The sequence below is a fragment of the Rhodococcus sp. NPDC060086 genome (genome assembly GCF_042730275.1).
Taxonomy (GTDB): Bacteria; Actinomycetota; Actinomycetes; order Mycobacteriales; family Mycobacteriaceae; genus Rhodococcus.
On sequence record NZ_JBHWWZ010000007.1, the window covers coordinates 1 to 57,671 of the forward strand.

The window sequence follows — 57,671 nt, forward strand, 5'->3', positions numbered from 1 at the left end:
GTCGGGACCATCGGTCCCGACCGCGGTGTGTGGCGGATCCGCGGGTTTCCCGGCCTGCGGTTCTGCCATCTACTGCTCCTAGTGGATCAGTTGCCGGCGGTTTCGATGCCGGCCTGAGTGTCGTCCAGGGCTTGCTGGACGGGCTTCTCGCCCCGGATCGCAGCGTAGGCGTTGTCGGAGATCGCCTTCGACACGGCCGAGTAGTACGGCGACGACGGACGCGGAGCCGCGTTCTCGAGGGCCTCCTTCAGCGTCGAGAAGTACGGGTACTGCTCGAGGATCGCCGGGTCGTCGTAGACCTCGGCGAGGACCGGTGCGCCACCGACCTCGGCGTAGTACTCCTGCGACTGACGCGTCTGCATGAACTCGAGGAAGTCGCGGGCGGTTGCCGGAGCATCCGTGTACGCGCTGATGCCGACGTTGTAGCCACCGAGCGTGGACACGCCCGGACCGTCGACGCCCGGGAGCACGGCGATGCCGTAGTTTCCGGCCACCGACGACTCTTCACCGTCGGTGTAGAAGCCGGGCCACGTGCGCATGAACAAGGCTTCGCCGTTGCCGAAGGCAGTCTGCGACTCGCCCTCGGTGTAGGTCTGCGCAGCAGCCGGGATCGTGCCGTCCTCGAAGGAATCGACGATGAACTGCAGGCCCTCGGCGGTCTGCTCGTCGATCGCCGGGGTGAGGCCGTCCTCGGCAACGAAGCTGCCGCCGAAGGCGTTGACGATCTCGGTCACGTTGACCGTCAGACCCTCGTAGTTGCTGAACTGACCGATGTAGCAGGCGATACCCGCCTCTTCGGCCTTCGGGCATTCCGCCTTCAGGTCGTCCCACGTCGCAGGAGCCTGGTCGACGAGGTCGGTGCGGTAGTACAGGAACGCACCGTTGGTGTTCTTCGGCGCGGCGTACAGCGTGCCGTTGTAGGTACCCGACTCGACGGTCGCGGGCAGAAGCCCCTCGGTGTCGATCGCGTTGTCGCCCTCGAGCGGCAGCAGCCAGCCGTTGGCAGCGAACTCGGCGGTGTTCGTGACGTCGACAGCGACGAGGTCGTACTCGTCGCTCTGCGCCTGCATCCGCTGCGCGATATCGGCGTACTGGTCGTTGGCCTCGCGCGCGAGCGGCTTGAAGGTGACCTGCTCGTCGGGGTTATCGGCGTTCCAGTCGGCGATGATGTTCTCGAGTGCCGCGTTCAAGGGGTCCTGCCCCTCGACGATGGTGATCGGGCCGCGGCCCTCGCCGGAGGCGGCGGTGCCCGTATCGGAGCCGGTGTCGCTGCCACCGTCGTCGGAGCCGCACGCCGTCAGGACCAGCAGCGCCGCCGAGGAGGCGGCGATGACGGCTCTGCGCATCGCTTTCTTCTTCGAAACCATGAACATCTCCCGTGTGAGTTCGGAAAATCAACTCGCCGGTAACCCCTGGGCCACCGACACCGGCCACTACTGTGGCACGGGCCACCCCGAAAAGTCGGCATTCCGCCCATCCTTGATCGGTTCTGTGTCGGGCACCGCAGTACCCGAGCAGGCCCGATCAGCCGATGCGCAGCCCGTCCGACGTCTTGAACACATGCACCTGATTCGGATCGAACCGCAGGTGGAGACGGTCGCCCTTCTGCGGCGGGGTTCGCCAGTCGCTCCGCGCCACGATCTCCTGGCGGATTCCACCGACCGTGGCGTTGCCGTACACGTAGGCATCCGACCCGAGTTCCTCGACGACATCCACGTCGACGGCCAGCCCGTCATCGGCGATCTCGAGATGTTCGGGCCGGATACCGAGTGTCACCTCGGCTTCGGTGACCTGGCCGAGGATGTCGCGTGGCACCTGGACGTGGACATCGCCCACCATGACTCCGCGGTCGACGACGGGAAGAGTGAACAGGTTCATTGCGGGTGAGCCCATGAATCCGGCGACGAAGACGTTGGCAGGCCGGTTGTAGAGCGCGCGCGGCGACGCACACTGCTGCAGGATGCCCTTGTCGAGCACCGCGACGCGATCACCCATCGTCATGGCTTCCACCTGATCGTGGGTGACATACACGGTGGTCGTATTGAGCCGCCGCTGCAGCTGCGCGATCTGCGTGCGGGTCTGCACGCGCAACTTCGCATCGAGGTTGGACAGCGGCTCATCCATCAGGAACACCTGCGGTTCCCGCACGATCGCGCGGCCCATGGCGACACGCTGCCGTTGACCACCGGACAGCGCCTTGGGCTTGCGGTCGAGGTACTGCCCGAGGTCGAGCATCTTCGCGACCTCTGTCACCCGCTCGCGGATCTCGGTTTTGGGGATCTTCGCGAGCTTGAGCGCGAATCCCATGTTCTCGGCCACCGACATGTGCGGGTACAGGGCGTAGTTCTGGAACACCATCGCGATGTCGCGTTCCTTGGGGTCCTGCGCGGTGACGTCGTTGTCTCCGATGAGGATGCGGCCGCTGTAAACCTCTTCGAGCCCCGCGAGCATCCGCAGCGACGTCGACTTACCGCAGCCCGAGGGCCCGACCAGGACAAGGAACTCGCCGTCCTCGATCTCGAGATCCAGCGCATCGACCGCAGGTGTATTCGAGCCGGGGAACAGACACGTCGTCTTGTCGAAGGTCACCGAGGCCATCGCAGATCCTTTCCGAAGCGGACACGCTCGTGCGCTACGGGAATCTACCGTGCATCGTGTGGGTCCACAGCCACCGACGTGTCGGCGACCGGCGAGTCGTCGCCCCACACCTGGATTCCTCGCACTCCGGGAACGTCTCCGCGATGGAACACCGGATCGCGTCCCTGCTTGCGCTGCGCGCTGTAGTTGTGGAACAGCGCGTACGCAATGCCCGACAACGGGATCAACGCGATGAGGTTGACCGTTGCCATCACACCCATCGCCAGGTCGGCGAGCGCCCACACGAGCGGCACCGAACCGATCGCGCCGAGGAACACGCACACCACCACGGCCGAACGCAGATACGGCAGGGCCTTCCGCGAACCGGTGAGGAATTCGATGTTCGATTCGCTGTAGTAGTAATTGCCGATGACCGAGGTGAACGCGAGGAAGAAGATGAGGACGGCGAGGAAGTGGACGGTCCAGTCGCCGAGCTGCAGGGACATCGCATTCTGGGTGAGCGCGGCACCTTCGAGACCTGACCCGAATTCCGGTTCGGACAGCAGGATGATGAACCCGGTGATCGAGCAGACCAGCCACGTGTCGAAGTAGACGCCGAGACTCTGTACGAGGCCCTGCTTGACGGGGTGCGACACCGACGCGGTCGCGCCCGCATTCGGCGCCGAGCCCATGCCGGCCTCGTTGGAGAACAGGCCGCGTCGGATGCCGTGCATGAATGCTGCGGCGAACCCGCCGCCCGCCACCTCGCGGAGGCCGAAGGCGTTCTCGAACACCAAACGGAACATTCCGGGGACCTCACCGATGTTGAGAATCACCACGATGATCCCGATGATCAGGTACGCGATGGCCATGACCGGCACCACCACCTGCGACACACTCGAAATCCGCCGCACGCCGCCGAAGATGACCGCGGCGACGAGAACCGCCACGCCCACACCGACACCGATCTGCAGACCCGTCGTCTTCTCGCCCGCCGAGCTCGACACGGCGTCGACGATCGAGTTGGACTGCACGGCGTTGAACACGAAGCCGTAGGTGATCGTGATGATCACCGCGAAGATCATGCCCATCCAGCGTTTCCCGAGCCCGTACTGCATGTAGTAGGCCGGCCCGCCTCTGAACGCGCCCTTGTCGCGCACCTTGTACAGCTGGGCGAGAGTCGACTCGACGAAGGCGGTGGATGCACCGATCAGCGCCATCGCCCACATCCAGAACAAGGCGCCGGGGCCGCCGATGCTGATCGCGATCGCCACACCCGCGATGTTGCCCGTTCCCACCCGTGACGCCGCCGAGATGGAGAACGCCCGGAACGCCGAGATCCCCTTCTCCCCGTCCGGGAATTCCTCGGGCTTCTCCACGATCGACCGCAACATGTCGGGGATCAGTCGGAGCTGGATGAACCGGGAGCGGAACGAGTAGTACAGACCTGACCCGACGAGAAGGGCGATGACTGCGTACCAGTACCAGTCGTTGATGTCGGTGACGAATTCGACGGCGGTGTCCATTCCACCGATCCTGTCGGTCGCGGAACGGTTCCGCACCGGTTTCGGCCCGGAATCCCCTCAGATCCGGTCGGCGAGCCGAGTGCCCTGCTCGATCGCACGTTTGGCATCCAGTTCCGCCGCGACGTCGGCGCCGCCGATCACGTGCGTCACCACCCCGGCGACGGTGAGTCCGTCGACGAGATCACGCACCGATTCCTGCCCCGCGCACACGATGATCGTGTCGACCGCGAGCACCCGGCGTTCGCTGCCGTCCTTGCCGAGACTGATGTGCAGACCGTCGTCGTCGATGCGTTCGTAGCCCACGCCCGAAAACTCATGGACGCCCTTGTGTTTCAGTGCCGCCCGATGCACCCAGCCACTGGTCTTGCCCAGCTTCGCTCCGATCCGGCCTGCGGTGCGCTGCAGGAGATAGACCTCGCGCGGTGACGGGGACGGCTGCGGGGCGGTCAACGCGCCGGGCGCATCCTCGGCGTCGGTGACACCCCACTCCCGTTTCCATTCGGCGAGGTTCATCGCCGGAGAAGTGGTGTGTGTGAGGAACTCGGCGACATCCACGCCGATGCCACCCGCGCCGATCACCGCGACCCGCTCACCGATCGGCGCCCCGCCGCGCACTGCCTGCGCATAGGTCAGCACACTGGGATGGTCGATGCCGTCGATGACCGGAACTCGCGGCGTGACACCGGTCGCGACGACGACCTCGTCGAATCCGTCGGTCAGGTCTGCGACGGTGGCGCGCGTGTTCAACCGGACGTCGACACCGGTCAGCTCGAGTTGGCGCGTGTAATACCGCAAGGTCTCGGCGAATTCCTCCTTGCCCGGGATGAGCCGCGCAATACCGAACTGGCCTCCGATCTGCGCGTCCGCTTCGAACAGGCTGACGCGATGTCCGCGGCGCGCGAGGTTCACCGCCGCCGACAGACCGGCAGGGCCTGCGCCGACCACCGCGACGGACTTGCTGCGGCGCGTGGGTGAGAGGAGCAGCTCGGTTTCGCGTCCGGCGCGCGGGTTGAGCAGGCACGAGACGTGCTTGTTCACGAAGGCGTGATCGAGGCACGCCTGATTGCAGGCGATACAGGTGTTGATCTCGTCGGAGGCACCCGCGGCGGCTTTGCGCACCCAGTCCGGGTCGGCGAGCATCGGCCGCGCGAGTGACACCAGGTCGGCGCGACCGTCTGCGAGGATTTCTTCCGCGGTCTCGGGCATGTTGATGCGGTTCGATGCCGCAACCGGAATGCTCACGTGCTTCGCGAGTCTTGCGGTGAAATCCACGAACGCGGCGCGGGGCACGGAGGTGACGATCGTCGGTACCCGCGATTCGTGCCAACCGATGTCGGTGTTCAGCAGCGTGGCGCCTGCTGCCTCGACGTCCTGCGCGACCGCGACGATCTCGTCCCAGCTCTGGCCGCGGTCGACGAGATCTGCCATCGACAGTCGGAAGGAGATCACGAAATCGGGGCCGACGGCCTCGCGGACGCCGCGGACGATCTCGACGGCCAGGCGGCGACGCTTCTCCGGGGTGCCGCCCCACTCGTCGGTGCGCCGGTTGGTGCGTTCCGCAAGGAACTGGTTGATGAAATATCCTTCACCACCCATGATTTCGACTCCGTCGTAGCCGGCCTGCTGCGCGAGCCGGGCACAGCGGACGAACGCGCGGATCTGCCTGCGCACACCCCACGACGTGAGTCGCCTGGGCCGGAACGGGTTGATGGGTGCTTTGATCGACGATGCGGACACGCTCAGCGGCCAGTAGCTGTATCTGCCCGCGTGCAGGATTTGCAACACGATGCGGCCGCCTTCGGCGTGCACGGCGTCGGTGATCGTGCGGTGCCGTCGGGCTTCGATCCGGTTGGTGAGCTTGGCTCCGAACGGCAGCAGCCATCCGGTCCGGTTCGGAGCGTAACCGCCGGTCACGATGAGCGAGACCCCACCGCGGGCGCGTTCGGCGAAGTAGGCGGCGAGTCGGCCGGTGTTCTTGGCGCGGTCCTCGAGCCCCGTGTGCATCGAGCCCATGATCACGCGGTTCGGCAGGGTGACCGAGCCGAGGTCGAGCGGCGACAGCAGGGCGGGGTAGGGGTCTGGTGTTGTCACGGTAGGTCCTGTTCGGAAGGAGGTGTGAGAGCGTCGAGCATCTCCTGGCACCAGTCGCGGAAACCCTCTTCGACGCGAATGCCGCCGCGCAACACGAGGTACTGGTGCAGCGCTGAACCGGTGAGAGAGACAGGCCCGTGGAGGGATACAGACGCGGGGAAGTCGCGCTTCTCGATGAGTCGATAGACGTCGAGGCGAGCGTCGTGAGCGTCGCGGTGGCGGGTGATCTCCGCGAGCAACTCGGGCATGGTCCCGGGACGGGCAGCGCGGATCTTGACAGCCAGTTCGCTGCGCAGGTGGTCGGGCTTCGACGGTTCGGCGATCCAACGGTCGAGTTCGGCATGGCCTGCGGCGGCCAGACTGTAGATCTTCTTGTCGGGGCGGCCGTCCTGCGACACGGTCTCGCAGGTCACCCAGCTGCGCTCCTCCATGCGTCGCAGGACCCGGTAGATCTGCTGGTGGGTCGCGCTGTGGAAGAACCCGATGGACTTGTCGAAGCGACGTGCCAGCTCGTAGCCGGATCCGGCGCGCTCGTCGAGTGAGACGAGCAGCGCGTGTTCGAGTGCCATGCCCACAGTATGCAACGAGGTGCATATGCACACAAGTGCAGCGCCTTTGGTCGGCGCCTCGCGATTCCCGAGGGGCGACCCTCTACGCTCGGTCCGTGAGTTCGGACAAGATGCTGACCCGCATCGGCGGCCTGTTGCGCCAGGCGGAGTCGACCGACAATCCGCACGAGGCCGATGCGTTCCTCGCCGCCGCCCAGCGACTCGCGACCTCCGCCGCGGTCGATCTCGCGGTGGCCCGCACCCATACCGTCGCCAGGGAACGCCGGGCAATGCCGGTCCAGCGGCTCATCACCATCGGGGAATCGGGGAAGAAGGGACTGCGCACGTACGCGCAGCTCTTCCTGGCGATAGCGGCCGCCAACGACGTGCAATGCGACATCACCGCCACCTCGACGGTCATCTACGCGTACGGCTTCACCGACGACATCGACGTGTGCGAGGCCCTCTACTCGTCGCTGCTGGTGCAGATGGTGCGCGCATCCGATGCCTACCTGCGCTCCGGTACCTACAAAGGCGAGACGACGGTGCAGACGGTGGTCGAGCGCCGCGGGGGCAGGCAGATCCGCACGAAGGTGCGGAAACCGGTCGCCGGTGTCACCGCCCGCCTGAACTTCCAGTCGGCGTTCGCCGCGCGGATCGGCGCGCGCCTCGCCGAAGCGAAACAGGACACCGAACGCGAAGCCGAGGAGTCGACACCCGGGACCGCACTCGTCCTGCGCGGCAAGGAACTCGAGTTGCGCGATTTCTACCGCACGACCTCGCAGGCACGAGGAAGCTGGCGAGGGAGCCGTGTAGCGACGCGATCCACCGATGCGCAACGCGCCGGGGACCGCGCCGGGCGCACGGCGCGACTCGGCAGCTCACCCGAGCTGCCACCTGCCGCGAGGAGACTGGAACGGTGACCAAGGTGCGCGACACACAGAGAACATCTGTGTACGAGGCGGAGTCGCTCGTGCGGCGCATGTTCGATCTGGCGGATGAGCGAGGGCTGCGTACCGTCGAAGTTGCCGGGTCCCACGTCACGCTGCCCGTCGAACGACGTTTCGCATCGCTCGAGTCGGCGCAGCAGTACGTCGACAAGGTGCTGGCATTGAACTGGGTGCGCGAGCACTGGCCGCGTGCCGCGCTACCCGTGCGAGTCCGCGCCCGGTCGGGAAATACCGCGGCGCACTACGAAAGCGACTGCGCAACCATCGCGCTACCGGTGCATCGCGACAATCGGGCCTGGGCGTTCCGCGAACTCGTGGTGCTGCACGAACTGGCCCACCATCTCGACTCGCAGGACCCCGACGATCCGACCGAACCCGCCCACGGGCCCGCGTTCGTCGACCGGTTCCTGACACTGGTCGACGAGATCATCGGGCCCGAGGCGGCGTTCGTGCTGCGTGCGTCGGGGATCGCAGTCCGCGAGTGAGTTCGCCTCACATGCCGGCGATCTCGACCTGTCCGTAGTCGCCCACACCTGCGGCGAGCACCCGCAGGTGGTCGTCCATCGTGCCGAGGGTGTGCTCGATCGCGGTGAGCCGGCTCAGGTAGTGCCCGATCGAGTGTTCAGCGGTGACGCCGATACCGCCGTGCATCTGGACCGCTTCCTGACCGATCGCGCGAGCCGACCGCCCCACCTGCAGCTTTGCGCGCGAGGCGATCACCGGATCGACGATCCCGTCGGCGAGCGCCATGGTCGCGTACAGGCTCATACTGGCTGCGAGTTCGTACTGCACGTACATGTCGGCGGCGCGGTGTGTCAGGGCCTGGAACGTCGAGAGCGGGACGCCGAACTGCTTGCGCTGCTTCAGATAGTCCGCGGTGGAGCGCACCGCCCGGTCGATCGCGCCGGTCGCCTCGGCGCACAGCACCGCCTGCGCCCTGACCTGCGCCGCGACGATCGCCGCCGACGCGTCGGCGGCCTCGCCGAGCGGGGCAGCGCTGACGCCGTCGAGCACGATCTGCGCGCCGCGTCGCTCGTCGTGCGTGTGGTACGCCGTGCGGGTGAGGCCGTCGGCCTCGGCGGAGACGACGAACAGGCCCACGCCGCCGCCGGGCAGCTGCGCCGACACGATCAGCGTCTCGGCGCACTCACCGTGGAGCACAGGGTTCTTGCGGCCGGTGAGCGTCCACCCGTCGCCGTCGCGTGCGGCGGTGGTGGCCACTGCCGTCGACGGCCATCGGGTTCCGGGTTCGTCGTGTGCGAACGCCATCAGCAACGCGCCTTCGGACAGGCGCGGCAGGAACTCGTCGCGCTGGTCGTCACTACCGACGTCGGCAACGAGTCCGCCCGGCAGGTACACGGCGGCGAGCACCGGTTCGGGGGCCAGCGCCGCGCCGAGCTCGGTCATCACGGCCATGACCTCGACGGGTCCGGCGCCCATTCCGCCGTGCTTCTCGGGGAACGGCAGGCCGAGCACACCGAGGTCGGCGAGCTGCTGCCAAATCTCGCGGCTCCAGCCGAGTTCACCCTCGGCGACACGGTTGCGGGTCTCCACGTCGTAGGCGTCGGCGAGCAGGTCGCGGACGGTCTTGCGGAGCAGGTCCTGTTCGGTATCGAGTTCGAAGTTCATGTCCTGGGCCTCACAGTCCGAGAATCGAGGAAGCGATGATCGAACGCTGCACTTCGCTCGACCCGCCGTAGATGGTCACCTTGCGGTTGTTGAGGTAGGTCCCGGTGGTGAGCTGCGCCCATTCCGGCGAATCGATGTCGCCGGATCCGGTGGGGAGCGAATCCGGGCCTGCGATGTCGACGAGGAGTTCGGTGGCGGCCTGCTGAAGTTCTGATCCACGCATTTTGAGCAGCGACGATGCAGGGTTCGGCTTGCCGTCGGACGAGCTTGCGACGACGCGCAGCTGGGTCAGCTCGAGAGCGATCAGCTCGTTCTCGAGTTCGGCGAGTCGGGCAGCGAACAGTGGATCCTCGAGGAGTGTGCCCTCACCGAGGCGGGTCCGCGCGGCGAAGCTCTTGGCGCGCGCCAGCTTGACCTTGGTGGCACCGACGCGGGTGATGCCGATGCGCTCGTTGCCGAGCAGGAACTTCGCGTACGTCCAGCCGGCGTTCTCCTCACCGACCAGGTTCTCGGCGGGCACCCGCACGTCTTCGAAGAAGACCTCGTTGACCTCGTAGCTACCGTCGATCAGCTTGATCGGGCGGACGGTGATACCCGGCGTCTGCATGTCGATCAGGAGCATCGAGATGCCTGCCTGCTTCTTGACATCGGGGTTGGTGCGGACGAGGCAGAAGATCCAGTCGGCGTGCTGCCCCAGCGTCGTCCACGTCTTCTGGCCGTTGACGATGTAGTCGGCGCCGTCGCGCACAGCGCGGGTCTTGAGTGAGGCGAGGTCGGAGCCGGCTTCGGGCTCGGAGAATCCCTGGCACCACCAGATGTCGAGGTTCGCTGTGGCCGGAAGGAAACGTTCCTTCATCTCCTGCGACGCGAACTGCGCGAGGACCGGACCGATCATCGACGCGTTGAACGGAAGCGGCTCGGGCACCGATGCGAGCTGCATCTCGGTGAGCCAGATGTTGCGCTGCACCGGCGTCCAGTCCTTGCCGCCCCACTCGACCGGCCAGTTGGGGACCGCCAGTCCGTGCGCGTTGAGAACCTGCTGGGCCCGGACGAATTCGTCCTTGTCCAGCGACTTGCCTGCCGCGACCTTCTCGCGCAGCTCGGCGGGGAATTCCGTGGTGTAGAAGGTGCGCAGTTCGTCGCGGAACGCGCGTTCGTCGTCGGTGAGCTTCAGATTCATGGTGGCCCTCTGTCACGGTTGTGCCGGTAGGGAGACCAGCGGGAAACGCTGGTTGTCGGATACCTCCGAACGGTAACCTGACACTGTAAGGTTGTCCAGTACGACGGCCGGAAGGAGACGTACATGGCGCGGCCACGCACCCCGATCCTGAGCCGGGAACTCATCCGCGACACCACACTGCGCCTCATCGACGAAGACGGACTCGACGTCCTGTCGATGCGCAAGATCGCCGCCCAACTCGACGTACGCGCACCGTCGCTGTACAGCCACTATGCCAACAAGGACGACCTGCTCGACGACATCGCGGCCACCATCGCCGAGCGCGTCGACGTCAGCGGATTCGCCGACGACGACTGGCAGGGCGCCCTCCGCACCTGGGCCACGTCGTATCGACGTGCCCTCGCCGAGCACCCCAACATGGTTCCGTTCCTCGCTGCCGGACCGAGCGACCGGCCCGTCGCCCTCGACCGCGCCGACGCCGTCCACGGCGGACTCACGCGCGCCGGATGGCCGCCGCGGACCGCGACGATGATCGGGGCATCGATCAAATACATCGTCGTCGGCTCGGCGATCACGTCGTTCGCCGGTGGGTTCATCGACGACATCGACACCTACAACGAACGCTATCCGCATCTGTCACAGGCGCATCGGCTCCGTGAGTACGCCGCCGAAATCGACCAGGACAGTTTCGAACTGGTCCTCGAGACCTTTCTGTCGGGGCTCGCCGCGCAGTACACAGCACTCGCCGCTCGGTGATCAGGAGCGTCGCAGGCCCCGGCGCTTGCTTGCCGTGCTGGGTCTCGCAGCTGCCGTCGCGTTCGTCGCGCACGATCGGCTGCTCGGCTTCGACACCTTCTCACGGATTGTTCGGTAACACGGTCGACGCCGAGGTCTACCGCTTCGCCGCCCTGGCGTTGGCCACTGTTATCCGGCTGCGGCGCGACCACAATCCGAATACGGTTGACACATGACTCGACCCATTCGCATCGGACTCCAACTCCAGCCCCAGCAACAGCCCGACTACGGGGTCATCCGCGACACCGTGCTCCGCGCCGAAGAAGCCGGCGCCGACATCGTCTTCAACTGGGATCACTTCTATCCCCTCTACGGCGATCCCGACGGTGCACATTTCGAATGCTGGACGATGCTCGGCGCGTGGGCCGAGCAGACCGAACGCGTCGAGATCGGCGCGCTCGTCACCGGTGGCGGCTATCGCAACCCCGAACTGCTCGCCGACATGGCCCGCACCGTCGACCACATCAGCGGTGGCCGCCTCATTCTCGGGATCGGTTCCGGCTGGTTCGAGAAGGACTACGACGAATACGGCTACGACTTCGGCACCAAGGGGTCGCGGCTCGATCTGCTCGCCGAGTACCTTCCGCGCATCACCTCGCGACTCGGCAAGCTCAACCCACAACCGACCCGCCATATTCCGCTGCTCATCGGCGGCGGCGGCCCGAAGAAGACGCTACCCCTGGTCGCGAAATACGCCGATATCTGGCACAGCTTCGGCGAATTCGACACTCACACCGAGAAATCGAAGATCCTCGAGGCGCGCTGCGCGGATGTGGGGCGGTCGCCGCAGGAGATCGAACGGTCGACGTCGTGGCCGGGGCTCGAGCACGCAGCGGCGTACGTCGAGGCCGGATTCACGCTGTTCACCGTCGGTGTCGGTGGACCGGACTACGACCTCGCTCCGCTGCTCGAGGCGATCGGGTGGCGCGACGAGAACTCGCCGCCGCCGCTGTCGGGCCTCGCCTGACCGCGTGGGAGAACGCACCCGCAGTGGTGCCCAGATCGGGCGACGGGAACGCTGATGTACCCCCGACCGGGAGGTCGTAGCGCGTCCACGCAGCATTGCTGACTCGTCTCTACGATCGATGGTGTATGCCATATGTACCTACGCTTCCACCGTGCACCGCCGGCGACTGGGACAACGCTCGCCGAAGGCGGCGCCTGCGCGACACCAGAACAGGTCACAGCTGGCGTCGGTTCGGCCGGTTCCGCCGCTTACTGGCGCGCACTGCGATCGCGACGGTGCCGCTCATCGCGCTCTACACGCAGTACTGGCATTTCGACGTCGCACCCATGCGGGAACAACTCGCCGAGACACAACCGCTCATCCACCCGATCTACGACGCACAGCATCCCGAAGACCGTGACACCGCCGTCGTCGATCTCGTCGGCCTCGGCAACCTCGACGCCACCGCCACCGCCACCGCTCTGCCCGCGCTGAGCAGTCTCGGGAAAGTGTGGGCGGTCGAATACGACAACTCGGGTATCGACACCGCCGTCGTGAGCCGTCTCATCGCCGCACGTGCCGAGACCCTGGGCATCGAGTCGGTGATCCTCACCGGCCACAGCATGGGCGGAATCATCGCGCTCGAGGTTGCCCAGCATCTGTATCAGGACACACCGCTCGAGGTGCTCGGGGTGATCCTCGACTGCACACCCATCGACCTACACGCCGTGCACGCCGACAGCCGCAATGCGGGCGAGGACCTGCTGCGCTGGGTCGGCTGGATACCCGGTGCCCGTGAAAGTCGGATCATGCGGATGACCGTCGAGATCGCGGCACGCCAGGACAGGTTCGTCCTCCCGTCCGATCGCTGGTACAGGCGCATCGACGGATCCGAGTTCATCGACGTCGTCGACGAAGTCCTGAAGGACAAGATCCTGTCGACCGACGCCGCGAGCAACGGCCTGATCGAGTCGCAGTTCCGGACGATCGTCGCATCCGGCGCCAACAACAGCCTGCGGGCGCTCGCCACCGAGAAGGACGACAAGGTACGTCCCGCGATCGTGTTCGTGCGTCCCCGGAACGCATCGAACGACAATGTCGTTGACGTCGAGTACACGCAGCGGGCCCTCATCGAACACTCCGGCGGTGTCGACGGCACCCTGCTGGTCGCGAAGATCGACCACACCGGCCACGCCAATCCGATCCAGGCACCCGAGGCCTACGACGACGCGATCATCAAGAGGATCGAACCGTTCATCGACCAGCGTCCCGGCGAGAACCTCGAGGACGACCCCGACAACGACAACGGCCCCGACACGACAACCGGCCCCACCATTGGGCCGTGACGCCCCGAACACTCATCCCACGTTCACCTTCTCGTTGCCTTCGACTCGCTTCGGGCTTCTACGGTTCCTCGCTTGTACCTAGAAATGAGGGAGACAGCCCCGTGGCCCGCAAAGAACTACCCCTGATCGTCATGCACGACGGCAAGTCGTCGCGCTCGAATATCACCTGCAAGTACAAGTGCGGCGACGCATGCTCGCACGAGGTGCCCAACACCTCCGGTGGCGTCTACTTCGGCGACATCGTGCGTCACACGATGTCGCGCCGGGGAGTGCTGCGCGGCGGCGCAATGGCCGTCCTCGCGGTCGGCGCCGGCGGTGTTCTCGCCGCGTGTTCCGATGATTCCTCCGCCGCAACCACCGAGGGCGGTGCCGCAGAAGGCGCCGTCGATCTCGGGCCGAGCCCGGCCGGAACCGACTTCGCCGCCGTCGCCCCCAACACCGACGATGCAGTAACCGTGCCCGAAGGCTACGAGCAGGAAGTCGTGATCCGTTGGGGCGACAAGGTTCTCCCGGATGCCCCCGAGTTCGACATCGACAACCAGACTGCCGCCGCGCAAGAGAAGCAGTTCGGATTCAACAACGACTTCGCCGGACTGCTCCCGGTCGACGGTGTCCCGAACACCTACCTGCTCGTGGTCAATCACGAGTACAGCACCGAGCCGTTCATGTTCGCGGAATACGACGAGGAGAACCCGACCGAGGAGCAGGTGCGCATCGGTATCGCGAACCACGGTCTATCGGTTGTGCAGGTCAAGGGTGAATCCGGGTCCGGCCGTCTCACACCGGAATTCGGTGAGTACAACCGGCGCATCACCGGTACCACCGAGTTCCTCGTCACCGGACCGGCAGCGGGCAGCGATCTGCTGAAAACCACCGCGGACCCCACCGGAACGAAGATCGCAGGCACACTCAACAACTGCGCGGGCGGCGTCACCCCGTGGGGCACCGTGCTGTCCGGCGAGGAGAACTTCAACCAGTACTTCGCCAACGCAGAGACCGTCACCGACCCCGCGGCCGCCGAACGCCTCGCCCGGTACGGCCTCGAAGGTGCAGCGACCGACCGCAAATGGGAGCGCTTCGACCCCCGCTTCGACATTGCCGTGGAGCCCAACGAGGCCAACCGGTTCGGCTGGGTCGTCGAAATCGATCCATTCGATGCCAACTCGACTCCCGTCAAGCACTCGGCGCTCGGCCGTTTCAAGCACGAGGCCGCAACCATCTACGTCACCGACGACGGCACAGTGGTCGCATACAGCGGCGACGACGAGCGCTTCGACTACATGTACAAGTTCGTCTCGTCCCGCAGGATGCAGGATGGCAACTCTCGCGCGGCGACAGCGCACAACATGACCCTGCTCGACGCAGGCACCCTCTACGTCGCGGCGCTCGAGGGCGACAATCCCGATGCGATCGACGGCTCCGGTGCCCTGCCCGAGGGCGGCGTCTTCACCGGTCGCGGCACGTGGATTCCGCTGCTGCGCACGGGAGAAGACGGGGCGGGTGAGTCCCTCGTCGACGGCATGAGTGCCGAAGAGGTCGCGGTGTTCACCCGCCTTGCCGGCGACAAGGTCGGCGCAACGAAAATGGATCGGCCCGAGGACTTCGAGCCCAACCCGCTCACGGGCAAGGTCTACATCGCCCTGACCAACAACACCAACCGCGGCGTGGACGGCAATCCTGCCGCCGACGAAGCGAACCCGCGCAACAACAACAAGAACGGTCAGGTCCTCGAGATCGACGACGACCACGCCGGTACGTCGTTCACATGGAACGTGCTGCTGGTGTGCGGCGATCCGGCTGCCGCCGACACCTACTTCGGCGGATTCGACAAGTCGCAGGTCAGCCCGATCTCGTGCCCCGACAACCTCGCGTTCGATCCACACGGCAACCTGTGGATCTCCACCGACGGCAACGCACTCGGCTCCAACGACGGCCTGTTCGCGGTGGTGCTCGACGGACCGCGCCGCGGCGAGACGAAACAGTTCCTCACCGTGCCGATCGGCGCCGAAACGTGTGGTCCGATCATCGACGACGGCCGCGTCGTCGTGTGCGTCCAGCATCCGGGCGAGACCGACGACGCGTCGTGGGACAGCCCGGGGTCGCGCTGGCCCGATGGCGGCACCTCGCAGCCGCGCCCGTCCGTGGTCGCGGCATGGAAGACCGGCGGTGGACAGATCGGCGTCTGACCCAATTCGGGGGCGTCAGCCCAGCCAGTCCAACACCGCTGCAGCAGTCCAGGATTGCTGCATGCTGCCCAAGGGTTCGCCGGTGAACGGCTCGTAGTACTCGGCGAACGCACCGCCGGCGGCCTGCCGTAACCCTTCTGCTCGCAGGGTGTTCGCGCGTTCGACCCAACCGCGACGCGCGAACACCCACGAGAACAACCACGTCATGACGGGCCACACCGGTCCTCGCCAGTACTCCCGCGACCGGAAGTCCACCGACACCGGCGACGTGGACGGCAGCACCGCGTATCGCAGGTCGGGGTGCCCGCAGAACTTCGGTCCTTCGAAGGTGCGTAGCAACGCCCGCTCGGCCTTCCGATCCAGGCCACCACTGAGCAGCGGCGCGAACATCGCGAGAGTGTCGGTGGCCACCCACTTTCCGGTCCGCAGGTCGAAATCCTTCGCGGCGCCCGTCCGGGGATCGGTCGAGTCCACCACACCGCGCCGGAACCTCTCGGCCCACTCGTGCAGTTCACGCACGTCGGCGTGAGGTCGCGATTCTTCTTCACCGATGTCTGCGAGCACCTCACACGACAACGCGAACACTGCGCTCACGAAGACATCCTCGACCGCGAAACTCATTGTCGTGGCGAGTACATCGTCTTCGTACCGTGCGGTCTTCATCTCCTCGAGCAGCCACAGATAGCGGGCGTACTCGACGTCGCTGGGTCGCTCACCCGGGTCCGCGACATGGGCAAGATCTTCACGACGGAAATCCGGGAGTGCGTCGACGACGACATTCGCGTAGGCGGTGTCCCACCGGGGCGAGTTGTCCATGCCGGATTCCCAGCCGTGGTACACCGCGATGCGCCCGTTGCCGCCCACCTCCCTGGCCTCCGCCAGCCATCGATGCCAGCGCATCAGATCGGGCCAGCGTCGGTCGAGGAACTCGTCGGCGACCGCCCGGGTGCTGCGACCGTGCCTGCGGGCGTGGTCGAGGATGCGCTGGACGGCGATCGCGTGTACCGGCGGCTGGGTGATACCCGACGTCTGCACCCCCTGCGGGGCATGGGCTGCGAGGCGGTTCACCTCCCACCGCGAAGGCCCCGGGAAGTATCCGTCGACACCGTTCGCGAACACGATGTGCGGGATCATCCCGTTCGTCCACTGCGCCGACAGGAGGGTGTCGAGTTCGACGACGGCACGCTCCACGCTCAGCGGTGCCAGCCCGATCGACACGAACGCTGCGTCCCAGCTCCACATGTGCGGGTACAGCTTGGGTGCTGCGCTCGTCATGGTGCCCAGGTCGTTGCCGCGAAGAAGATACGCTGCGCGCGCTGCGAGCTGGGTGGGGGTGAAGCCGCGGTCCGCCATCGTCCCATTCTCGGCCTTCCGCGCAAATGCGCCAGCCGAAGACCGGCTACCGAGCGGCGGAGAGGAACGCCGTCGAGCCCGACAGATCCGCGGCGGAACGGTTGCGCGGCGTGACCAGCCCCCGACGTTCGAGAATCGGACGCACGCCCTCGCCGAATCGATAGGCTTCCTCGAGGTGCGGGTATCCGGACAACACGAAGTGATCGAGCCCGAGCGCGGCGTATTCGGCGATGCGGTCTGCGACCTCTTCGTGCGATCCGACCAGCGCGGTACCCGCGCCGCCGCGAACGAGACCCACACCCGACCACAGGTTCGGTGACACCTCGAGGGTGCGCGCATCACGGCCCTGTGAGTACGCGCTGCCACCGCCGTGGAGCTCGAGCATCCGACGCTGCCCCTCCGAACCCGAACGTGCCAGGGCACGCTGCGCATTCTCGACGGTCGCCGGGTCGAGGGCGGAGAGCAGACGGTCGGCCTCGGCCCACGCCTCTTCCGACGTGTCGCGGCTGATCACATGGAGACGGATGCCGTAGTCGAGGGTGCGTCCCTGGACCTCGGCGAGGTCGCGGATCCAGGCGATCTTCGCGGCGACCGCGCTCGGCGGTTCACCCCACGTGAGGTAGGTATCGGCGAACTGCGAGGCGACGGTCCCCGCAGCCGGGGACGAGCCGCCGAAGAAGAGCGGGGGAACGGGGTCGGGGAGTCGCTGGAGCTGCGCATTCTCGACCTGCACGTATTCGCCGGCGAAGTCGACGGGTCCGTCGCCGGCCCACAGCCGGCGGAGAACATCGAGGTATTCGCCGCAGCGGGCGTAGCGCTGGTTCTTGTCGAGGACATCACCGTAGGTCCGCTGCTCGTGGTCCTCACCCCCGGTCACGACGTTGAGCAGCAGTCTGCCCTTCGACTGCCATTGGAACGTCGCTGCCATCTGTGCGGCCAGTGTGGGGCTGAGCAGTCCGGGACGTAGCGCGACGAGAAACTTCAGCGTCTCGGTGGTGTCGATCATCATCGCCGTGGTCAGCCACGCGTCTTCGCACCACGCACCGGTGGGCGTGAGCACCGATTCGAAGCCACTGGACTCCGCGGCAGCACCGATCTGGTTGAGATACCGCAGCGTCGCGGGCCGGTCGCCCGCCATCGAACTGCCGTGGCCTCCGACCATGAGGTCGCGGGAATCCCCGTAGGTGGGCAGGAACCAGTGCAGTTGCAGAGACACGCGCAAAACCTCGTATCGACGTCGTGGAACGAGCTTCCAGCTCACCTGCGTCGGACCGTCGTCGCAAGGGTTCGGATCTGCATGATTCGAAACCGTGTCCACCGCGGTGGTGGACGCTAGCTTCTCCGGGTTGCCACCAGTCACCCAACTTCGGATCGAGTCATGACCACCCTGCCGCATCCCAGCCCCGCGCCCCTCGGGCACTCGGCACAGCCCGAGACCGATCTCGAACGCCGCAAGCGTCTGCGAACCGTCGTCGCGGCAAGCCTTCTGGGGACCACGGTCGAGTGGTACGACTTCTTCCTCTACGCAACCGCCGCATCGCTGGTCTTCAACCAGCTGTTCTTCCCCGATCAGAGTTCGTTCGTCGGCACCATGCTGGCGTTCGCCACATTCGCGGTCGGGTTCCTGGTCCGTCCGATCGGCGGTGTCGTCTTCGGACATATCGGAGACCGCATCGGTCGCAAGAAAACGCTCGCCCTCACGATGTTCATCATGGGCATCGCCACAGCCCTGATGGGTGTGCTCCCCACGCACGCGCAGATCGGCGTCGTCGCGCCCGTCCTTCTGCTTCTGCTTCGCATCCTGCAGGGTTTCGCGCTCGGTGGTGAGTGGGCCGGTGCTGTGCTGCTCGCCGTCGAGCACAGTCCGGAGAAGAAGCGGGGGCTGTTCGGAAGCATCCCCCAGGTCGGGCTCGCGTTGGGGCTCGCACTGGGCACCGGCGTCTTCGCCGCCCTGCAGGTGATTTTCGACGACGCGCAGTTCCTGGCATACGGATGGCGGATCGCGTTCCTGCTGAGTCTGGTTCTCGTGGTGGTCGGCTTCGTCGTCCGTCTCAAAGTGGACGAAACACCCGCGTTCCAGGTGGTGCACGATCTCGAGACGAGGTCGTCGGCTCCGTTGAAGGACATTTTCCGTGGACGGGCAGCGCGCAGCACGGTGCTCGGCCTGTTGTCGAGGTGGGGCGAGGGCGCGGCATTCAACACGTGGGGCGTGTTCGCGATCACGTACGCGACGAGCGAGCTCGCATTCGAGAACGTACCCGTGCTGCTGGTCGTAACGGTGTCTGCCCTCGTCATGGCCGCACTGCTCCCCGCCTCCGGGGTGCTTGCCGACCGGTACGACCCGAAGACGATCTACACCGTGGGTATCGCCGCGTACGGTATCGCCGTGTTCCCCGCATTCGCTCTCTTCGGAACAAACAGGTTGATCTGGTTCGCCGTGGCGATGGTGGTGGTGTTCGGCATCATCCATGCGCTCTTCTACGGCGCGCAGGGCACGCTGTACGCCAGCCTGTACCCGACCGAGGTCCGCTACACCGGACTGTCGGTGGTCTACCAGTTCTCCGGCATCTATGCCTCCGGCATCACCCCGATGATCCTGACGGCACTCATCGCCGTCGGCGGGGGAAGTCCGTGGCTCGCATGCGGTTACCTCGTCGCGACAGCGGTCATCAGTGTGATCGCCACCTCCCTCATCAAGAAGGACGACCTCTACCTCTGACAGGGCGCGCGCCTGAGCGGCGCCGCGTCGGTACTAGGCTCGTTCCCATGGGCAGACGCAGGACTGGCCGGGAGAAGCCGACTGGGTCGAGCCATGAACCGGTCGCGGGGTTGTACGACACGGACACAGGCACATGTGAGCTGGTCAAAGATCCGTATCGCGACTCGGGATGGATCCTCGAGGTCAACGGTGTGCCCAGTTCCCACATCGATCCGGACGACCCGACGCTGCTCGAGTTCGAATACATGCGCTGGATCACGATGCTCGTGCACAGCCAGTTCTCCCGCGACACCCGGCTGCGCGCCCTGCACCTCGGCGGCGGTGCGTGCACCATGGCGCGGTACCTCGCTGCGACCTATCCCGACGCCAGGCAGGTCGTCGTCGAGATCGACGGTCGCCTCGCCGAGCTGGTGCGCGAGTGGTTCGACCTGCCGCGCGCACCGATGCTGCGGATCCGGGTGGGGGAGGGTCGAGCGGTCCTCACCACACTCACCGACGCGACGCGGGACGTCATCATCCGCGACGTGTTCGCGATCGACAAGACACCGGTCGCGTTGACGACGCTCGAGTTCACCCGGCATGTGCGACGGGTCCTGGCCCCCGGTGGTCTGTACGTCGTGAACTGCGGCGACACCCGCGACCTGACCACTGCCCGACGTGAGGCCGCGACCATCGGCTCGGTGTTCGAACACACCGCGATGATCGCGGATCCGGCCATGCTCAAGGGCAGGCGCTACGGAAATCTCATCATCGCGGGCAGCGACCGGCCACTCGGAGAGTCCGACGCCCTGGCCCGTGACCTGCTCGGCGGTGCCGTACCCGCTCAGATCAGGAACACGGCGGAGACGTACAAGTTCGCGGCGGGTTCGAAGGTTCTCGACGACAGCGAAGCGCCCCAGCGGAGCATGCCGGCATCACAGCGGGGAACACGCGAACCCCTCTGATTGTTGAAGGCTGCATGACCTCGACACATTCGCCCGTCCTGCAGGTATTCACGCTGGGTTCACCCTGGCAGACGATCGATCCGTTCCTGTTCGTCGCACACCACGTCGACGCGTATCCCGCCGGCAATGCCGATCTCGGGCCGGATGCGTCGCTCGACGGACGTCCGCTCGGCCAGGACTTCGGCAATCCTGCGGGGTGGAACATGTACCACGGCACCACGGTCCCCGGATTCCCCGGTCATCCACACCGCGGGTTCGAAACGGTGACGTTCGTGCGATCGGGGTTCATCGACCACTCCGACTCCGTCGGTGCCTCCGCCCGATTCGGGGAAGGCGACACGCAGTGGCTCACCGCCGGGAACGGAGTCGTGCACAGCGAGATGTTTCCGCTACTGAACCAGGACGCCGACAACCCGGTCGAACTGTTCCAGATCTGGCTGAACCTGCCTGCCGAGTCGAAGACCGCCGACCCGCACTTCTCGATGCTGTGGAACGAGGACACACCGACGGTGACGTTCACCGACGACGCCGATCGGGTCGTCACTGTGCGGGTGCTCGCCGGAAAACTGGACGACGCGTCAGCGCCCGCGCCGCCGCCGCATTCGTGGGCGTCGCGCTCGGACACCGACGTGGCGATCTGGAACATCGACCTGTCGGCAGGCGCGCAGTGGAGGCTACCTCCCGCAGCCGGCGCAGGAACACAGCGTGTTCTCTACGTGTACAACGGTTCTCCGGTGCAGATCGGCGATCAGCAGGTGAGCTCGGGGCACGGCGCCGTCGTCGATGCCTCTGCGCCCGTCACACTCGGCGGTGGCGACGACACCACCCAGATCCTGCTGCTGCAGGGGCGTCCGATCGGCGAACCCGTTGCCTCGTACGGCCCGTTCGTACTCAATGACGAGGCCGGTATCCAACAGGCGTTCGAGGACTACCGCCGCACCGGTTTCGGGAGCTGGCCGTGGGAGAGCAACGACCCCGTTCACGCCGCCGATGCGGGGCGCTTCGCACAGTATCCCGACGGCACCGTCGAGAAGCGGTGACTCAGTCGAATTCCATGGCCTCGTCGATCCGGCCGAATCGCATGGTGGGTAGATCGAGCAGATAGTTCTGCCGCATCAACCACGGACTTCGTGAACCCTGTTTCGGGAGAATACTTTCCGAACGCGCGACGTACCCGGACGTCAAACCGAGCAGCGGCTGCGGTGAGGCATCGTGATGCGATATCGGCCGGGCGATGCGATACCCGCCCCGACGCATGTGATTCAACAGGCGGCACACGTACAGCGACGCCAGGTCGGCGCGCAACGTCCACGACGCATTCGTGTAGCCGAGACACAGCGCGAGATTGGGTACGCCACTGAGCATCATTCCTCGATAGGTGTAGTGGCGGGCGAGATCCACGGTCTCGCCGTCGATCATGAATTCGACGTCGCCTGCTGGAACGAGGCGCAACCCGGTTGCGGTCACGATGATATCGGCATCGAGGTGATCGCCCGACTTCAGCTGCACGCCCTTCTCGGTGACGGTGTCGATGTGGTCGGTCACGATATCTGCGGCGCCCGAGTTGAGTGCCTTGAACAGATCGGCGTCGGGTACCAGGCACATGCGCTGATCCCAGGGCCGGTAGCTCGGGGCGAAATGCGGATCCACCGTCGACCCGTCACGCAGGTGATACTTCGTCAGTCGGCGCAGTACAGGTTTCGCAATCCCTGGAAGACGCTGACACAGCTGGTAGAAACCGAGATTCGTCACCGTGTTCTTCACGCGGATGACTCGGTGGGAAATCTTGTCGGGCAGGTATTTTCGAATTCGTTTCGCGATCGGATCGCGGGACGGCAACGACATCACATACGACGGCGAGCGCTGCAGCATCGTCACGTGCTCTGCCTTCTCCGCGAGCGAGGGCACGAGGGTCATCGCGGTGGCACCGCTCCCGATCACCACCACCTTCTTGTCCTCGTAGTCGAGGTCGTCGGGCCAGAACTGGGGATGCACGACCTGGCCGGAGAAGTCTCCGAGCCCGGCGATATCGGGCAGATACGCAGATTCGTAGCTGTAATACCCGCTGCACAAGTACAGGAACGAGCAGCTCAGTTCGGTCTCCACACCGTGCGCGATCACCTGGACGGTCCATGTCGCGTCGATGCTCGACCACGACGCCGACACGACCCGATGCCCGAATCGGATCCTGGAATCGATGCCGTACTCCGCGGCCGTATCGCGCACGTACTGCAGGATGCTTGCGCCGTCGGAGATGGATTTCTCGCCGCGCCACGGCCGGAACGGATATCCGAGGGTGTACATGTCACTGTCCGACCGAATTCCCGGGTAGCGGAACAGGTCCCATGTTCCACCGATGTTGTCGCGCGCCTCGAGGATTGCGTAGGTGCGGTCGGGACACTGCGTCTGCAGCCGGTATCCGGCACCGATGCCGGACAATCCGGCGCCGACAACCAGCACATCGACATGTTCTACCGAATCAGCACAGTCCACGCCCACTCCTACCGACTCGTCCAGGTCAACAGATCATCCACCGGCCACGCATTGATCACCCGGTCGGGTTCGACGCCCCGCTCGGCCGCGCGCTCGCACCCGAACCCGAGCCAGTCGAGCTGACCCGGGGCATGCGCGTCGGTGTCGATCGAGAACAGGCACCCGATATCCAGCGCGAGATCGATCAGTCGCGACGGCGGATCGCGCCGTTCGGGACGCGAATTGATCTCCACCGCGGTGTCGTAATCGCGGCACGCCGTGAACACGGCATCCGCGTCGAACGTCGACTCGGGGCGTTGCCCGCGACCGCCGGTGACGAGCCTGCCGGTGCAGTGCCCGAGGACATCCACATTCGGATTCTCGACGGCCCGCAACATCCGCTTCGTCATCGTCGCCCGGTCGTCGCGCAGCTTGGAGTGCACGCTAGCAACGACGATGTCGAGGTCGGCGAGGAGCCCTTCGTCCTGGTCCAGCGACCCGTCGTCGAGGATGTCGACCTCGATGCCCGTGAGAATTCTGGTGCCCTGCGCGCTCTCGTTGAGCTCCGCCACGACGGACAACTGCGTGTGGAGGCGTTCGGCGCTCAGCCCGTTGGCCACCGTCAGGCGAGGGGAGTGGTCGGTCAAGGCCATGTACTCGTGGCCGATCATCGTCGTGGCGTTCCGTTGCATCTCGTCGATGGGGCTGCCGCCGTCCGACCAGTCGGAATGGGTGTGCAGATCTCCCTTCAACGCCTCGAGAAGTTCGCGACCGCCGCGACCGATCGGCTCGGCTTCCTCGCGCACACTCTGCAGGTAGTCGGGGACACCGTCGAACGCTTGCCGGATCACCGTGGCGGTCTTCGGGCCGATCCCGGTGAGTTCGGTCCAGTCGTCGGCGCGACGGTGCTTCGCCCGAGCGATGTCGGACAGGCCCGCGACCACATCGGCGGCATTCCGGTACGCCTGCACACGATAGGTCGACGCGTGCTGACGCTCGAGCCAGAACGCGATCTCGCGGAGCGCGGCCACCGGGTCCATCTCACCATTGTGGACGCGTCGCCACAGGTTGCGCTCCGTAATGTGGGCACCATGTCGAGACGTCGAATAGTGCTGCTCACCGGATGCATCGCGACCGGGTCGGCGTTCGTGTGGGTGTCCTCGCAGGTCGCGTCGTCTGCGCAGGGCCGGATGTACAGTCTCGCCGACGCACCACCGGCTCCCGTGGTGATCGTGCCCGGCGCGCGGGTGCGAGACGGCAGGCCCGGTGCATTCCTGCGCGGGCGCCTCGACGTCGCGGTGTCGCTCGTCCGGGACGGTCGCGCCCGCGCGGTCCTCGTGTCCGGCGACGCCGCGGGTCGCTCCGGCAACGAGATCACCGCAATGATCGCCTACCTCGTCGACCAGGGCGTGGATCGCGACCTCATCGTCGCGGACCCGTACGGTCTCGACACCTTCGACACCGCCCAGCGGGCCGTGCGCACGTTCGGGGTGCGGGAGGCGAACATCGCGACGCAGCGGTTCCATCTGCCCCGGGCGGTCGCGTTGTGTCTGCGCGCGGGGATCGACGCGACGGGTGTCGTGGCGAGTGGTAAAGCGCGACCCATGTCGCAGATTCGCAGTCATCTCCGCGAATGGGTGTTGTCACGTCCGAAGGCGTTCCTCGAGCTTCGCTTTCCCCGCGACCCCGCGGTGTCGACACCTCCCGACGACACACTCGCCGAGATCCTCGCCGTCCGCTGACCGCTCGGTCGATTCGGTACTGACCACCGGTCGATTCGGTTCTAGTGTGATCGGATGCGACCTTCAGCTCTCATCACCGGAGCGAGCCGCGGCCTCGGGGCCGCGATCGCCCGCGAACTCGCCCCCAGCCACGACCTTCTCCTCGGCGCCCGCCGACCCGACTCGCTCGCCGCGATCATCGATGAACTGCCGGGCATCACCCCGTGGCCCGTGGACCTGCTCGATCACGACGCGCTGGCCGCTGCGACGGCGGGAATCGAGCGACTCGACGTCCTCGTCCACAATGCGGGTGCGGCCGAACTCGGCACCGTCGCCGACAGCGACGTCGAGCAGTGGCGACACATGATGGACGCGAATCTTCTCACCGTCGTCGCGCTGACGCAGCTGCTGCTCCCGGCACTGCGGGCAGCGAACGGTCATGTGGTGCTGATCAATTCGGGAGCCGGTATCCGAGCGAATCCTGGATGGGGCGCGTATGCCGCGAGCAAGTTCGCACTGCGTGCATTCGGCGACGTCCTGCGCCTCGAAGAACCGTCGTTGCGGGTCACGTCGGTTCATCCCGGTCGCATCGACACCGACATGCAGCGTGCCATCGTCGCGACCGAGGGCAACGACTACGACTCCTCCCGCTTCCTGAAGGCCTCGACGGTGGCGCGCGCCGTCCGGAACGCCATCGAGACACCCGCCGACGCGCATCCTGCCGAGATCATTCTGCGGCCGTGGTCGCCGTCCGGGTCCTGATCACGCATTCAGAACGGTAGGGGAATCACCACCGGGGGCGCACCCGGCACGTTGATCCGAATCTGCGGGGGCGGCGGAGGTGCAGGTGCGGGTGCGGGCGCGGGTGGAGGCGGAGGCGGCGGCGGTATCTGCGGCATCGGCTCGGGTGGCGGCGGAGGTGGCGGCGGCGGCGCGGGTGCCGGGGGCGGAGGAGGCGGAGGCTCCGGTGCGGGCGGAGGCGCTTGGACTCGAGGGCGCGGTGCGGGGGCCGGATTCTGCTCGATCGTTTCGGGTGCCGCGGCCACTTCCGGTGACGGCGGCGGCGGTGCAACCGGGGCGAGCGGACCGGCACCGATCGGCACCGCGAGCAGGTCACCGGTCGTGATGTCGACGACCTTCAACTCCTTGACCGCATCGGCGGACGATTGCACGACGAACAGTCGTTCCGGATCGAATCCCGTCCACTCGGCGCCTTCGATGTCGGTGTCCTTCGCCAGCACGGGCGGCGACAGTGGATTGCCGCGGGCACATCGCACCCGCGGCACCCCGTGGTCGTCGACCAGCACCACGGTCCCTGTCTCGAGGACCGCCTGAACGGGAAGGGCCGTGCCGTCGATGTAGTCGTAGCGGGTGACGCGGGTATCCGCGCGGAGCAGCACCGGAGTCAGAGCGCTCGTGTACTCGAGGATGTCGTCGGCGCCGACCTCGGCCTTCCATGCGTCCGCCTTGTCCGCGTCGCTCGTGAGCGTGGTGACCAGTTCGTTTCGATCGCACAGTTCCCGGTCGAGGCTTCCCCCGTAGAGCGCGACACGGTCGCCTGCGACGGCGGGTGCCCCGTCCGGCGAAACCGGGTCTCCGGAATCGGCGAGTGCATCGTCAGGTGGTGGTGGGACCGCGACGGGAACCTGGGCCGGCAGGAGCAGTCCGGTCCAGGGGTGGTCGCTCTGCGCGGTGGCGATGTCGAGTCGCACGGGATCCGGAGCACCGGACCCGCCGGACGAACACGCACCTGCCACGAGTGCGGTGAGAACGAGCACCATTCCGAATCCGCGTCCTGCGGTGTCGGTGGCCACGTGCGCCAGCCTAGGACGACGGGCCCCACCGCGCCGGTTATTCGGATCGTTTGCGGGGATGCAACTCTGCTACGAAGTCGAGCAACAGGTCGTCGACTTCGTGTCGACGTTCCATTTGCACGAAATGTCCGGCCCCGTCGAGCAAATGGATTCCTCTCAGATCCGGAACGGTCTGTCGCATCCGCTCGAATGCGTGTGGCCCGGACATGGTGATCACCGGGTCGGATGCGCCCGCGACAAACAACGTCGGCACTGTGATGCTCACGCCCTCGTACTGGGCGGCGGCCTCCCAATTCGCGTCGTACGCGCGGTACCACGATAGGCCGCCGCCGAAGCCGGTGCGGGAGAACTCGCTCGCATAGTGCTCGAGTTCCGTTGCATCGAGCCAGCCCCATGGGAATTCCGGCGCTTCCGGCAGCACGTCGAGGTAGCCGTGCTCCTCGGACGGATGCTCCCAGATATCGAGGTATCGGTATTCGCCCGAAAGTGCGAAGAACACACGCGCAAGAAACTCGGCTGCGCGCGGATCGAGCTCGGCCTCAGCGACACCGGGCTGCTGGAAATAGTGCAGGTGCAGGAAATGCTTGCGGGCCATCGCGGCATACAACTCGGTGGGTCGCGCAGGCAGTCGATCCGGCGCATACGGCACCGCGAGGAGAACGAGGCCGGCCACTCGATCGGTGTGCCGCAGGGCCGTGGTCCATGCAGCGGGCGCACCGAAGTCGTGTCCGACGAACACAGCCTCGTCGATCCCGAGTGCGTCGAGGAGTCGAACCAAGCGATCCGCGACCGCGATGTTGGTGTACTCCTCGATGGCTGCCGGCCTGTCGGTGCCTCCGTACCCGGGCATGTCGGGAGCCACCGCGCGGTAGCCCGCTGCGGCGAGAGTTTCGATCTGGTGGCGGTAGCTGTAGCCGAGGCCGGGGAACCCGTGGCACAGCACAACCGAGGGTCCTGCTCCCTCGTCGTGAATGTTCCACGTGAAACCATCGACTTCGACCGAGCGCACCGGCATCAGGTCGCGGGCACCGTCTGCATGTCGTCCTGGCTCCAGTACGCCCTCATACCGGTAATCTTCGCGTCGTCGTCGAACGTCATGACGTCGACGACCTCCATCACCAGATTCTGCTCGCCGAGGTGTGTGACAAGGCGGAACAGGAAGGCGGCATTATTGTCGGCGATCTTGAGAGTGAGCACCTCACCGACCTGGTCGAGCGGTTCGATCACGCTGTAGAACTCGCGGATCTCGGCTTCGGTGGTGCGCGCGGGGGTGCCGACCGGATCTTCGACGGTCGCGCCCGGCGCGTAGAGCGCGAGGACGTCGTCGGTGGTGCCCTTCGCAACCGCGCGGACGTAGTTCTCGACGGTGTCGCGGATCGCGTCACGAGTCGGTGCCATGGTGCCCCCTTCATAATTTAGAACAAGTTCTATTTTGCAGCGTAGTGCACGATCCCGGCATCGACCAGAGGCGGACGTGCGATCCTGTGCGCACCATTGATCCCCACCGACAGGATGCCGCCGATGAGCGTCGACACCGCTTTCACCCTCGCCGGCCACACGACAATGCTCGCCGCACGAAGCTGGGAACCGGAGTCGCCGCGCTACATCGCGCTGCTGTGCCACGGCTACGGCGAACACTCGGGTCGATACGGTTACGTCGCGACACGCCTGACCTCCGACGGTGCCGTCGTGTACGCGGTCGACCACATCGGACACGGACTCAGCGACGGCGAACGAGTGCTCGTGGAGAACTTCGAGGACGTCGTCCACGACTTCCGGCTCCTTCACCTCACCGCATGCCGCGAACACCCCGGCCTCCCCGTCGTCGTCATCGGTCATTCGATGGGTGGCATGATCGCCGCGCGATACACCCAGCTCCACGGTCACGAACTCACTGCGGTCGTACTGTCGGGCCCGGTCCTCGGCGCCTGGGCCGCTGTCGACGCACTTCTCGCCGCCGACGAGATCCCCGATGCCCCTATCGATCCGTCGACGCTGTCGCGCGACCCGGACGTGGGCCGCGCCTACGTCGACGATCCGCTCGTGTGGCACGGACCGTTCGAGCGCCGCACCGTCGAGGCACTGAAGAACTGCCTCGACACCATCACCGCGGCGGGAACCGGCGACACTGTCCCCGTGCTCTGGCTGCACGGCAGCGACGATCAGCTCGTCCCGATCGACGGCACCGCAACCGGTTGGGCCACGTTCGCCGGTCGCGGTTCGTCATCGAAGCAGTATCCCGGTGCGCGACACGAGATTTTCAACGAGACGAACCGCGACGAGGTGCTCGGCGACGTCCTCGACTTCGTGCACGAGCAGCTTCGGTAGCGGTATTCGCCGGACACCTGATCGACGACCGAAGAGGTGATTCCGGTCGTTTCAGTTGCGGCGATCACCACACGTACTGTTACGATACGAAACGTGCCGTATCTTAATGAGGACGAGTTCGACGGGCGCCGGCCGCGCACTCATCGCGTGGGCCGTCCGCGTGATGATCGACGAGAGACGGAGATCCTCGCTGTCGTGCTCTCACTCCTCTCCGAAGTCGGCTACGACGGAGTCACTTTCGAAGAGGTGGCCCGCCGGGCGGGCGCATCCAAGGCCACTCTCTACAGACGCTGGAAGTCCAAGAGAGACATGGTGGTTTCCGCTCTGAAGGCAGGTCCTTCACGCCGCGACGAGCCGGATGAAATCAACACCGGAAGTTTGCGCGGTGACCTGCTCGCCCTGTGTCGTCGCCTCGTGCAGTCCATGCGCTCGGCAGACGGCCAGACCGCGATGCTGCTGCTCCAAGCCGGCCTCGAGGATCCGGAACTCTGCGAGGAGATCGAACGATCCGTGGGGCCGACCGGAGCCCGGCTACCGAAGACCGTCGTTCAGGCGGCGGTCGGTCGTGGGGAGTTGCCGCACGAGGGCACCGACCCGTTCCCGTTCGAAGAGGTCGCCGGCGCCGTGATCCTGCTTCGGCGACTCAACGGATTGGAGATCGACGACCGCTACCTCGAAGCCCTCGTCGACACCGTTCTGATCCCTGCATTATGCGCCACACCTTCCGCGGAACATTCCCTTCCCGCGGGCATCTTCTCAGGCCATCCGGTTGCCCAACCGACCGACACCGTTGCGAAGGACACCCTGTGAACCACTTGACCATCAATGGATTCCGCTACCGGACGCTACCCGGAGACGACGAAGTCGACCTCAACGTCGCCGTGGCCGGTACCGGACCTGCGATCGTTCTCCTCCATGGATTCCCGCAGACCCACTACATGTGGCGTCACGTCGCACACGACCTCGCTGAACAACACACGGTCATCATCCCTGACCTGCGAGGGTACGGCGAGAGCGCCAAACCGGCAGAACAGGGCCAGGAGACCTACTCGAAGAGGACGATGGCCCGGGACATCGTGCGCATAGCCGTAGCGCTCGGTCACGACCGTTTCGGCCTGGTCGGCCATGACCGAGGCGCTCTCGTCGGTGTTCGCGCCGGACTCGACCATCCGGAGGCGGTGCAGTTTCTCGGGATCCTCGACGTGCTGCCCACTTCGGACACCTGGGACGTCCTCCACGGCGTCGACGCCAAGGTCGCCTGGCACCTCTACCTCATGGCACAGCCCACAGGCCTCCCCGAGAAGATGATCCGCGCCGTCGGACCCGAGTTCTTCGGCTCATTCCTGGATGTCTGGGACACCGACGGTTCGACCTTCCCGCCCGAAGCCCGCCGGCACTACATCGACAGCTCGGTGAAATCTGTGGACTCCATCGTCGCCGACTACCGCGCCACAGCGAGCATCGACCTCGACATGGACCGCGAGGACCGCGACGCAGGCAAGCAACTCACCATGCCCGTCGGAGTAATTTCCCAGGACTGGGGCTCCCAGCTGAGGTTCGACGCCGCCGCGCTCTGGCGGGCATGGGCGCCCGACCTGACGTATGAGACCATCCAGGCCGGCCACTTCATGGCCGAAGAGAAGCCCGCCGACATCGTCCGCTTCATCCGCGACCTCGCCGCCCGTTCCCACCCCGCCACTGTCGGATAGTCCGGGCCACCTATATCGCGCGGTCGGCTATCCGCCCGAACCGTATGGCCGCGTGATGATTTCGAGGAAGTGTCCGGACGGGTCGAGGAAGTAGGTTCCGCGCCCGCCGTCGTTTCTGTTGATCCCGTGCGCAGACTGCCGAGGGTCGGCCCAGTGCTCGAGCTTCTGTTCGAGGATGCGCGCGTAGATCTTGTCGAAGTCGTCCTCCGACACCAGGAACGCATAGTGCTGAGGTGAGACTTCGACGTGCGGCGGCGGCTCGGCGAAATCGAGGGTGACGCCGTTGGCGAGCTGAACTGCCAGGAAATGCCCGGCCGCGACCGGATCGGGGAGACCGAACAGAGTTGTCAGGAAATACGCCGAATGCTGTTTGTCCTCGGCAGCGACGATGGTGTGGTTGAGCGAGATGGTCAAGAGGAATCCCTTTGGGGTTCGACGCCTCCATGCCTGACGCAGTCCGTCATCGACACGCGACGCTGTTTCCAGAACTACCAGACTCGTGTGGAGTTGTCGAGACCCCTGCTCGTTCAACAACACTGCTCGTTCAACACCACTGCTAGTTCAGCGCTATTCAGACTCCTTCGATCTTGCCGATCTGCTTTTCCGCCAGGTCGCTGACGAACTGCTCGTCGACCGGTCCGGTGGCGTTGATCTGGAAGTACACGCCGTCGACCGTTCCGGCGACGACAGTGGTGGACTCTGCCGCCCCACCCTGGTCTGCTTCCGCGCGGGCAGCGATCAGACCGTCGGCTCCCTCCACGTCGAGGTCCAGTGGGGAGACCCGGTAGGTGGCAGACGCTTCGGTGCCGCCGGACGAACTCGTCCGGGTGAAACTCGCGCACCCGTCGAGGTTCGCGGGCACCCGTGGTCCGGTGTCGCTGGTGGTGGCCACGACGGTGATGGCACTGTCGGTTCCATCGGTGCCGTCGGAGGTGTACTCGGAGACGGCCGTACCGGCCCGATCCTGGCTGAGTCTCAGCACGGTGTCCACCGCAGTGGGCACGAGTGCGCCACACTCCTCGGGATCGGTGACGGTGCTGCCACTGATCTCGGTGAACATGGCGATCACCTCGTCGCTGCTCACCTCGCCGATATCCGAGTCGAGCGTGTCGGCCACATCGGCGTGAATGTAGCCCGCCGGGGCATCGACATCGGAAAGAACCACCTCCGACGGAATGACCGAAGCCGCCGGCATAGGCGTCGCGTCGGTCTCGGCACTGTCGGAATCGGTGCCGCAGGCGCTCAGCGCGCACACGGTGAGGCACACAAGGCCGGCGACGAGAGACTTCTTCACAGCGCGAAAATCACTTTCTCTCGGGGATCCGGGGCGCACCACGGATCCGTTAGCGGAGCTATCCAGAAGCGTACGTACCCGACGGACGCACCGCACCGCCTACTCGAATATTCATTCGAGTAACACTTGTTGTTCGCACTTATGTTCTATACAATTCGGTCATGGGTGGGGAACTCTGGAAACTCGACAACCGTGAACTGATGACTCAGACGCTCGCCGTCTGCGCGCAGATCCACCGCACAGAGGTACACCGGGTGGATCTGGTCATCGCGATGTTCGAACGCGACACCGTCAAAGAACACGGTTACCGCAGCCCCGCGCATTGGTTGTGCGCAGCAACGAATCTCGAGATCGGCGAATGCCACCGCATCGTGTCGCTGGCTCGGTTGTTGCGGTTGGAACCGGAAGTGCGCGAAGCCTATTCATCCGGTTTATTGGATGCGGAGAAGGCCCGTCAGATCGCCTACTTCTGCCAGCACTATCCCCGCACCATGAACCCCTGCGACTTCGAGAAAGCCCGCAGCATCCTGATCGAGCACGCCTTCGAGCGGGTCGCCACGAAAGCGACCGTCCGCGCCCTGATCCGCCGACTCGAACACCTCTTCGGCACCGGCGATGGACCACCACCTGGTGAAGACTCCTCGCGCAATGAACTGTTCGTCTCCACCACCCTGCACGGGCGGGTCGTGATCAAAGGCGAGTTCGACGCCATCACCGGCGCGCGTCTGCGTCATCTACTTTCACCGCTGTCGGCACCACGACCCGAGGTGGGTGGTGTCAAAGACGACCGGCCTCCCTCGAAACGCAATGCCGATGCGTTCGATCAACTCCTGCAGTTCGTCGAAGCCGCCGGCATCGTCCCCGTCGAAGGCGGCGTGAAGCCGCACGTGACGGTCACCGCCTCCATCAAAGACCTCACGAGCAACGCCGCGGTGAAGGAACTGTTCGCCCATTCACCCGAGCACGGGTATGCGACCGAGCCGTGGGCCGGGCCGCTCTCGATCGATGCCGCTCGGATGCTCGCGTGTGACTGTCAGGTCACCCGGATCCTGCTCGACGAACACGGGGTGCCGCTCGCGCACGGGCAGACCCGCCGCACTGCGTCCGCCGCGCAACGTCGAGCCCTGGCCGTACGGGACGGCGGATGCGCCTTCCCGCACTGTTCGACACCGCCGGCCTGGGCCGATGCCCATCACCTGACCCATTGGGTCGACGGCGGCGACACCGACCTCGACAACCTGGTGCTGCTCTGCGGCCATCACCACCGGTTGATGCACCACACCGACTGGGAAGTCGAGATGACCGAACACCGTCGGCCGCAATTCATTCCACCCGCGAGTATGGATCTGTTCCGGACACCGATTCCGGGGAACCGGCCGGATCTGGTCGCCTAGTACCACAACAGAACACAAATACAGCCACCGTTACCAGGGCACCCGTGTGCCCTGGTAACGGTGGCTGCGCGCTGTCCTCGACGTCCTACTTGACGATGTTGACCATCTTGCCGGGCACCACGATCACCTTGCGCGGCGCGGCACCACCGAGCAGATCCACGATCTTCTCGTCGGCCAGCGCCGCCGCCTCGATCGCATCGGGCGTCGCATCGGCCGGGACGGTGATGCGGCTGCGGACCTTGCCGTTGACCTGGATCGGGTATTCGACAGAATCCTCGACCAGCCACTTCTCGTCGGCGGTCGGGAACGGCCCGTGCGCAAGCGGTTCGGAATTCCCGAGCCGCGACCACAGCTCCTCCGCGAGGTGCGGCGCGACCGGAGCCAGCATCAGCACCAGCGGCCCGACCGCATCACGCGGCGCACCCGACGGGTACTGCTTCGTCAGATGGTTCGTGTATTCGATCAGCTTCGCGATCGCGGTGTTGTCACGCAGGTGAGCGTAGTCGTCGGTCACGCCCGCGACGGCCTTGTTCAGCGCCCGCAGGGTGTCCTCGCCCGGCTCGTCCTCGGTGACCCGGACAGCGCCGCTCTCCTCGTCGACCACCAGACGCCACGCGCGCTGCAGGAACCGCGACGCACCCACGACGTCCTTGGTCGCCCACGGACGCGACTGATCGAGCGGACCCATCGACATCTCGTACACGCGCAGGGTGTCGGCACCGTAGTCGTTGCAGATCTCGTCGGGCGCAACGGAATTCTTGAGCGACTTACCCATCTTCCCGTATTCGCGGGCGACTTCCTGCTCGCCGTCCGGACCCGTCCAGAAGAACTTGCCGTCGCGCTCGACGACCTCGTCGGCCGGGACGTACACGCCACGCGCATCGGTGTACGCGTAGGCCTGGATGTACCCCTGGTTGAACAGGCGACGGTACGGCTCGGACGAGCTGACGTAGCCGAGGTCGAAGAGCACCTTGTGCCAGAACCGCGAGTAGAGCAGGTGCAGCACCGCGTGCTCGACACCGCCCACGTACAGGTCGACGCCGCCCGGATCGTTCGGACCGTGCAGATCGGGTCGCGGACCCGTCCAGTAGGCCTCGTTCTCCTCGGCGCAGAACTCTTCCGAGTTCGTCGGGTCGATGTAGCGCAGCTGGTACCACGAACTGCCCGCCCACTGCGGCATCACGTTCGTGTCGCGGGTGTAGCGCTGCAGTCCGTCGCCGAGGTCGAGTTCGATGTTCACCCAGTCGGTCGCCTTCGCGAGCGGGGGCGACGGCTCGGAATCCGCATCGTCCGGGTCGAACGACACCGGTGCGTAGTCCTCGACCTCCGGAAGTTCCACGGGGAGCATCGAATCAGGCAGTGGATGTGCGCCACCCTGCTCGTCGTAGACGATCGGGAACGGCTCGCCCCAGTACCGCTGGCGAGCGAAGAGCCAGTCGCGCAACTTGTACTGGACGGTACCGGAGCCGGTTCCGTCCTCCTCGAGCTTCGCGGTGATGGTCTTCTTCGCGTCGTCGACGCTCAATCCGTCGAGGAGGCCCGAGTTCACGAGCTCACCGTCGCCGGTGTACGCCTCGGTGGTGATGTCGCCACCGGAGATCACCTCGCGGATGGGCAGCCCGAACGCGGTCGCGAACTCCCAGTCGCGCTGGTCGTGGCCGGGAACAGCCATGATCGCGCCGGTGCCGTAGCCGGTGAGCACGTAGTCGGCGATGAAGATCGGAAGCTTCTCGCCATCGACCGGGTTCACGGCGTACGCGCCGAGGAACACGCCGGTCTTCTCCTTCGACTCCTGCCGCTCCAGATCGGTTTTCGCGGCGATCGCGGCCCGGTACGCAGCAACGGCGTCGGCGGGGGTCGCGGCACCACCGGTCCAACGCTCGTCGACATCGGAAGGCCACGCCGCTCCGACGATCTCGTCGACCAACACGTGCTCGGGCGCAAGGGTGACGTAGGTGGCGCCGAACAGGGTGTCGGGGCGGGTGGTGAAGACCTCGACCGCGGCGTCCGCGCCGTCGACCGCGAAGGCCACCTGGGCGCCGTTCGAGCGGCCGATCCAGTTGCGCTGCATGGACTTGACCTTGTCGGGCCAGTCCAGGTGCTCGAGGTCGTCGATGAGGCGATCGGAGTACGCGGTGATACGCATCATCCACTGCCGCAGGTTCTTCCGGAACACCGGGAAGTTGCCGCGTTCCGAGCGACCGTCGGCCGTGACCTCTTCGTTCGCCAACACGGTGCCCAGCCCGGGACACCAGTTGACAAGCGAATTCGACTGGTAGACGAGGCGGTACGAGTCGAGGACTGCGGCGCGCTCACTTGCCGACAGCGACGCCCAGTCGCGGCCGTCGTCGAGGGCACGCGTGCCGTCTGCGAACTCGGCCTCGAGCTCTCCGATGCGGCGGGCCTTGCCTGCGGCGGTGTCGTACCACGCGTTGTAGATCGTGAGGAAGATCCACTGCGTCCAGTGGTAGAAGTCGACATCGGTGGTCGCGACGGAGCGACGGTCGTCGTGGCCGAGCCCCAGACGCCCGAGCTGCCGCTTCATGTTCACGATGTTGGCTTCGGTGGTGGTGCGGGGATGGGTGCCCGTCTGCACCGCGTACTGCTCGGCGGGCAGGCCGAATGCGTCGTAGCCGAGCGTATGCAGCACGTTGTGGCCCTGCATCCGGTGGAAGCGGGCGTAGACGTCGGTCGCGATGTAGCCCAGGGGGTGCCCGACGTGCAGGCCGGAGCCCGACGGGTACGGGAACATGTCCTGCACGAACAGCTTGTCGGCGGGCACTTCACCGGCGAGTTGACCCACGGGGTTGGGTGCATGGAACGTGCCGCGCTCGCGCCACAGCTCCTGCCAGCGCTGCTCGATCTGCCCCGCGAGTTCCGCGGTGTAGCGGTGCTGCGGGGTTGGGTCGGACGACGGTGGGGAGGGCTGAACGGGACGGGTCACGGTGATCGCTATCTACTCGGCCGGCGTTTGTGGGCTCCCACCAGGGTAGAACGTGCCCGCACCCGAGGGGTGGGCCGGCTACACGCGGCGGTATCCTGGTCGGGTGCTGATCGTCGCCCTTCTGCTTTTCCTTATCGCCCTCGCCGTCGGCGCGGTCGGTGTCGCGGCGCTGACCGGCAAGTTGCCGCGCAACCGGTGGGCGGGTGTACGTACGCCGGAGTCACTGCGTGACGACACCACCTTCACCATGACCAACAAGGTCGCTGCACCCAGCATGCTCGGTGCGGCCGCGCTCTGCGTCTTCGGTGGTGTTGCCACGTTGACGCTACCCACGGTCGCCGGTGTGATCGCCGTCGTCGTCACCGTCGTTGCAGCGCTGATCACCGCGGGCGCCGGTGGTTCCATCGCGGCTCGGGTCGCCGAAGCGACGAAGCCGGCCGAATCGGATGGTTGCGGCACGTCGTGTGGTGCGTGCAGCCTGCGCGGAATGTGCGAACCGACCGCCTGATCTCTCGCCCGCGCACACTCGCGCAGTAGTGATCCCTATTCTGTGTCGATGACCCGTCGTCGCGTCGTCGATCCCGCCGGGGCCCTGTTCGGGCTCGGAATCCCGTTGTTGTGCGCACTCGTCGTCCTGGTGCTCACCGTCACGTGGGAGCCTCGACTCCCTGCTGAAGTCGCATCCCATTGGTCGGGCTCGGCCCCCGACTCGTTCGCGAGCCCGATGACGGGGGCGTGGACGATGGCGTTGCTCATCGCGCTGGTCGGTGGCGGATGCTGCTCGATCGCCGCGCTCGCCCAAGCACAGCTGATGATGCGCCGCTACATGCTGGTGACCGGGCTGGCGGTGACATTCCTGATGGCGACGCTGTACGTCGCGACCCTGGCGGCACAGCTGGACATATCCGACCCGGCGACGGTGCCGTTCCCCGCGTGGCCCCTCGGGCTGGGCATGTGCCTCGGCGTCGCGGTGGGGTGGCTCGGTGCGAGCCTGCTCCGCGACTACCGGGAACGCCCCTCGTCGACGACGACACCCGATCCGTCACTGCCGCGCGGCCCGGTCGAGCTGCCCATCGTCGATGAGGTCGGCACCGGCCGGTTCACCACCGTCGTGCTCGCACTTCTCGTACTGGTCCCCGTGCTCATCGTGTGCGCCGTGATGGGCAGTTGGTGGCCCATGGCCATCGCACTCCCGTCGGCCTTCCTGATCCTGAGCCTGCTCCGATTCACAGTGCGCGTGGACGAACGCGGTGTGTCGGTGCGCAACCTCGGCGCCTCCGCGCTCGACTACGACCTCGACGAGATCATCGGCGCGAAGGTCACCGAGACGCGGCCGTTCCAGGACTGGGGCGGCTGGGGGCTGCGGATCAAGCGCCCGAACCGGTACGGGCTGGTCACCAACACCGGGCCGGCACTGGTGATCACCGCCGAATCCGGTCACGAACTCACGATCACGACCGATCGCGCAGAGGAGATGGCGGGCGCGATCAATACGTTGGCCGACCGCCGCGAGACCGTCTGACTTCTCAGTTCCGCTCGATCTCGATCGGGTGGGTCGCCAGCAACGCCATCGGGAGCGGCTGGCGGCGCAGCACACTCGCCCACTGATCGATGTCGGCCCGGGCCAGGATGTCGCGGGGCCGGGCGGAGACGACCATCCAATCGTCGTTGCTCAGTTCGCCGTCGAGCTGACCGGCACGCCACCCCGCATAACCGGCGAAGATCCGCACTCCTTCGACATGTTCGACGAGGGTCTCGGGGTCGGTGTCGAGATCGATCAACACGATCCGGCCGTCGATCCTGCGAACACCCTTCACGTTGTCGACCTTGGCGCCCGGGCGCGCAGCGCCGAGACACAGCGCCGAATTCCGGTGCACCGGGCCACCCACATACAGAGCGCCCGGCCGCGCAGACAGCGGAGCCCAGCGGGGGAGCATTGCGCCGACGGCGGTGTCGCTGATGCGATTGAGTACGACACCGAAGCTACCGGACTCGTTGTGTTCGATGACGTAGATCACGGTGCGGCGGAACGTGGGTTCCGTGAGGGCGGTGCCGGCAATGAGCAGATTTCCCGCACGGACCTTGGGAGTCGACGGTGCGGTGCGATCCTCGGGGTCGTCCTGATGCTGCGCCACCCCGTCATTCTCTCACCGCGGCTGTTGCGATGCGGTCACGAACCCGGCCGTTTCCGCAAGAACCGAGAGCTGATGCTCGAACAGCGCCGACTCGTCGGTGAAGGTGTCGGCTCCGTACTGACCGAACACATCGAAGTTCACCGTGCCGAACAGCCCTGTCCACACCAGAACGCTGCGGGCGATGACCGCGTCGGGTAGATCGATGTCGAATGAGGTTCGGATCCGCGAGAAGTCTGCCGACAGCGAGTCCGGGACCGGAACGGAGTCGGTCGACTGCAACGCACCGACGGTATATGCGTCCGCCAGGATTCCGACGAGCCGAACGATGACCCGGGTGCCGGGTTCGGTCGTGCGTTCGGCGGGAGCCCGGTAACCCGGGACCGGACTGCCGAACAGCAGCGCGTAGCGCGCAGGCTCGCGCAGGGCCCATTCCCTCACTGCGCGGCCGAGCGCACGGAATCGCTCGACCGGGTCGTCTGCGGCGGCAACCGCGGCGTCGACCGCATCTCCGAGTTCGTCGTACGCATCGACCACCAGGAGAGTGAGCAACTCGTCGCGGCTCGCGACGTAGCGGTAGATCGCCGACGACACCACGCCCAGGTCGCGCGCGACGGCACGCAGCGACAGTGCGGCTGCGCCTTCGGTCGCCAGGTGGTCGCGGCCGATCCGCAGGATCTCGGCCATGGTGCGTGTGCGCGCTTGTGCGCGAGGTGTCGTCATATTTCCAGCCTGACCGACAAACGCGAGCACTGTCAACAAATGTGAGCACTGCTCTTGACATGGCCGGTGCGGCGGTGCAGTCTGATTCCAGAACAGAGAGCAGTGCTCACACTCAACGAAGGGCGGACACCATGTCGAAGCTCCATGTAGTCGCCGGCGCCGGACCGGTCGGTACCACCGTCGCGGAACAACTCGCCGCACAGGGTCATCGCGTCCGCGTCCTCACCCGCTCGGGAAGCGGACCCGACCACCCCGGCATCGAGCGCCTGCGCGTCGACGTCAACGACCCCCACGCCCTCGACGACGCGCTCACCGGCCCCGACGGCGACAGCGCCGTCGCGCTGTACCTGTGCATCCACGGTTCGGCCTATTCCGCCGACGTGTGGGACAAGGAACTGCCTGCCGCCGAGCAGGTCGCGCTCGACGCCGCCGGTCGCGTCGGTGCGGTCGTCGTGTTCCCCGAGAGCCTCTACTCGTACAGCTCACCGCACGAGGTCATGACCGAGGACTCACCCCGCAACGCGACCCGAGGCAAGCTCGGTGTGCGCGCCCGCCTGCTCGCCGCCCGCGACGCACACTCCACCCCGACGGTCAGTGTGGTCGCATCGGACTTCTTCGGACCTCACGTACTGAATGCCCACGCGGGCGAACGCATGGTCCCCACGGTTCTCGCCGGAAAGACCTCACGGGTACTCGGATCAGCGGATACACCGCACTCGTTCACCTACGTTCCCGACCTCGCAGCCGCGATGATCGCCGCCGCAGGCAACGACGGAGTGTGGAACCGCGTGCTGCACGCACCCACCGCGCCCGCGGTGACGCAGCGCGAGCTGGCCACGGCCTTCACCACCGCCGCAGGAATACCTGCTCCGAAGGTGGGGACCATCCCCACCTGGGTCGTGCGTGCCGGTGCGGTCGTGAACAGCGACATGCGAGAGCTCGCAGAGACCGTCTACATGTTCACCGACCCGTTCGTCATGGACTCGAGCCGCACCGAAGCTGCGCTCGGCCTATCTCCCACACCGCTCGCAGACGCCGCAGACACGACCGTCCGCTGGTGGCAGGACCGTACCCGATAGGCCGCCGTCCAACACCGCGCCCGATAGGCCGCCTTCAACACAGATAGTCTCGGAGGTTGTGCAGGACTCGAAGCGGCAGGCGTGGCAATCGACGGTCTCCGCCCTCCGCGGATCGCCCGGCCTCGTACGCCTGACGATCGTCCGCTTCGCGAGCCAGTTCGGCGACGGCATGTTCCAGGCGGCCCTCGGCGGAGCGATCCTGTTCAATCCCGAACGGCACGCAGACCCCGTCGCCATCGCCGCAGGGTTCGCCGTTCTCCTCCTCCCGTACTCGGTGATCGGCCCGTTCGCCGGCGCGCTCCTCGATCGCTGGGACCGCCGACTCGTGCTGGTGTGGGCCAACGCGCTACGCGGCATGTTCATTCTTGCGGCCGCGACCGTGCTCTTCACCGGGGGTCCACAGACACCGCTGATGTTGCTCGCACTCGCCGCCGTCGGAGTGAGTCGCTTCGTACTCGCCGGAGTCTCGGCATCGCTCCCGCACGTGGTGCACCAATCCTGGCTCGTCCCGGTCAATTCCGTGCTCGCGACCGCGGGCTCCGTCGTCTCCGCCGCCGGCGCCGGAGCCGCGGTCACCACCATCGCTCTCGTCGGTGCCGGCGACCTCGGTTCCGGAATCGCCGTTGCGCTGGGAGCATCCGGGTCTGTGATCGGCGCAGTGGCAGCCGGAGGATTCGCCTACCATGCGCTGGGACCGGACGGCGCGCGACCGCGGGCGGTGGTACGCACCATCGTCGGGGGGCTGCGCACCGGAGCAACAGCGGTCTGGGAATTCCCCGGTGTCGCCGCCGCCATGATCGGAATCGGCGCACACCGCATCGTCTTCGGCATCGACACCCTGATCATGGTGCTCGTGCTCCGCGACACCGAACACGAGACGTCGCTGCCAGGTGGATTCGCCGGGTTCGGTGTCGCAGTCGCAGCCACCGCACTCGGCATGCTCATCGCCGCGATCGCCGCGCCGTTCCTCATCCCGCGACTCGGCCGGCCGCGCACCGTCACCCTCGGGTTGATCGTCGCGGCGGTAGTGCAACTCCTGTTCGTCACAACCGTGGCTCAGGGACCTCTGCTCATCGCCGCGTTCCTGCTCGGAGTCGCCGGTCAGACGATCAAGCTCACCGGCGATGCGGCGATGCAGATCGATATCGACGACGCACGGCGCGGGCAGGTCTTCGCGTTGCAGGACACCGTATTCAACATCGCGTTCCTGGCCGCGATCGCGGCGGCGGCATTCGTGGTGGCGCCGGACGGCCGCACACCCGCACTTGCTGTGGCCGGTGCAGCGGTATACGTCCTCGGTGTGCTCGGTGTGCTCGCGATCAGGCGCTATCGGATCGACAACAGGAGCTGATCACGCCGCCCGAATGATCATCGTGCCCGGTGGATCCGGATCTCGGTGGCCTTGATCACGAACCACACCGTCGCCCCCGGTTCGAGCGTCAGGTCGGCGGCTGCGGCCGTCGTGATCTCGGCCGTCAATCCTCCCGACGCGCGCACCAGCACCGTCGCGCCACGGGCCTCGAGCTCACCGACCTCGACGCGCAGCGCATTCCGCGGACTTCCGTGCGGAGGTTCGGTGTAGACGGCGACCGCAGACGGCGGAAACACCGCGGCCGCCGCAGTACCGGAGGTGCAGTCGTCGTCGGCGACTCCGTGCACGACACCGACTTCCGTGACGAGACCGTCGTCGCCGACTGTCCCGTCGAGCAGGTTCGTTCCGGCGATCCGTGCGCCGAACGCACTGCGTGGCCGGGTCAGGACCCGCGACGCGGTGCCGTCCTCGACGATGCGTCCGCCGTCGACGACGATCACGCGATCGGCGAGTGCCAGCACATCGAGGGGATCATGTGTGACGATCAGCGCTGTACGACCGTCCTCGCGCAGCACCCTGCGCAGCAGCGACCGCACCGCGGGCGCCGTGGCGACATCGAGTGCGGCCATCGGTTCGTCGAGGAGGAGCAGTTCTGGATCCGCCGCAAGGGCCCGCGCGACCGCGATGCGCTGAGCCTGCCCGCCCGAGAGTTGATGCGGTGTGCGATCGGCCAGTTCGACGGCGTCGACCGCCTTCAACCAGTGCATCGCGATCTCTCGTGCAGCGCGGCGCCCCTTCCCGGCGCTGCGTGGCGCGAATGCCACGTTGTCGGCCGCGGTCAGGTGTGGAAACAGGAGTGCCTGTTGCGCAAGCAACGCAACCGAACGAGCGTAGGGCGGCACCGCGATGCCCGATGCGATGTCGGTGAGGACCCGGTCTCCCAGTTCGACGCGACCCCGGTCCGGCCGGAGTAATCCGGAGATCACACCGAGCATCGTGGACTTTCCGGCTCCGTTCGGTCCGAGAACCGCGACGGTACTGCCCGCGTCCACGTCGAGATCCACGGTGAAGTCACGCGTGTCGACGCTCGCCCGTACCTGCAGCCGGCTCACTGATCCGCTCCTTTCGGGCGTCGCGAGTGCACGGCGACGACGATCACCAGAGCGACGACGATGAGCAGCAGCGACAAGGCCACCGCCGCATCGGGATCGGTTTCGCGTCTCAGATAGACCTCGAGGGGGAGTGTGCGTGTGGTGCCCTGCAGACTTCCGGCAAAGGTGAGGGTCGCGCCGAATTCACCGAGCGCGCGGGCGAATGCAAGGACGGCGCCCGACGCGAGTCCGGGCAGCACGAGGGGCAGGGTGACGCGGCGGAAGACCGTGGTGGGCCGGGCGCCGAGTGTCGCTGCGACGTTCTCGTATCGGTGTCCCGCTGTGCGCAAGGCACCTTCGAGGCTCATCACGAGGAACGGCAATGCGACGAATGTCTGCGCCACCACCACCGCGGTGGTGGAGAACGCGATGCTGATGCCGAACACTTCGAGGTGTTGACCGATCAGACCGCGGCGACCATAGGTGTAGAGCAGGGCGATACCCCCGACCACCGGCGGCAGCACGAGTGGAAGAAGCACCAGCGCGCGTACCACCCGCAGACCCCGGAAGGTACTGCGCGCCAGCACCAGAGCCATGGGTATCCCCAGGGTTATGCACAGCAGTGTACTGAGTGACGCGGTCACGAGGCTGAGTTCGAGTGCGTCGAGCGAAGCCTCGGACGTGATCAGCGCGGGATAGTTAGCCCAGTCGACCGTGAGCAGCATCGCTGCCAACGGGACCGCGATGAAGACAAACCCCACCGCGGCAGGCACGTACATCCACGACGGAATCCCCGTGGATGTGCGCGCCGCGCTCACGGTGCGCCGAATCCTGCCTCCGCGAGGATTGCACGACCCTGCTCTCCGGTGACGAAGTCGACGAATTCCGCTGCCAGCTCGGCGTTGTCGGTGTCGGCGAGCCGGGCGATCGGATAGGTGTTGACCGCACCGGCGGATTCGGGGAACGGAATCGCGGTCACCGACTCACCCGCATCTTTCGCGTCGGTGACGTAGACGAGACCGGCATCCGCCTGCCCCGACGTGACCTTGCCGAGCACGTCGGTGACCGAGGATTCCTCCGAGACCGGGGTGAGGGTCGCACCGGAGGATTCTTCGACACGTTCGGTGGCCGCCCCGCACGGAACCTGTGGTGCACACACGACGACGGACAGACCTTCGCGGGTGAGATCTTCCAGCGACGTGATGTTCTCGGGGTTCCCGGGCTCGGTGACGATGGTGAGCACGTTGGCCGCGAAATCGACGGGCTCGCCCGCCGCGAGACCCGCATCGACCACATCACCCATGGTTTTCGTGTCGGCCGCGGCGAAGACATCGGCCGGCGCGCCCTCCACGAGTTGCGTCACGAGTGACGACGACCCGGCGAACGAGAATTCCACGGTTACACCGGGATTCGCTGCTTCGAACTGCTCACCGATCTCGGTGAACGTGTTCTGCAGAGATGCCGCTGCGAACACCGTCAGAGTCTCGGCGCCCGCCTCGGTGGAGTCGTTGCTCCCGCAGGATGTCAGAGCGAACGCACAGGCGATCGCCACCGATGCTGCTACGACGACACGAGTCTTCATGCCTGCTCCCCGGGGGTCTCGACGATGACGTTGGTGGACTTGACGACGGCGACCGTGATGCTGCCCGGTTCGAGGCCCAGTTCCTCGACGGCCTCGGTGCTCATGAGCGAGACGATCCGGTGGGGGCCGCATTGCATCTCCACCTGCGACATCACGGTGTCGGACACCACCCGGGTGACGAGGCCGACCAGTCGGTTGCGGGCAGAGCTCCCGACGCCGAGCAGATCGGGCGCCGCCGCGGCCTGGGAGCGAGCGAAGGCAGCGAGCTCGCCGCCTTCGATCACCTTGCGTCCCGATTCGTCCTTGGTCGCCGACAGCAGGTCTTGATCGACCCAGCGCCGAACAGTGTCATCGCTGACACCGAGCAGCGTAGCTGCATCCTTGATCCGCACATTCGACATGAAAGCGAAGATACTTCCGAATATGCGGAGATACAAGCGCGTCACTGACGCAGTGCACCCCCGGCCTCCCGCGGCTGCCGGTCCCGACCTGTCATGTCTCCTGCGCGACTCCCCTGCTGCGGCCCTGCCGGGAAGATCTTGACCCGCACTTTTTCCTCGTACCCGTCTGTTCCATACCCGTCGACCCGATGCGTGGGATGAGGCATGGCCGGCGCTGCGTACGCCTCGGCGGGTTCGCCCTCACCCGTCCACTGCGCGACAGCGGCTTCGCGTCGACGGTCCTCGCGGTCCGGGGCGAGCAGCAGTGCAACGATGGGCAATGCGATCACAGCGATACCGATGACGAAGGACGGGAACAGAAGTGACATCACCGTCTGCCCCGCAGGTTCCGGCGCGCTCGCATTGACCGTGGCGTTCACTCCGGCCATACCCGTGTAGTGCAGTGCAACGACAGCACACCCCATGATCAGCGCCGCGGCGGCTCGGGCAACGAGACTTTCCGCCACACCAGCGAGCCACAGCGCGGCCGTGGACGCGACGATGCCGATGATGACGGAGGCCACCACGAAAGCCTGATCGTGCTCGATCGTGCCCTTGATCCGGATCGCCGCCATACCGCTGTAGTGCATGAAGCTGACGGCCAGGCCCATCACCAGTCCACCAACGGCGAGCGGAACACCGCGAGGTACCCGCGTTTTCCATCCGGCACGTGAGTCCACGATCCAGAGCCCGAACAGCGTCGCGCCGACCGCCAGCACTATGGAGAACAACGTCGGCGCGAGAGCATATCGGATCGTGGAGCCCGGAACCGCGAATCCCATCATCCCGATGAAGTGCATCAACCAGATCCCCACGCCACCGATGGCGAGCGACGCCATGGCGAGCCATCGTATTCTGGCGTTCTTGCGTTCATCCTTGAAGGACTGACGCACGCAGGACAGGCCCACATACGATCCGACGACCGACGTGAGGTAAGCCAGGAAGAAGACCCATATCCCCATCGAGAAATGGTGCAGTTCGTGCGACATCCGTATCTCCGTACGGCACGCCGAATCGATGTCCCAAATCCGGATGGGACGTGCCGCACCGACCGAACGAGACCGCACCAAGTCCCCGACGCGGCGTTGGCCACGCTACCTCACGTCACAATTCCATAACCCTGCCGCATAGAGTCGATCACAAGAACGACCGCCCCGCAGCCTTATTCAGGACTCGGGTCCGGAATCTCGTCCGGCTTGTATGCGGGGAGCCGCGAGGCCGGGAGGATCGCGACGGCGCTGACTCCGGCAAGGATCAGCAGCCCGGTCTTGAGCGCCCTCAGTCTGGCATCGGTATTGATCTGGACGGCTGCGTCGATCACCGCAGGTGAGGCACTCGTCTCACCGAGCACCGCCCGAAGTTGGTCGTTGCTCACGAAGTTGACGTCGTCGAGATCGACCTCCGCGACGACGGACTCCGGTATCTCGACATCGTTGGCCACCGACTGAGCGACGTTGAGCCCGAGGATCGTCACCAGCATCGCTCCCGCAACCGCGGTGCCCACGGCAGACGCCAAGTTCTGGGCTGTTCCCCGGATGGAGCCCACGTCTCCCGCCAACTCCTTGGGAGCCGACGTGACGAGCACATTGAACACCAGGGTGACCAGCGCCCCTTGGCCTACCCCGAAGACGATCAGACCCACGATGGTCGGCAGCGTCTCCCAGTCGTTCGTGACGACGAACGCCAACCAGATCAGTGCGGCGGTCGTCAGACCGAACGAGAACATCCCGATCGCCCGGGGACTGAAGCGCTTGTAGAAACGCACGATCAAAGTGGCGGTGACGAACACCGTGAGATTGAACGGCATCATCGCCAGTGAGGTGTCGAACGCCGACCGCCCCTGAACGATCTGGATGTACAACGGCACGGTGAAATTCAATGCGGCTTCCAGCGCGACCACCACGAACATCGCATAGAGCGCAGCGCGTTCACGGGAGGAGCCGATCACCGACAGGCTCACCAGGGGAACCTTGCCGATACGCACTCGCTGTCGCGTCCACACCAGGAAGGCCTGACCGAGAACGACGCCGAGGACGATGAGGATCGGTGCCGGCGACAAGCCGACGACGTCGAACGGCGCACCCTCACGCGCGATGAGCAGACCCCAGCCGTTGAGATTGTTGAACCCCAGGGTCAGCACCACGATCGCGACGCCGATCAGCATCGCGGCGACCACGTCGATCTCGACCGACGAATTACCCCGATCGGAGCGAAGGGTGAAGCTGAAGACGAACACCGCGACCGCAATTGCCAGCACGATCCCGAACACCGGACGCCACCCGACGGTCGCGCCGAGCGCACCACCGATGAGGAATGCACTCATCCCGGAGAAGGCGCGGGCCGATCCCAGCGAACCGATGGCAGTCGCCTGCTGGCCACCGTGATAGTTCTCCGCGATCAACGCAACCAGTGCCGGAACGATGATCGCCGCCGACATCCCCGCGAGTGCCTGCGCTGCGATGACGACCTCGATGGTCGGCGCGAAGATCATCATCAACGAGGAACCCGCGAACATGACGACGACGATGCGGAACACGAGAACCCATCCGAAACGATGGCCGAGTTTCGCACCGAGCATCACGAGCGCGGCAACACCGATCCCGTACATGACGATGGCAGTACTCACCGCGGTCGGCGGCGCACCGAAATCCTCGACCATGCCACCGATAGACACCGGCAATGCAGCCACGTTGAACGACATCAGGATCTGCCCGAGGAACAGCCCGATCATCGGCAGCCACGAGTTGTGCTGTTCGACCGTCGCCGTGTCGTGTCCGGTGCTCATCGGCGGATTCCTTTCTGTCGAGAATGTGCAGCGGAAGCAAATATGTTCAGGCCCAGCACCCTCGACAGATACGCGGTCGCCCGCTGGCCTCGAATGCTGTTTCCTGCGGAGTCGAGGAGCGGTGAGAACACGCCGATTCCGCACTTGCCGGGCGGGACGACTCTCCTACCGGTGAGCGGGTTGACGCCGCCGTCCGCGAGGGTTGCGCCCATGACCGCGAGGTCCTGGGCATCGACCTTCAGCGAGCACTGCTTCGTGTAGACATCGACGACCTCGTCGGGATCGAGTGCGACTCGCCCATAGCTCGCGAGCAACTGAGCAGCTGTCGTCGCCAGCGCCCCCGCATTGACCATGGGGTTCATCGGGTGTCCGTCGTTGAGTTCGATCGCGATGACGGAATTGAAGGCCGCCCCGGAGTTGTTCACCCCGACGCGTTCGCGGACGAGTTCGTGCCCGAGTTGCACTGCACTTCTCCCCGAATCATCGGCGCCACATGTGTTCCGAAACGGACTGTAGACGGATCGAATACGGCTCGAGGGGGAAACGAGCCGATCTTGATGGGGAACTCGAGATCGTTCAGTACACGTCGCGCACGTAACGCTTCTCCGCGACGAGTCCGTCGACATATGCCGTGGCCTGGTCCTGGTCGAGCCGGCCGTGTGCCTGCACCACATCGCGCAGTGCCGCGTCCACGTCCTTCGCCATCCGCGCCGCGTCACCGCACACGTAGAAGTGGGCGCCGTCCTCGAGCCACCGCCACAGCAGCGCACCGTGTTCGCGCATGCGATCCTGCACGTAGACCTTCTGTCGCTGATCCCGGGAGAAGGCAAGGTCGAGTTCGGTGAGGAAACCGTCCGAATGCATCGCCTCGATCTCGTCCCGGTAGAGATAGTCGGTGTCGATTCGCTGGTCGCCGAAGAACAGCCAATTACGACCCGTGTGGCCCGACTCCCGACGATCGTGGAGGAACGCTCGGAACGGCGCAATTCCCGTCCCCGGCCCCACCATGATCATCGGCGTATCCGGCGACGACGGCGGCCGGAAATGGTTGCTGCGCTGCACGAAGATCGGGATGTCCGCGCCCTTGCTGTGATCGGCGAGAAAACTCGAGCACACTCCTGCACGCCCTCGCCCGTCGTTGTTGTACCGCACCACCGACACCGTCAGTTGCACTTCCCGAGGATCGATCTTCGGGCTCGACGAGATGGAGTACATGCGCGGCTGGAGGCGCTCGAGCAACGGCAGCCATTCGTCCAGTGGCGCTTTGAACGGATATTCAGCGATCACGTCCATTGCCTGCTTACCCCACAGCCACCGCTGCAACTCGAGCTTGTTGCCCGGCCGAAGGCGCTTTGCGAGCTCGGCACTTCCGGTCTGCTGCTGCACGAACTTCAACAGATCGGGTGTCACCCTGGTGATGTCGAGATGTCGTGTCGCCGCCTCGCGCAGCGGGATTGTCGGAAGACCCGCAATCTCGGTGGGCGTCTCTGCATCGAGCACGGTGACCTGCAGCCACTCGTCCACGGTGTCCGGGCCATTGGTGGGCACCACACCGAGCGCGTCGCCTGCACTGTATTCGAAGTCCGGGTCGAACAGCTCGAAGCCGAACTGGCGCACCTCCTTCGATGAACCCGTACCGCTGAGACGCACATTGCGAGTGAGCCGGGTGATCAGCGGAGACCGCCGCGAGTAGGCCGGAACCGCAGGCACCGAGGTGGTGACCACTTCTCGCGCAGGCGCGATGGTGCCACCGAGGTGCGATTCGAGATCGCCGAGCCACTGCGCCGACCGTTCCTCGAAATCGGGTTCGCAGTCGACCCGGGGGAGAAGCGGAATCGCACCGAGCTCGGTCAGCCGCTCGTCGAGTTTTCTCCCGAAACCACAGAAGTCGTCGAAGCTGGAATCACCGAACGCGAGAACCGCGTACTTCAGATCGGTGAGACGAGGAGAATCATCGCTGTTCAGCGACTTCCAGAATCTGCCACCACTGTCCGGCGCCTCTCCATCCCCGAAAGTACTCGCGACGATGACCAGAGTCGAAATATCTTCCAATGCAGAATTATCCAGGTCGTTCAACGACATCGAGCGCACTGCACAGCCCGCAGACCGCAGGCGCTCGACGCACGTTCTCGCGAATTCCTCGGCGTTGCCGGTCTGCGATGCCCACGCCACCACAACCGGTGTCCCGTCCGGCTCAGAAACAGGATCGACGGACTCGGATCCCCGTGAATAGACGCCCGCCAGCACACCCTCGATCCAGGCGCGCTTCTGGGCAGAGAACGGCGCCGACGCCGGAAGCACCGGAACTCCACCGAGCTCACTCGAGCGGAGCCCGGCGAGCATACCCGACAGGTAGATTCGTTCGGTCTCGTCGAGCACGGGAGCATCGACGTCGCCGAGACCGATCACGGACGAGACACGGTCTGCGGGGTCTGCGACCACCTCCTCCGGTGTCTCCACCTTCACCAATGCGACCGCACACACCTTGAATTCGGGCTGGTGCGACACCGGGTCGGTCGCATCATTGGTGACGGCATTGATGGTGAGGTCGTCGCCGAACTTGTCGTTCCAGTGGAACGGCGCGAAACAACTGCCCGGAGCCACCCGGTCGGTGACCACCGCGGGCAGTACCGCACGACCACGGCGCGAAGTGATCTCGACGCGATCGCCGTCGACGATCGCCAGTCGCGTCGCGTCGTCCGGGTTGATCTCGACGAACGGTCCGGGCTCGAGCTTGTTGAGCTTGGCGACCCGGCCGGTCTTCGTCAGGGTGTGCCATTGGTGCTGTACCCGTCCGGTGTTGAGGATCAGCGGGAAGTCGTCGTCGGGGAGTTCGACGGCAGGCACGTGCGGACGCGGAAAGAACCGGGCCCGTCCGTCGGGAGTCGCGAAGGCGAAGCGCGGGACCGTGCCGTCTCCGCGTACGAGCCGAGGACGAACGGTCCCGTCGTTGAGATAGCGGATGGGATTGCGGTCGGCGGCGCCGGGCGGACACGGCCATTGCACGGGTTCCTCGCGCAATCGGTCGTAGGTGACTCCGCGTAGGTCGTATCCGGTGTCCGGGTTCGCGAATCCGGTGATCTCGTCGAAGATCTCGTCGGCGCTCGAGTAGTCGAAAGCGCTTCCGAATCCCATCTCGGTGGCGATTCGCGCGATGATCTCCCAGTCGGGCAGCGCGTCGCCCACGGGGTCGACCGCCTGCCCGATGAGATTCAGGGTTCGATCGGAACCGACGGTCACGTAGTCGGATTCGGACCACAGAGCTCCCGGCAACAGGACATCTGCATAGTCCGCTGTCTCCGTCTCGGCAAAACTGTCCTGCAGGACCACGAGTTCGGCCCTCTCGAGACCCTCGAGGACGGTCCTCCGATTGGGGACGGTCGCAACAGGGTTGGTGCAGATGATCCAGCAGGCCTTGATCTCGCCGGCAGCCATCTTCTCGAACATGTCGATCGTGCCGGTACCCACCTCGGTGCGCAGCGTGCCGCGCGGTACACCCCACCGATCTTCGACGAACACACGATCCGCCTCCGACAGCACACTGCGTTGACCGGGCAGACCCGGCCCCATGTAACCCATTTCGCGTCCGCCCATGGCGTTGGGCTGACCGGTGAGGGAGAACGGGCCGCTACCGGTGCGACAGATCGCGCCGGTAGCGAGATGCAGATTGCAGATCGCGTTGGTGTTCCACGTGCCGTGGGTGCTCTGGTTGAGTCCCATCGTCCAGCAACTCATCCAGTTGCCTGCCTCCCCGATCCACTGCGCTGCGGTGCGGATATCGGCTTCGTCGATTCCCGTGATCTCCGCGACCACGCCCGGAGGGTAGTCGGCGAGGAATTCCTCCATCGCGTCCCAGCCGGCGGTGTATTCGTCGATGAATTCCCGATCCGCATGGCCGTTTTCGACGATGAGGTGCAGCAGACCGTTGAGGAGGGCGAGGTCGGTTCCCGGGAAGATCCGCAGGAACAGGTCGGCCTTGTCGGCCGTCGCGGTGCGGCGAGGGTCGACGACGATCAGCTTCGCTCCGGTCTTGACGCGATCCATCATCCGCAGGAAAAGGATCGGATGGCAGTCGGCCATGTTGGAGCCGGTCACGAAGAACACGTCGGCGTGGTCGAAGTCCTCGTACGATCCCGGTGGCCCGTCGGATCCGAGCGACTGCTTGTATCCGGTGCCTGCGCCCGCCATACACAACCGCGAGTTCGATTCGATGCCGTTGGTGCCGATGAATCCCTTCGCGAGTTTGTTCGCCAGGTACTGCGACTCGAGAGACATCTGCCCCGACACGTAGATCGCGACCGCGTCGGGACCGTGTTCGTCGATGATGGCGTTCAGGCGGCGCGCGGTGTCGGCAATTGCCGTCCCGAGCGCGATCGGGACCGGATCGGCACCGCGTTCGGGGCGCACGCGCGCGGTCTCGAGTCGCCCGCCCCCGGCGAGCATCGCGGCGCTCGTGGCGCCTTTCGTGCACAGACGACCCCGGTTGGTGGGGTGCTCCTTGTCTCCGTATGCCTCGAGGACACGCCTCGTTCCGGTGCTCGGGTCGATACCGACCTCGAGCACCATCCCGCATCCCACGCCGCAATACGAGCAGGCGGTTCTCACCTTTGTGATCACGTCCTGCATTCCCAGCTCCTGCCCGGCGCCGTCTCGTGAATGGCCCGGTGTCCATGCTGCGGACATGGTGTTGCGGGAGGATCAAACGCGGTGAGCAGGCTGTGACATCTGGCTCACCGCGCCGGATGGCTCGTGTGAGGAGACAGAAACACCTACGCCTTCGGCTGCTCGTGCCACCACTTCAGGAGTTCGGCCTCGGCCTCGTCCCGCTCGAGCGGTCCGCGATCGAGTCGCAGGTCCTTGAGGAACTTCCACGCCTTCCCGACCTGCGGGCCCGCGGGAATCCCCAGCAGTTCCATGATCGCGTTGCCGTCGAGATCCGGACGCACCTGCGCGAGGTCCTCCTGCTCGGCGATCACGGCGATGCGATGCTCGAGGTCGTCGTAGGTGGCCTGCAACGACGCAGCGCGCCGCTTGTTGCGGGTGGTGCAGTCGGCGCGCACGAGCTTGTGGAGCTTGGGCAGAAGAGGCCCGGCGTCGTGCACGTAACGACGCACCGCAGAATCCGTCCACTGCCCCTTGCCGTACCCGTGGAACCGCAGATGCAGGAACACGAGCTGACCCACGTCCTCGATCATCTGCTTGGAGTACTTCAGGGCCCGCATCCGCTTCCGGACGAGCTTCGCGCCGACCACCTCGTGGTGGTGGAAACTCACGCCGCCACCCGTCTCGTTGCGCTTGGTGCCGGGCTTACCGATGTCGTGCAGGAGCGCCGCCCAGCGCAACACCAGATCGGGGTCGCCGTCCTCGAGGTCGATCGCCTGCTTCAGGACCGTGAGCGAATGCCAGTACACGTCCTTGTGCTGGTGGTGTTCGTCGATCTCGAGTTTCATCGCGGGGATCTCCGGAATCACCCGCTGCGCGAGTCCCGTTTCGACCATGACGTCGATGCCCTCGACCGGAAAGGCACCGAGAATGAGCTTGTCGAGTTCCGCCTGGACACGTTCGGCGCTGATCCGCAGGATCTCGTCGGCCATCTGCACGATCGCCGTGTTCACCCGCTCGGTGAGCGTGAACCCGAGTTGTGACACGAACCGCGCGCCACGCAACATCCGCAGCGGGTCGTCGTGGAAGGAGTCCTCCGGGCGCGCGGGTGTGTCGAGCACCCCTGCCACCAGCGCATCCATCCCGCCGAGAGGGTCGACGAACTCGCCGGCGCCGTCGGGTCCGATCCGGACGGCCATCGCGTTGACGGTGAAGTCGCGGCGTACCAGGTCGTCCTCGAGCCGCGTGCCGTATTCGACGAGGGGGTGGCGGGTGACGCGGTCGTACGCGTCGCTGCGGAACGTGGTGATCTCGATCTGTTCGGGGCCTTTCGACGCGCTGACCGTGCCGAAGTCGATGCCGGTGTCCCACTGGTGGTCGGCCCATCCGCGAAGAAGTTCCTGCACGAGTTCGGGGCGAGCGTCGGTGGTGAAATCGAGGTCGGTGCCCAATCTCCCCAGCACGGCGTCGCGGACACTGCCGCCCACCAGGTACAGCTCGTGTCCCGCCTCGGCGAATCGCGCCCCGAGCGGAGCCAGGACATCCGAAAGTGCGCGCAGCGTCGAGTCGGCGCCTGCGAGCAATCGGGCGCGGCGATCGGCGTCCGTAGTGGGAGAGTTCACGTCTTCGAACTTTACCGAGCGGCCCACGCTCGTGGTCGGACAGGCACCGACGTGTGGCTGAACCGGCACAGTGGCCGTTACAACTACTATCGATCAGGTGTCGCCCGCAGAACGTGCCAACCGCAACCGCCGCAATCCGCGGCGGCGTGGTTCGGGCGGCAAATCACCCGTGCGTGGAGGCGCGGCCTCGTCGGCTTCGACGCCGCACACGCGGATGCGGACTGTGCGGGAGACGTCGGCAGGCGGTCTCGTCGTCGACGGCCTCGGCGGCCCCACCGACAAGCTGTGCGCCGCGCTGATCGGTCGCACCGACCGCCGCGGCCGCCTGTTGTGGTCACTGCCGAAGGGCCACATCGAGAAGGGCGAGACGGCAGAGCAGACCGCGATGCGAGAAGTCCACGAAGAGACCGGTGTGCGCAGCAAGGTCCTCGCCGAGCTCGGCAGTATCGACTACTGGTTCGTGACGGAAGGGCGCCGCGTCCACAAGACCGTCCATCACTATCTCCTCCGATACCTCGGCGGTGAACTCTCCGACGCCGACATCGAGGTCACCGAGGTGGCCTGGGTGCCACTGACCGAGTTGCGGACGCGGCTCGCGTACGCGGACGAACGCAAACTCGCCGACATCGCCGACCAACTCATCGCCGACATCGACCCCTCCTGGCTGAAGGACACCGACCAGCTGAAGGACACCGACGAGCCGGGGGCCGCGCTCGGATGACGGTGGTGTTCTCTCGGACCGGCGCCGTGGTCCTCGCTGTGTTTGCGCTGGTCCTCGTGGCTCTGGGTGGGCCGATTCCCGACTCCGCGACCGCGCAGACTACCGACGAACCGCAGTTCCTCCGACTGGACATCGACGAGGTCACGCCGTCGACGGTGTCGCTTGCCAGTGGCCCGGTCGTGTCGGTGACCGGCACCGTCACCAATATCGGTGATCGCGATGTCGAAGATGTGTGGGTGCGTCTGCAGCGGGCGCAGGCCGTCACAGATTCCGCGACCCTACGCAGTGCATTGACGCTGGATCAGGCCGGATACGACACCGTCGGGGAATTCGAGGTGGTCTCCGACCGTCTCGAACAGGGGGGGACGGAGGAATTCACTCTCGAACTCCCGCTGCGCTCCGACCTCACCCCGTCCCTGAACATCACCGCTCCGGGTGTGTACCCGTTGCTCGTCAACGTCAACGGTGCCCCCGAGTACGGCGGTCAGGCGCGCCTCGACGACGCCCGGTTCCTGCTTCCCGTCCTCGGCGTACCCGCCGCCGACGAGGTCGACGCCGACACCGACACGAGTGGGCCCACCTCGCTCGGGGAAACGTCCCTCGGAGCCGGGGAGAAGGATTTTCCGGCGGTGCCTGCCGACCTGTCGAGTCCCGTCGCGACGACGCTGCTGTGGCCGCTCGCCGACCGCCCCCGGGTGGCGGCAGGAGTGCCCGGATCCGTGACCGACCCCGTCCGCCTCGTCGACGACGATCTTGCGTCCTCCCTCGCCGAAGGTGGTCGCCTCGACGGTCTGCTGCGTGTCGCGGAGGATGCCGTGGCGAACAAGGATCAGGTCGCGGGTGCGATGTGCCTCGCGATCGACCCGGATCTGCTGGCCACGGTCGCGAACATGACCCGCGACTACCTGGTGGTGGCCGATCCCTCCGACCCGGTCGGCGACGCACGGCCCGGCACGGGCACCGACGCGGCGATCGCGTGGCTCGAACGTCTACGGGCCCTGTCCGCGCAGATGTGCACGACCGCCGTGCCGTACGCCCAGGTCGACCTGACGGCGCTCGCCGAGACCGGCAACGCCTCATTGATCGAATCCGCACTCGGCTCGCCCGCCCGGATCATCGATTCCATTCTCGGCATCTCCTCGGTGGGCTCGGTGGTCTGGCCCGATTCCGGTGTGCTCACCGAGAAGGCAGCCGCGGTGATCGCGGCGAACGGGCCGGTGACCGCACTGCTCGCCGACGAGGCCGTGCAGAACGCCGATCCCGGCGCGGCGGGGGTCCGCATCAGCGGTGTCGACGGATTGACGGCGGGTCTGTTCGACAGCGCCGCGGGTGCCGCGCTCGCTGCGATGGGCGACGAACCGCAGACTCCCTCGTACGTACCAGATTCGTCGCGGTACACCCTCACCGACGATTCGACGACGGCGCGACTCCAGGACGCACTCGGCGCCATCGCCTGGCCCGCACTGAGTGCGTCGTCGGTGACCACACCACCGGCCGGACCGAATTCGGTGGTGCTCGCGCCGCCGCAGGTCTGGTCGGCGTCTGCCGACGATGCTGCGCAGGCCCTGTCGATGGTGTCGACGCTGATGAGATCGGGACTCGCGACGGCACGGCCGTTCGAGGCGATGATCGCCGCGGCCGCCGCGACCGCGACCGACCCGGTGGCGTCGCTCCTGACGTATCCGGAGCAGGCGATCACCGACGGTGCGCCCGCATCGGTGGTACACGAGGCCTCGGCGCAGATGCCTCGTCTCGACGGGCTCGAGGAGGCCTTCGTCGAAGATCCGCAGGCCCAGCTGACCCCGAGTGCATTCACCGCGCCGCTGCGGAACGACATGCTGCGCTCGATGACGCTGGCCGGGCGCCGCGGGCCGGATCCGGACGCAGCTGCTGTCGATGCCGAACGGCGGTCGACGGAAGCCCGCGAGGCAGTTGATCGCATGTTCGACTCGGTCACGGTCCTTGCTCCCGGCGGTGTCTTCACCCTCACCTCGGAGCAGAGTCCACTTCTGCTCGTGGCCCGCAACGATCTGCCCGTGGGCATCACCGTCCGGCTGCATGTGGACGTACCCAACGCAATGGACATCACCGACATCGGTCCTACCCAGCTTCCCCCGCGGGGCAGCCGCACACTCACGGTGCCCGCCGAGATCAGCGACTCGAGAAAGATCGAGGTCGAGTTCGCGCTCACGACCGAATCCGGTCTGTCACTCGGCAGCCCCACGCAGGTCACGGTACGTTCCAATGCGTACGGTCAGGTGCTCGCCATCGTCACGGGCTGTGCGGGAGCACTCCTGTTGTTCCTGGCGGGGCGGAGACTTCTGCACCGATTCCGGGGGGAGCCGGATCCGGCCGATGAAGGGTATGGAGAGACATGACCGGGAACCCCACCCGCAGCGGCACCGGGGCAACCACCGGTCACAGCGCTCCGCAGGGACCGACGACGTCCCCGGACATCACCGGGTCGGCTCGGCCCCGTAAGCCCCAGAGTCTGCTCGCAGCGACCGGGTCGATCGCGATCGCCACCCTGATCAGCCGCATCACGGGCTTCCTCAAGCAACTGCTCATCCTGACTCTGCTCGGTGCGGGGGTTGCGAGCTCGTTCACGGTCGCTCACCAGATCCCGAACATGATCTCCGAGCTCGTGCTCGGTGCCGTGCTCACCTCGATCGTGGTGCCGGTGCTCGTCCGCGCCGAACGGGAGGACCCCGACGGCGGTGAGGCCTTCATCCGGCGGTTGTTCACCGCCGCGCTGGTGCTCCTCGGCACTGCGACGGTGCTCGCCGTCGCAGCGGCCCCGCTCCTCACCACACACGTCTTCCTCGACGATTCGGGTGAGGTCTCGACGTCACTGACGACGGCCCTGTCGTATCTGTTGCTGCCTGCCATCGTCTTCTACGGCATGTCGGGATTGTTCACGGGCATTCTCAACACCCGGCAGGTGTTCAAACCCGGTGCGTGGGCGCCGGTGCTCAACAACGTCGTCGTGCTGTGCGTGCTCGTCCTGTACTACCTGATGCCCGGCGAGATCACTCTCGACCCGGTGCAGATGAGCGACCCGAAACTGCTGGTCCTCGGGATCGGCGTGCTCCTCGGTGTGGTCACCCAGGCTCTGT

50 protein-coding genes (1 of these 50 running past the window's edge) are annotated in these 57,671 nt (G+C 66.0%); 22 read left to right on the forward strand and 28 right to left on the reverse strand.

Annotated features, from left to right (window positions below):
- Positions 1-86: 86 nt before the first annotated feature.
- The 5 genes from ACFWB0_RS06345 to ACFWB0_RS06365 all read right to left on the reverse strand — a co-directional run bounded on the left by ACFWB0_RS06345 (position 87) and on the right by ACFWB0_RS06365 (position 6,763).
- Positions 87-1,367, reverse strand: coding sequence for an extracellular solute-binding protein (locus tag ACFWB0_RS06345; RefSeq protein ID WP_378489592.1), 1,281 nt, complete (start codon positions 1,365-1,367; stop codon positions 87-89).
- Positions 1,368-1,524: 157 nt separating this feature from the next.
- A complete protein-coding gene (locus tag ACFWB0_RS06350) occupies positions 1,525-2,598 on the reverse strand; it encodes an ABC transporter ATP-binding protein (protein ID WP_378489593.1) in 1,074 nt (357 codons plus the stop codon).
- Between the two features lie 44 nt (positions 2,599-2,642).
- The gene (locus ACFWB0_RS06355) at positions 2,643-4,103 is read right to left on the reverse strand and encodes an alanine/glycine:cation symporter family protein (protein WP_378489594.1); all 1,461 of its coding nucleotides are present in this window, start codon (positions 4,101-4,103) and stop codon (positions 2,643-2,645) included.
- A gap of 57 nt (positions 4,104-4,160) precedes the next feature.
- Complete coding sequence (locus ACFWB0_RS06360; RefSeq protein ID WP_378489595.1) at positions 4,161-6,194, reverse strand: FAD-dependent oxidoreductase; 2,034 nt, start codon at positions 6,192-6,194, stop codon at positions 4,161-4,163.
- Complete coding sequence (locus ACFWB0_RS06365; protein ID WP_378489596.1) at positions 6,191-6,763, reverse strand: PadR family transcriptional regulator; 573 nt, start codon at positions 6,761-6,763, stop codon at positions 6,191-6,193. Before ACFWB0_RS06365 ends, ACFWB0_RS06360 begins: the two co-directional genes overlap by 4 nt.
- A 95-nt stretch (positions 6,764-6,858) precedes the next feature.
- On the opposite strand from ACFWB0_RS06365, the gene ACFWB0_RS06370 reads away from it, so the two are divergent.
- Both ACFWB0_RS06370 and ACFWB0_RS06375 read left to right on the forward strand, forming a co-directional pair.
- The gene (locus ACFWB0_RS06370; protein WP_378489597.1) at positions 6,859-7,665 is read left to right on the forward strand and encodes a DUF2786 domain-containing protein; all 807 of its coding nucleotides are present in this window, start codon (positions 6,859-6,861) and stop codon (positions 7,663-7,665) included.
- Complete coding sequence (locus ACFWB0_RS06375; RefSeq protein WP_378489598.1) at positions 7,662-8,177, forward strand: TIGR04338 family metallohydrolase; 516 nt, start codon at positions 7,662-7,664, stop codon at positions 8,175-8,177. The genes ACFWB0_RS06370 and ACFWB0_RS06375 overlap by 4 nt, the downstream gene beginning before the upstream one ends.
- 7 nt (positions 8,178-8,184) lie before the next feature.
- Here the strand turns inward: ACFWB0_RS06375 and ACFWB0_RS06380 are convergent, their stop codons facing one another.
- Positions 8,185-9,321, reverse strand: a complete 1,137-nt coding sequence (locus tag ACFWB0_RS06380; RefSeq protein WP_378489599.1) for an acyl-CoA dehydrogenase family protein — start codon at positions 9,319-9,321, stop codon at positions 8,185-8,187.
- A 10-nt stretch (positions 9,322-9,331) separates the two neighbouring features.
- A complete protein-coding gene (locus tag ACFWB0_RS06385) occupies positions 9,332-10,501 on the reverse strand; it encodes an acyl-CoA dehydrogenase family protein (protein WP_378489600.1) in 1,170 nt (389 codons plus the stop codon).
- Between the two features lie 123 nt (positions 10,502-10,624).
- Here ACFWB0_RS06385 and ACFWB0_RS06390 point away from each other — a divergent pair, with 123 nt between their 5' ends.
- The 4 genes from ACFWB0_RS06390 to ACFWB0_RS06405 all read left to right on the forward strand — a co-directional run bounded on the left by ACFWB0_RS06390 (position 10,625) and on the right by ACFWB0_RS06405 (position 15,774).
- A complete protein-coding gene (locus ACFWB0_RS06390) occupies positions 10,625-11,257 on the forward strand; it encodes a TetR/AcrR family transcriptional regulator C-terminal domain-containing protein (protein WP_378489601.1) in 633 nt (210 codons plus the stop codon).
- A gap of 211 nt (positions 11,258-11,468) precedes the next feature.
- Entirely contained in the window at positions 11,469-12,263 is a 795-nt protein-coding gene (locus ACFWB0_RS06395) for an LLM class F420-dependent oxidoreductase (RefSeq protein WP_378489602.1), read from the forward strand.
- A gap of 125 nt (positions 12,264-12,388) precedes the next feature.
- Positions 12,389-13,588, forward strand: coding sequence for an alpha/beta fold hydrolase (locus ACFWB0_RS06400; RefSeq protein WP_378489603.1), 1,200 nt, complete (start codon positions 12,389-12,391; stop codon positions 13,586-13,588).
- Positions 13,589-13,689: 101 nt separating this feature from the next.
- Positions 13,690-15,774 carry a PhoX family protein gene (locus ACFWB0_RS06405; RefSeq protein WP_378489604.1) on the forward strand — a complete coding sequence of 695 codons (2,085 nt, stop codon included), beginning with the start codon at positions 13,690-13,692 and terminating at the stop codon, positions 15,772-15,774.
- Between the two features lie 15 nt (positions 15,775-15,789).
- Here the strand turns inward: ACFWB0_RS06405 and ACFWB0_RS06410 are convergent, their stop codons facing one another.
- Both ACFWB0_RS06410 and ACFWB0_RS06415 read right to left on the reverse strand, forming a co-directional pair.
- On the reverse strand, positions 15,790-17,127 hold the full coding sequence (locus ACFWB0_RS06410) for a glycogen debranching protein (RefSeq protein ID WP_378489605.1): 1,338 nt from the start codon (positions 17,125-17,127) through the stop codon (positions 15,790-15,792).
- 46 nt (positions 17,128-17,173) lie between these two features.
- Positions 17,174-18,343 carry an LLM class flavin-dependent oxidoreductase gene (locus ACFWB0_RS06415; protein ID WP_378489606.1) on the reverse strand — a complete coding sequence of 390 codons (1,170 nt, stop codon included), beginning with the start codon at positions 18,341-18,343 and terminating at the stop codon, positions 17,174-17,176.
- Between the two features lie 162 nt (positions 18,344-18,505).
- Between ACFWB0_RS06415 and ACFWB0_RS06420 the strand changes: the two genes are divergently transcribed.
- Genes ACFWB0_RS06420 through ACFWB0_RS06430 form a run of 3 tightly spaced genes read left to right on the forward strand, consistent with a single transcriptional unit; the run spans position 18,506 to position 21,830 of the window.
- Positions 18,506-19,846 carry an MFS transporter gene (locus tag ACFWB0_RS06420; protein ID WP_378489607.1) on the forward strand — a complete coding sequence of 447 codons (1,341 nt, stop codon included), beginning with the start codon at positions 18,506-18,508 and terminating at the stop codon, positions 19,844-19,846.
- Between the two features lie 47 nt (positions 19,847-19,893).
- Positions 19,894-20,790 carry a spermidine synthase gene (locus ACFWB0_RS06425; protein WP_378489608.1) on the forward strand — a complete coding sequence of 299 codons (897 nt, stop codon included), beginning with the start codon at positions 19,894-19,896 and terminating at the stop codon, positions 20,788-20,790.
- A gap of 14 nt (positions 20,791-20,804) precedes the next feature.
- Positions 20,805-21,830: a pirin family protein gene (locus tag ACFWB0_RS06430; RefSeq protein ID WP_378489609.1), complete on the forward strand. Its 1,026-nt coding sequence runs from the start codon at positions 20,805-20,807 to the stop codon at positions 21,828-21,830.
- A 1-nt stretch (position 21,831) separates the two neighbouring features.
- Here ACFWB0_RS06430 and ACFWB0_RS06435 read toward each other — a convergent pair whose 3' ends face one another.
- Positions 21,832-23,283, reverse strand: a complete 1,452-nt coding sequence (locus tag ACFWB0_RS06435) for a flavin-containing monooxygenase (protein WP_378489610.1) — start codon at positions 23,281-23,283, stop codon at positions 21,832-21,834.
- 8 nt (positions 23,284-23,291) lie between these two features.
- Entirely contained in the window at positions 23,292-24,302 is a 1,011-nt protein-coding gene (locus tag ACFWB0_RS06440; protein ID WP_378489611.1) for a PHP domain-containing protein, read from the reverse strand.
- Positions 24,303-24,353: 51 nt separating this feature from the next.
- Between ACFWB0_RS06440 and ACFWB0_RS06445 the strand changes: the two genes are divergently transcribed.
- On the forward strand, positions 24,354-25,004 hold the full coding sequence (locus ACFWB0_RS06445) for a vancomycin high temperature exclusion protein (RefSeq protein ID WP_378489612.1): 651 nt from the start codon (positions 24,354-24,356) through the stop codon (positions 25,002-25,004).
- Between the two features lie 54 nt (positions 25,005-25,058).
- On the forward strand, positions 25,059-25,745 hold the full coding sequence (locus ACFWB0_RS06450) for an SDR family oxidoreductase (RefSeq protein ID WP_378489613.1): 687 nt from the start codon (positions 25,059-25,061) through the stop codon (positions 25,743-25,745).
- 8 nt (positions 25,746-25,753) lie between these two features.
- Here the strand turns inward: ACFWB0_RS06450 and ACFWB0_RS06455 are convergent, their stop codons facing one another.
- Genes ACFWB0_RS06455 through ACFWB0_RS06465 form a run of 3 tightly spaced genes read right to left on the reverse strand, consistent with a single transcriptional unit; the run spans position 25,754 to position 28,195 of the window.
- Positions 25,754-26,797, reverse strand: coding sequence for a DUF6777 domain-containing protein (locus tag ACFWB0_RS06455; RefSeq protein ID WP_378489614.1), 1,044 nt, complete (start codon positions 26,795-26,797; stop codon positions 25,754-25,756).
- Positions 26,798-26,834: 37 nt separating this feature from the next.
- On the reverse strand, positions 26,835-27,812 hold the full coding sequence (locus ACFWB0_RS06460) for an alpha/beta fold hydrolase (protein ID WP_378489615.1): 978 nt from the start codon (positions 27,810-27,812) through the stop codon (positions 26,835-26,837).
- On the reverse strand, positions 27,812-28,195 hold the full coding sequence (locus tag ACFWB0_RS06465) for a nuclear transport factor 2 family protein (protein ID WP_378489616.1): 384 nt from the start codon (positions 28,193-28,195) through the stop codon (positions 27,812-27,814). The genes ACFWB0_RS06460 and ACFWB0_RS06465 overlap by 1 nt, the downstream gene beginning before the upstream one ends.
- A 123-nt stretch (positions 28,196-28,318) precedes the next feature.
- Here ACFWB0_RS06465 and ACFWB0_RS06470 point away from each other — a divergent pair, with 123 nt between their 5' ends.
- From ACFWB0_RS06470 to ACFWB0_RS06480, 3 genes are all read left to right on the forward strand, one after another.
- Positions 28,319-29,125: an alpha/beta hydrolase gene (locus ACFWB0_RS06470; protein ID WP_378489617.1), complete on the forward strand. Its 807-nt coding sequence runs from the start codon at positions 28,319-28,321 to the stop codon at positions 29,123-29,125.
- A 93-nt stretch (positions 29,126-29,218) separates the two neighbouring features.
- Entirely contained in the window at positions 29,219-29,935 is a 717-nt protein-coding gene (locus ACFWB0_RS06475) for a TetR/AcrR family transcriptional regulator (RefSeq protein WP_378489618.1), read from the forward strand.
- A 5-nt stretch (positions 29,936-29,940) separates the two neighbouring features.
- Positions 29,941-30,834, forward strand: coding sequence for an alpha/beta fold hydrolase (locus ACFWB0_RS06480; protein WP_378489724.1), 894 nt, complete (start codon positions 29,941-29,943; stop codon positions 30,832-30,834).
- A 27-nt stretch (positions 30,835-30,861) separates the two neighbouring features.
- Here ACFWB0_RS06480 and ACFWB0_RS06485 read toward each other — a convergent pair whose 3' ends face one another.
- Together ACFWB0_RS06485 and ACFWB0_RS06490 are read right to left on the reverse strand one after the other, a co-directional pair.
- Positions 30,862-31,248 carry a VOC family protein gene (locus ACFWB0_RS06485; RefSeq protein WP_378489619.1) on the reverse strand — a complete coding sequence of 129 codons (387 nt, stop codon included), beginning with the start codon at positions 31,246-31,248 and terminating at the stop codon, positions 30,862-30,864.
- A 157-nt stretch (positions 31,249-31,405) separates the two neighbouring features.
- The gene (locus tag ACFWB0_RS06490; protein ID WP_378489620.1) at positions 31,406-32,128 is read right to left on the reverse strand and encodes a hypothetical protein; all 723 of its coding nucleotides are present in this window, start codon (positions 32,126-32,128) and stop codon (positions 31,406-31,408) included.
- 161 nt (positions 32,129-32,289) lie between these two features.
- Here ACFWB0_RS06490 and ACFWB0_RS06495 point away from each other — a divergent pair, with 161 nt between their 5' ends.
- Positions 32,290-33,522, forward strand: a complete 1,233-nt coding sequence (locus tag ACFWB0_RS06495; RefSeq protein WP_378489621.1) for a DUF222 domain-containing protein — start codon at positions 32,290-32,292, stop codon at positions 33,520-33,522.
- Between the two features lie 85 nt (positions 33,523-33,607).
- Here the strand turns inward: ACFWB0_RS06495 and leuS are convergent, their stop codons facing one another.
- A complete protein-coding gene (gene leuS, locus ACFWB0_RS06500) occupies positions 33,608-36,466 on the reverse strand; it encodes a leucine--tRNA ligase (protein ID WP_378489622.1) in 2,859 nt (952 codons plus the stop codon).
- Between the two features lie 103 nt (positions 36,467-36,569).
- Here leuS and ACFWB0_RS06505 point away from each other — a divergent pair, with 103 nt between their 5' ends.
- Complete coding sequence (locus tag ACFWB0_RS06505; RefSeq protein ID WP_378489623.1) at positions 36,570-36,974, forward strand: SdpI family protein; 405 nt, start codon at positions 36,570-36,572, stop codon at positions 36,972-36,974.
- 48 nt (positions 36,975-37,022) lie between these two features.
- Positions 37,023-37,988, forward strand: a complete 966-nt coding sequence (locus ACFWB0_RS06510; RefSeq protein WP_378489624.1) for a DUF1648 domain-containing protein — start codon at positions 37,023-37,025, stop codon at positions 37,986-37,988.
- A gap of 4 nt (positions 37,989-37,992) precedes the next feature.
- Here the strand turns inward: ACFWB0_RS06510 and ACFWB0_RS06515 are convergent, their stop codons facing one another.
- Both ACFWB0_RS06515 and ACFWB0_RS06520 read right to left on the reverse strand, forming a co-directional pair.
- Complete coding sequence (locus tag ACFWB0_RS06515) at positions 37,993-38,601, reverse strand: YqgE/AlgH family protein (RefSeq protein ID WP_378489625.1); 609 nt, start codon at positions 38,599-38,601, stop codon at positions 37,993-37,995.
- 12 nt (positions 38,602-38,613) lie between these two features.
- Positions 38,614-39,321: a TetR/AcrR family transcriptional regulator gene (locus ACFWB0_RS06520; RefSeq protein WP_378489626.1), complete on the reverse strand. Its 708-nt coding sequence runs from the start codon at positions 39,319-39,321 to the stop codon at positions 38,614-38,616.
- Between the two features lie 131 nt (positions 39,322-39,452).
- Here ACFWB0_RS06520 and ACFWB0_RS06525 point away from each other — a divergent pair, with 131 nt between their 5' ends.
- Entirely contained in the window at positions 39,453-40,400 is a 948-nt protein-coding gene (locus ACFWB0_RS06525; protein WP_378489627.1) for an NAD-dependent epimerase/dehydratase family protein, read from the forward strand.
- 58 nt (positions 40,401-40,458) lie between these two features.
- Positions 40,459-41,751 (forward strand): MFS transporter, encoded by a 1,293-nt coding sequence (locus tag ACFWB0_RS06530; protein ID WP_378489628.1) that lies wholly within the window; start codon positions 40,459-40,461, stop codon positions 41,749-41,751.
- 17 nt (positions 41,752-41,768) lie between these two features.
- Here ACFWB0_RS06530 and ACFWB0_RS06535 read toward each other — a convergent pair whose 3' ends face one another.
- From ACFWB0_RS06535 to ACFWB0_RS06575, 9 genes are all read right to left on the reverse strand, one after another.
- Positions 41,769-42,824, reverse strand: coding sequence for a sulfate/molybdate ABC transporter ATP-binding protein (locus ACFWB0_RS06535; RefSeq protein WP_378489629.1), 1,056 nt, complete (start codon positions 42,822-42,824; stop codon positions 41,769-41,771).
- On the reverse strand, positions 42,821-43,582 hold the full coding sequence (locus tag ACFWB0_RS06540; RefSeq protein WP_378489725.1) for an ABC transporter permease: 762 nt from the start codon (positions 43,580-43,582) through the stop codon (positions 42,821-42,823). The genes ACFWB0_RS06535 and ACFWB0_RS06540 overlap by 4 nt, the downstream gene beginning before the upstream one ends.
- Before the next feature lie 35 nt (positions 43,583-43,617).
- On the reverse strand, positions 43,618-44,385 hold the full coding sequence (gene modA, locus ACFWB0_RS06545; RefSeq protein ID WP_378489630.1) for a molybdate ABC transporter substrate-binding protein: 768 nt from the start codon (positions 44,383-44,385) through the stop codon (positions 43,618-43,620).
- On the reverse strand, positions 44,382-44,786 hold the full coding sequence (locus tag ACFWB0_RS06550; RefSeq protein ID WP_378489631.1) for a molybdopterin-binding protein: 405 nt from the start codon (positions 44,784-44,786) through the stop codon (positions 44,382-44,384). Before ACFWB0_RS06550 ends, modA begins: the two co-directional genes overlap by 4 nt.
- A gap of 41 nt (positions 44,787-44,827) precedes the next feature.
- Positions 44,828-45,814 (reverse strand): MHYT domain-containing protein, encoded by a 987-nt coding sequence (locus ACFWB0_RS06555; protein ID WP_378489632.1) that lies wholly within the window; start codon positions 45,812-45,814, stop codon positions 44,828-44,830.
- Positions 45,815-45,987: 173 nt separating this feature from the next.
- Positions 45,988-47,610 carry an MFS transporter gene (locus ACFWB0_RS06560; protein WP_378489633.1) on the reverse strand — a complete coding sequence of 541 codons (1,623 nt, stop codon included), beginning with the start codon at positions 47,608-47,610 and terminating at the stop codon, positions 45,988-45,990.
- On the reverse strand, positions 47,607-48,074 hold the full coding sequence (locus tag ACFWB0_RS06565) for a glutaminase (RefSeq protein WP_378489634.1): 468 nt from the start codon (positions 48,072-48,074) through the stop codon (positions 47,607-47,609). Before ACFWB0_RS06565 ends, ACFWB0_RS06560 begins: the two co-directional genes overlap by 4 nt.
- A gap of 112 nt (positions 48,075-48,186) precedes the next feature.
- The gene (locus ACFWB0_RS06570; RefSeq protein WP_378489635.1) at positions 48,187-52,236 is read right to left on the reverse strand and encodes a molybdopterin-dependent oxidoreductase; all 4,050 of its coding nucleotides are present in this window, start codon (positions 52,234-52,236) and stop codon (positions 48,187-48,189) included.
- Between the two features lie 143 nt (positions 52,237-52,379).
- Entirely contained in the window at positions 52,380-53,834 is a 1,455-nt protein-coding gene (locus ACFWB0_RS06575; RefSeq protein WP_378489636.1) for a CCA tRNA nucleotidyltransferase, read from the reverse strand.
- A 97-nt stretch (positions 53,835-53,931) separates the two neighbouring features.
- On the opposite strand from ACFWB0_RS06575, the gene ACFWB0_RS06580 reads away from it, so the two are divergent.
- The 3 genes in view from ACFWB0_RS06580 to murJ are tightly spaced (each overlapping or abutting the next) and all read left to right on the forward strand, a layout consistent with a single transcriptional unit that may run on beyond the window.
- The gene (locus ACFWB0_RS06580) at positions 53,932-54,555 is read left to right on the forward strand and encodes an NUDIX hydrolase (RefSeq protein WP_378489637.1); all 624 of its coding nucleotides are present in this window, start codon (positions 53,932-53,934) and stop codon (positions 54,553-54,555) included.
- A complete protein-coding gene (locus tag ACFWB0_RS06585) occupies positions 54,552-56,933 on the forward strand; it encodes a glycoprotein (protein ID WP_378489638.1) in 2,382 nt (793 codons plus the stop codon). The genes ACFWB0_RS06580 and ACFWB0_RS06585 overlap by 4 nt, the downstream gene beginning before the upstream one ends.
- On the forward strand, positions 56,930-57,671 hold the 5' end (the start) of the coding sequence (murJ, locus tag ACFWB0_RS06590) for a murein biosynthesis integral membrane protein MurJ (RefSeq protein ID WP_378489639.1). It continues 3,092 nt past the right edge of the window; 742 of the gene's 3,834 nt are visible here — the first part of the coding sequence; the start codon lies at positions 56,930-56,932; its stop codon lies off the right edge, out of view. Before ACFWB0_RS06585 ends, murJ begins: the two co-directional genes overlap by 4 nt.

What these genes read in the sequence shown, in the direction of transcription:
- ACFWB0_RS06385 (WP_378489600.1), bottom strand. Translation starts at nt 10,501, where the DNA reads ATGAATCTGAAGCTCACCGACGACGAACGCGCGTTCCGCGACGAACTG.
- ACFWB0_RS06525 (WP_378489627.1), top strand. Translation starts at nt 39,453, where the DNA reads ATGTCGAAGCTCCATGTAGTCGCCGGCGCCGGACCGGTCGGTACCACC.
- modA (WP_378489630.1), bottom strand. Translation starts at nt 44,385, where the DNA reads ATGAAGACTCGTGTCGTCGTAGCAGCATCGGTGGCGATCGCCTGTGCG.
- ACFWB0_RS06425 (WP_378489608.1), top strand. Translation starts at nt 19,894, where the DNA reads ATGGGCAGACGCAGGACTGGCCGGGAGAAGCCGACTGGGTCGAGCCAT.
- ACFWB0_RS06355 (WP_378489594.1), bottom strand. Translation starts at nt 4,103, where the DNA reads ATGGACACCGCCGTCGAATTCGTCACCGACATCAACGACTGGTACTGG.
- ACFWB0_RS06365 (WP_378489596.1), bottom strand. Translation starts at nt 6,763, where the DNA reads ATGGCACTCGAACACGCGCTGCTCGTCTCACTCGACGAGCGCGCCGGA.
- ACFWB0_RS06390 (WP_378489601.1), top strand. Translation starts at nt 10,625, where the DNA reads ATGGCGCGGCCACGCACCCCGATCCTGAGCCGGGAACTCATCCGCGAC.
- ACFWB0_RS06445 (WP_378489612.1), top strand. Translation starts at nt 24,354, where the DNA reads ATGTCGAGACGTCGAATAGTGCTGCTCACCGGATGCATCGCGACCGGG.
- ACFWB0_RS06540 (WP_378489725.1), bottom strand. Translation starts at nt 43,582, where the DNA reads ATGTACGTGCCTGCCGCGGTGGGGTTTGTCTTCATCGCGGTCCCGTTG.
- ACFWB0_RS06470 (WP_378489617.1), top strand. Translation starts at nt 28,319, where the DNA reads ATGAGCGTCGACACCGCTTTCACCCTCGCCGGCCACACGACAATGCTC.
- ACFWB0_RS06560 (WP_378489633.1), bottom strand. Translation starts at nt 47,610, where the DNA reads ATGAGCACCGGACACGACACGGCGACGGTCGAACAGCACAACTCGTGG.
- ACFWB0_RS06510 (WP_378489624.1), top strand. Translation starts at nt 37,023, where the DNA reads ATGACCCGTCGTCGCGTCGTCGATCCCGCCGGGGCCCTGTTCGGGCTC.
- ACFWB0_RS06345 (WP_378489592.1), bottom strand. Translation starts at nt 1,367, where the DNA reads ATGGTTTCGAAGAAGAAAGCGATGCGCAGAGCCGTCATCGCCGCCTCC.
- ACFWB0_RS06555 (WP_378489632.1), bottom strand. Translation starts at nt 45,814, where the DNA reads ATGTCGCACGAACTGCACCATTTCTCGATGGGGATATGGGTCTTCTTC.
- ACFWB0_RS06400 (WP_378489603.1), top strand. Translation starts at nt 12,389, where the DNA reads ATGCCATATGTACCTACGCTTCCACCGTGCACCGCCGGCGACTGGGAC.
- ACFWB0_RS06465 (WP_378489616.1), bottom strand. Translation starts at nt 28,195, where the DNA reads ATGGCACCGACTCGTGACGCGATCCGCGACACCGTCGAGAACTACGTC.
- ACFWB0_RS06520 (WP_378489626.1), bottom strand. Translation starts at nt 39,321, where the DNA reads ATGACGACACCTCGCGCACAAGCGCGCACACGCACCATGGCCGAGATC.
- ACFWB0_RS06440 (WP_378489611.1), bottom strand. Translation starts at nt 24,302, where the DNA reads ATGGACCCGGTGGCCGCGCTCCGCGAGATCGCGTTCTGGCTCGAGCGT.
- ACFWB0_RS06410 (WP_378489605.1), bottom strand. Translation starts at nt 17,127, where the DNA reads ATGGCGGACCGCGGCTTCACCCCCACCCAGCTCGCAGCGCGCGCAGCG.
- ACFWB0_RS06585 (WP_378489638.1), top strand. Translation starts at nt 54,552, where the DNA reads ATGACGGTGGTGTTCTCTCGGACCGGCGCCGTGGTCCTCGCTGTGTTT.
- ACFWB0_RS06350 (WP_378489593.1), bottom strand. Translation starts at nt 2,598, where the DNA reads ATGGCCTCGGTGACCTTCGACAAGACGACGTGTCTGTTCCCCGGCTCG.
- ACFWB0_RS06450 (WP_378489613.1), top strand. Translation starts at nt 25,059, where the DNA reads ATGCGACCTTCAGCTCTCATCACCGGAGCGAGCCGCGGCCTCGGGGCC.
- ACFWB0_RS06430 (WP_378489609.1), top strand. Translation starts at nt 20,805, where the DNA reads ATGACCTCGACACATTCGCCCGTCCTGCAGGTATTCACGCTGGGTTCA.
- ACFWB0_RS06550 (WP_378489631.1), bottom strand. Translation starts at nt 44,786, where the DNA reads ATGTCGAATGTGCGGATCAAGGATGCAGCTACGCTGCTCGGTGTCAGC.
- ACFWB0_RS06460 (WP_378489615.1), bottom strand. Translation starts at nt 27,812, where the DNA reads ATGCCGGTGCGCTCGGTCGAAGTCGATGGTTTCACGTGGAACATTCAC.
- ACFWB0_RS06420 (WP_378489607.1), top strand. Translation starts at nt 18,506, where the DNA reads ATGACCACCCTGCCGCATCCCAGCCCCGCGCCCCTCGGGCACTCGGCA.
- ACFWB0_RS06495 (WP_378489621.1), top strand. Translation starts at nt 32,290, where the DNA reads ATGGGTGGGGAACTCTGGAAACTCGACAACCGTGAACTGATGACTCAG.
- ACFWB0_RS06570 (WP_378489635.1), bottom strand. Translation starts at nt 52,236, where the DNA reads ATGCAGGACGTGATCACAAAGGTGAGAACCGCCTGCTCGTATTGCGGC.
- ACFWB0_RS06380 (WP_378489599.1), bottom strand. Translation starts at nt 9,321, where the DNA reads ATGAACTTCGAACTCGATACCGAACAGGACCTGCTCCGCAAGACCGTC.
- ACFWB0_RS06395 (WP_378489602.1), top strand. Translation starts at nt 11,469, where the DNA reads ATGACTCGACCCATTCGCATCGGACTCCAACTCCAGCCCCAGCAACAG.